Origin of the sequence: Paenibacillus sp. B1-35 (assembly GCF_050474385.1) — a bacterium.
Lineage (GTDB): Bacteria > Bacillota > Bacilli > Paenibacillales > Paenibacillaceae > Paenibacillus_B > Paenibacillus_B alvei.
The window spans coordinates 57,672-115,342 of sequence record NZ_JBCHVJ010000004.1; the positions used below are offsets into that span (position 1 = coordinate 57,672).

General features: G+C 48.6%; 53 protein-coding genes and 2 pseudogenes (2 of these 55 cut by a window edge). 11 read left to right on the forward strand and 44 right to left on the reverse strand.

The features are described from left to right. Together ACQ5BJ_RS14545 and ACQ5BJ_RS14550 are read right to left on the reverse strand one after the other, a co-directional pair. Positions 1 to 246 carry the beginning of a permease prefix domain 1-containing protein gene (locus ACQ5BJ_RS14545; protein WP_430111125.1) on the reverse strand. Its footprint begins 300 nt before the window's first position, so the window shows 246 of its 546 coding nt (coding positions 1–246); it begins with the start codon at positions 244 to 246; the stop codon falls past the left edge of the window. A gap of 2 nt (positions 247 to 248) precedes the next feature. After that, positions 249 to 581 (reverse strand): PadR family transcriptional regulator, encoded by a 333-nt coding sequence (locus ACQ5BJ_RS14550; protein ID WP_005543216.1) that lies wholly within the window; start codon positions 579 to 581, stop codon positions 249 to 251. Positions 582 to 828: 247 nt separating this feature from the next. Between ACQ5BJ_RS14550 and ACQ5BJ_RS14555 the strand changes: the two genes are divergently transcribed. The 3 genes from ACQ5BJ_RS14555 to ACQ5BJ_RS14565 all read left to right on the forward strand — a co-directional run bounded on the left by ACQ5BJ_RS14555 (position 829) and on the right by ACQ5BJ_RS14565 (position 3,559). Continuing rightward, positions 829 to 1,605, forward strand: a complete 777-nt coding sequence (locus ACQ5BJ_RS14555; protein ID WP_005543218.1) for an ABC transporter permease — start codon at positions 829 to 831, stop codon at positions 1,603 to 1,605. Further along, positions 1,602 to 2,393, forward strand: coding sequence for an ABC transporter permease (locus tag ACQ5BJ_RS14560; RefSeq protein WP_005543219.1), 792 nt, complete (start codon positions 1,602 to 1,604; stop codon positions 2,391 to 2,393). Before ACQ5BJ_RS14555 ends, ACQ5BJ_RS14560 begins: the two co-directional genes overlap by 4 nt. Before the next feature lie 188 nt (positions 2,394 to 2,581). Further along, positions 2,582 to 3,559, forward strand: coding sequence for an ABC transporter ATP-binding protein (locus tag ACQ5BJ_RS14565; RefSeq protein WP_268598924.1), 978 nt, complete (start codon positions 2,582 to 2,584; stop codon positions 3,557 to 3,559). Here the strand turns inward: ACQ5BJ_RS14565 and ACQ5BJ_RS14570 are convergent. Then, positions 3,557 to 3,739 (reverse strand): annotated as a pseudogene (locus ACQ5BJ_RS14570) (IS4 family transposase); the annotation flags it as partial. The gene ACQ5BJ_RS14565 and the pseudogene ACQ5BJ_RS14570 sit on opposite strands and share 3 nt — an antisense overlap. Positions 3,740 to 4,537: 798 nt before the next feature. Between ACQ5BJ_RS14570 and ACQ5BJ_RS14575 the strand changes: the two are divergent. After that, positions 4,538 to 5,188 carry a hypothetical protein gene (locus tag ACQ5BJ_RS14575; RefSeq protein ID WP_268621328.1) on the forward strand — a complete coding sequence of 217 codons (651 nt, stop codon included), beginning with the start codon at positions 4,538 to 4,540 and terminating at the stop codon, positions 5,186 to 5,188. A gap of 431 nt (positions 5,189 to 5,619) precedes the next feature. Here the strand turns inward: ACQ5BJ_RS14575 and bcp are convergent, their stop codons facing one another. From bcp to ACQ5BJ_RS14600, 5 genes are all read right to left on the reverse strand, one after another. Then, on the reverse strand, positions 5,620 to 6,099 hold the full coding sequence (bcp, locus tag ACQ5BJ_RS14580; RefSeq protein ID WP_005543226.1) for a thioredoxin-dependent thiol peroxidase: 480 nt from the start codon (positions 6,097 to 6,099) through the stop codon (positions 5,620 to 5,622). A gap of 154 nt (positions 6,100 to 6,253) precedes the next feature. Beyond that, positions 6,254 to 7,057, reverse strand: coding sequence for a hypothetical protein (locus ACQ5BJ_RS14585; RefSeq protein ID WP_430111132.1), 804 nt, complete (start codon positions 7,055 to 7,057; stop codon positions 6,254 to 6,256). Between the two features lie 142 nt (positions 7,058 to 7,199). Continuing rightward, positions 7,200 to 7,985 (reverse strand): ABC transporter permease, encoded by a 786-nt coding sequence (locus ACQ5BJ_RS14590; protein ID WP_005543228.1) that lies wholly within the window; start codon positions 7,983 to 7,985, stop codon positions 7,200 to 7,202. 5 nt (positions 7,986 to 7,990) lie between these two features. Continuing rightward, on the reverse strand, positions 7,991 to 8,785 hold the full coding sequence (locus ACQ5BJ_RS14595; protein ID WP_005543229.1) for an ABC transporter permease: 795 nt from the start codon (positions 8,783 to 8,785) through the stop codon (positions 7,991 to 7,993). Next, positions 8,778 to 9,890 carry an ABC transporter ATP-binding protein gene (locus tag ACQ5BJ_RS14600; RefSeq protein ID WP_171418509.1) on the reverse strand — a complete coding sequence of 371 codons (1,113 nt, stop codon included), beginning with the start codon at positions 9,888 to 9,890 and terminating at the stop codon, positions 8,778 to 8,780. Before ACQ5BJ_RS14600 ends, ACQ5BJ_RS14595 begins: the two co-directional genes overlap by 8 nt. Before the next feature lie 226 nt (positions 9,891 to 10,116). On the opposite strand from ACQ5BJ_RS14600, the gene ACQ5BJ_RS14605 reads away from it, so the two are divergent. Both ACQ5BJ_RS14605 and ACQ5BJ_RS14610 read left to right on the forward strand, forming a co-directional pair. Further along, a complete protein-coding gene (locus ACQ5BJ_RS14605) occupies positions 10,117 to 11,106 on the forward strand; it encodes an LCP family protein (protein ID WP_268598926.1) in 990 nt (329 codons plus the stop codon). A 15-nt stretch (positions 11,107 to 11,121) separates the two neighbouring features. Beyond that, complete coding sequence (locus ACQ5BJ_RS14610) at positions 11,122 to 12,438, forward strand: glutamate-1-semialdehyde 2,1-aminomutase (protein WP_430111137.1); 1,317 nt, start codon at positions 11,122 to 11,124, stop codon at positions 12,436 to 12,438. Positions 12,439 to 12,550: 112 nt separating this feature from the next. On the opposite strand, the gene ACQ5BJ_RS14615 is transcribed toward ACQ5BJ_RS14610, so the two are convergent. From ACQ5BJ_RS14615 to ACQ5BJ_RS14655, 9 genes are all read right to left on the reverse strand, one after another. Then, the gene (locus ACQ5BJ_RS14615; protein ID WP_289357010.1) at positions 12,551 to 13,417 is read right to left on the reverse strand and encodes a J domain-containing protein; all 867 of its coding nucleotides are present in this window, start codon (positions 13,415 to 13,417) and stop codon (positions 12,551 to 12,553) included. A gap of 18 nt (positions 13,418 to 13,435) precedes the next feature. Beyond that, the gene (locus ACQ5BJ_RS14620) at positions 13,436 to 14,119 is read right to left on the reverse strand and encodes a helix-turn-helix transcriptional regulator (RefSeq protein ID WP_005543234.1); all 684 of its coding nucleotides are present in this window, start codon (positions 14,117 to 14,119) and stop codon (positions 13,436 to 13,438) included. 280 nt (positions 14,120 to 14,399) lie between these two features. Then, positions 14,400 to 15,845 carry a PTS transporter subunit EIIC gene (locus ACQ5BJ_RS14625; protein WP_005543235.1) on the reverse strand — a complete coding sequence of 482 codons (1,446 nt, stop codon included), beginning with the start codon at positions 15,843 to 15,845 and terminating at the stop codon, positions 14,400 to 14,402. 210 nt (positions 15,846 to 16,055) lie between these two features. Continuing rightward, complete coding sequence (glcT, locus tag ACQ5BJ_RS14630; protein ID WP_268621319.1) at positions 16,056 to 16,913, reverse strand: glucose PTS transporter transcription antiterminator GlcT; 858 nt, start codon at positions 16,911 to 16,913, stop codon at positions 16,056 to 16,058. Between the two features lie 249 nt (positions 16,914 to 17,162). Then, positions 17,163 to 18,896, reverse strand: coding sequence for a phosphoenolpyruvate--protein phosphotransferase (gene ptsP, locus ACQ5BJ_RS14635; protein ID WP_268621317.1), 1,734 nt, complete (start codon positions 18,894 to 18,896; stop codon positions 17,163 to 17,165). Positions 18,897 to 18,940: 44 nt separating this feature from the next. After that, the gene (locus tag ACQ5BJ_RS14640) at positions 18,941 to 19,201 is read right to left on the reverse strand and encodes an HPr family phosphocarrier protein (RefSeq protein ID WP_005543238.1); all 261 of its coding nucleotides are present in this window, start codon (positions 19,199 to 19,201) and stop codon (positions 18,941 to 18,943) included. A gap of 59 nt (positions 19,202 to 19,260) precedes the next feature. Next, entirely contained in the window at positions 19,261 to 19,743 is a 483-nt protein-coding gene (locus tag ACQ5BJ_RS14645; RefSeq protein WP_262866371.1) for a PTS sugar transporter subunit IIA, read from the reverse strand. Positions 19,744 to 20,274: 531 nt separating this feature from the next. Then, positions 20,275 to 21,066, reverse strand: coding sequence for a DeoR/GlpR family DNA-binding transcription regulator (locus ACQ5BJ_RS14650; RefSeq protein ID WP_163974282.1), 792 nt, complete (start codon positions 21,064 to 21,066; stop codon positions 20,275 to 20,277). A gap of 136 nt (positions 21,067 to 21,202) precedes the next feature. Continuing rightward, a complete protein-coding gene (locus ACQ5BJ_RS14655) occupies positions 21,203 to 22,261 on the reverse strand; it encodes an SIS domain-containing protein (RefSeq protein WP_430111145.1) in 1,059 nt (352 codons plus the stop codon). A 90-nt stretch (positions 22,262 to 22,351) separates the two neighbouring features. On the opposite strand from ACQ5BJ_RS14655, the gene ACQ5BJ_RS14660 reads away from it, so the two are divergent. Together ACQ5BJ_RS14660 and pfkB are read left to right on the forward strand one after the other, a co-directional pair. Continuing rightward, positions 22,352 to 23,221 carry a class II fructose-bisphosphate aldolase gene (locus tag ACQ5BJ_RS14660; protein ID WP_005543242.1) on the forward strand — a complete coding sequence of 290 codons (870 nt, stop codon included), beginning with the start codon at positions 22,352 to 22,354 and terminating at the stop codon, positions 23,219 to 23,221. A gap of 20 nt (positions 23,222 to 23,241) precedes the next feature. Continuing rightward, the gene (gene pfkB / locus ACQ5BJ_RS14665; RefSeq protein ID WP_005543243.1) at positions 23,242 to 24,183 is read left to right on the forward strand and encodes a 1-phosphofructokinase; all 942 of its coding nucleotides are present in this window, start codon (positions 23,242 to 23,244) and stop codon (positions 24,181 to 24,183) included. Positions 24,184 to 24,284: 101 nt separating this feature from the next. Here the strand turns inward: pfkB and ACQ5BJ_RS14670 are convergent, their stop codons facing one another. The 6 genes from ACQ5BJ_RS14670 to ptsG form a co-directional block, all read right to left on the reverse strand. Continuing rightward, a complete protein-coding gene (locus ACQ5BJ_RS14670) occupies positions 24,285 to 25,427 on the reverse strand; it encodes a methyltransferase domain-containing protein (RefSeq protein WP_430111148.1) in 1,143 nt (380 codons plus the stop codon). After that, positions 25,424 to 26,371, reverse strand: a complete 948-nt coding sequence (locus tag ACQ5BJ_RS14675) for an alpha/beta fold hydrolase (protein ID WP_430111151.1) — start codon at positions 26,369 to 26,371, stop codon at positions 25,424 to 25,426. The genes ACQ5BJ_RS14670 and ACQ5BJ_RS14675 overlap by 4 nt, the downstream gene beginning before the upstream one ends. Before the next feature lie 78 nt (positions 26,372 to 26,449). Continuing rightward, positions 26,450 to 27,670 (reverse strand): aminotransferase class I/II-fold pyridoxal phosphate-dependent enzyme, encoded by a 1,221-nt coding sequence (locus ACQ5BJ_RS14680; RefSeq protein WP_005543246.1) that lies wholly within the window; start codon positions 27,668 to 27,670, stop codon positions 26,450 to 26,452. Continuing rightward, the gene (gene bioB, locus ACQ5BJ_RS14685) at positions 27,667 to 28,674 is read right to left on the reverse strand and encodes a biotin synthase BioB (RefSeq protein ID WP_005543247.1); all 1,008 of its coding nucleotides are present in this window, start codon (positions 28,672 to 28,674) and stop codon (positions 27,667 to 27,669) included. The genes ACQ5BJ_RS14680 and bioB overlap by 4 nt, the downstream gene beginning before the upstream one ends. Positions 28,675 to 28,757: 83 nt before the next feature. Further along, positions 28,758 to 29,537 carry a dethiobiotin synthase gene (bioD, locus tag ACQ5BJ_RS14690; RefSeq protein ID WP_005543248.1) on the reverse strand — a complete coding sequence of 260 codons (780 nt, stop codon included), beginning with the start codon at positions 29,535 to 29,537 and terminating at the stop codon, positions 28,758 to 28,760. A gap of 595 nt (positions 29,538 to 30,132) precedes the next feature. Continuing rightward, positions 30,133 to 31,767 (reverse strand): glucose-specific PTS transporter subunit IIBC, encoded by a 1,635-nt coding sequence (gene ptsG, locus ACQ5BJ_RS14695; RefSeq protein ID WP_262866372.1) that lies wholly within the window; start codon positions 31,765 to 31,767, stop codon positions 30,133 to 30,135. A 261-nt stretch (positions 31,768 to 32,028) separates the two neighbouring features. On the opposite strand from ptsG, the gene ACQ5BJ_RS14700 reads away from it, so the two are divergent. After that, positions 32,029 to 32,160: a hypothetical protein gene (locus ACQ5BJ_RS14700; RefSeq protein WP_430111156.1), complete on the forward strand. Its 132-nt coding sequence runs from the start codon at positions 32,029 to 32,031 to the stop codon at positions 32,158 to 32,160. 92 nt (positions 32,161 to 32,252) lie between these two features. On the opposite strand, the pseudogene ACQ5BJ_RS14705 reads toward ACQ5BJ_RS14700, so the two are convergent. Continuing rightward, positions 32,253 to 32,870: pseudogene (locus tag ACQ5BJ_RS14705) on the reverse strand (PTS transporter subunit EIIC); the annotation flags it as partial. Between the two features lie 209 nt (positions 32,871 to 33,079). Further along, the gene (locus tag ACQ5BJ_RS14710) at positions 33,080 to 33,955 is read right to left on the reverse strand and encodes an ROK family protein (RefSeq protein WP_430111159.1); all 876 of its coding nucleotides are present in this window, start codon (positions 33,953 to 33,955) and stop codon (positions 33,080 to 33,082) included. 327 nt (positions 33,956 to 34,282) lie between these two features. On the opposite strand from ACQ5BJ_RS14710, the gene trpB reads away from it, so the two are divergent. Then, on the forward strand, positions 34,283 to 35,443 hold the full coding sequence (trpB, locus tag ACQ5BJ_RS14715) for a tryptophan synthase subunit beta (protein ID WP_268598927.1): 1,161 nt from the start codon (positions 34,283 to 34,285) through the stop codon (positions 35,441 to 35,443). Between the two features lie 74 nt (positions 35,444 to 35,517). On the opposite strand, the gene ACQ5BJ_RS14720 is transcribed toward trpB, so the two are convergent. The 7 genes from ACQ5BJ_RS14720 to ACQ5BJ_RS14750 form a co-directional block, all read right to left on the reverse strand. Further along, complete coding sequence (locus tag ACQ5BJ_RS14720) at positions 35,518 to 36,876, reverse strand: ABC transporter substrate-binding protein (protein ID WP_430111163.1); 1,359 nt, start codon at positions 36,874 to 36,876, stop codon at positions 35,518 to 35,520. Between the two features lie 45 nt (positions 36,877 to 36,921). After that, positions 36,922 to 38,274 (reverse strand): ABC transporter substrate-binding protein, encoded by a 1,353-nt coding sequence (locus tag ACQ5BJ_RS14725; protein WP_005543256.1) that lies wholly within the window; start codon positions 38,272 to 38,274, stop codon positions 36,922 to 36,924. A 79-nt stretch (positions 38,275 to 38,353) separates the two neighbouring features. Continuing rightward, complete coding sequence (locus ACQ5BJ_RS14730) at positions 38,354 to 39,118, reverse strand: hypothetical protein (protein ID WP_430111166.1); 765 nt, start codon at positions 39,116 to 39,118, stop codon at positions 38,354 to 38,356. A 21-nt stretch (positions 39,119 to 39,139) separates the two neighbouring features. After that, entirely contained in the window at positions 39,140 to 39,874 is a 735-nt protein-coding gene (locus tag ACQ5BJ_RS14735; protein ID WP_430111170.1) for a hypothetical protein, read from the reverse strand. Positions 39,875 to 39,895: 21 nt separating this feature from the next. Further along, on the reverse strand, positions 39,896 to 40,669 hold the full coding sequence (locus tag ACQ5BJ_RS14740) for a hypothetical protein (protein WP_289356988.1): 774 nt from the start codon (positions 40,667 to 40,669) through the stop codon (positions 39,896 to 39,898). 191 nt (positions 40,670 to 40,860) lie between these two features. Then, on the reverse strand, positions 40,861 to 42,597 hold the full coding sequence (locus tag ACQ5BJ_RS14745; RefSeq protein ID WP_430111173.1) for a DUF4179 domain-containing protein: 1,737 nt from the start codon (positions 42,595 to 42,597) through the stop codon (positions 40,861 to 40,863). After that, the gene (locus ACQ5BJ_RS14750) at positions 42,545 to 43,156 is read right to left on the reverse strand and encodes an RNA polymerase sigma factor (protein WP_241751870.1); all 612 of its coding nucleotides are present in this window, start codon (positions 43,154 to 43,156) and stop codon (positions 42,545 to 42,547) included. Before ACQ5BJ_RS14750 ends, ACQ5BJ_RS14745 begins: the two co-directional genes overlap by 53 nt. A 185-nt stretch (positions 43,157 to 43,341) precedes the next feature. On the opposite strand from ACQ5BJ_RS14750, the gene ACQ5BJ_RS14755 reads away from it, so the two are divergent. Then, a complete protein-coding gene (locus tag ACQ5BJ_RS14755) occupies positions 43,342 to 44,718 on the forward strand; it encodes a C39 family peptidase (protein ID WP_430111176.1) in 1,377 nt (458 codons plus the stop codon). Positions 44,719 to 44,834: 116 nt separating this feature from the next. Here the strand turns inward: ACQ5BJ_RS14755 and ACQ5BJ_RS14760 are convergent, their stop codons facing one another. From ACQ5BJ_RS14760 to ACQ5BJ_RS14815, 12 genes are all read right to left on the reverse strand, one after another. Then, a complete protein-coding gene (locus ACQ5BJ_RS14760) occupies positions 44,835 to 45,002 on the reverse strand; it encodes a hypothetical protein (protein WP_430111179.1) in 168 nt (55 codons plus the stop codon). Between the two features lie 204 nt (positions 45,003 to 45,206). Beyond that, positions 45,207 to 47,771, reverse strand: coding sequence for a DUF4179 domain-containing protein (locus ACQ5BJ_RS14765; protein ID WP_430111182.1), 2,565 nt, complete (start codon positions 47,769 to 47,771; stop codon positions 45,207 to 45,209). Then, positions 47,771 to 48,298 (reverse strand): RNA polymerase sigma factor, encoded by a 528-nt coding sequence (locus ACQ5BJ_RS14770; RefSeq protein ID WP_005543265.1) that lies wholly within the window; start codon positions 48,296 to 48,298, stop codon positions 47,771 to 47,773. Before ACQ5BJ_RS14770 ends, ACQ5BJ_RS14765 begins: the two co-directional genes overlap by 1 nt. 199 nt (positions 48,299 to 48,497) lie before the next feature. Continuing rightward, a complete protein-coding gene (locus ACQ5BJ_RS14775) occupies positions 48,498 to 48,758 on the reverse strand; it encodes a hypothetical protein (protein ID WP_040734884.1) in 261 nt (86 codons plus the stop codon). A 55-nt stretch (positions 48,759 to 48,813) separates the two neighbouring features. After that, the gene (locus ACQ5BJ_RS14780) at positions 48,814 to 49,671 is read right to left on the reverse strand and encodes an inositol monophosphatase family protein (protein WP_005543267.1); all 858 of its coding nucleotides are present in this window, start codon (positions 49,669 to 49,671) and stop codon (positions 48,814 to 48,816) included. Between the two features lie 100 nt (positions 49,672 to 49,771). Continuing rightward, entirely contained in the window at positions 49,772 to 50,593 is an 822-nt protein-coding gene (locus ACQ5BJ_RS14785; RefSeq protein ID WP_268598937.1) for a sulfite exporter TauE/SafE family protein, read from the reverse strand. A gap of 146 nt (positions 50,594 to 50,739) precedes the next feature. Next, a complete protein-coding gene (gene fabI / locus ACQ5BJ_RS14790; protein ID WP_005543269.1) occupies positions 50,740 to 51,510 on the reverse strand; it encodes an enoyl-ACP reductase FabI in 771 nt (256 codons plus the stop codon). Positions 51,511 to 51,662: 152 nt separating this feature from the next. Beyond that, positions 51,663 to 52,664: a UV DNA damage repair endonuclease UvsE gene (gene uvsE / locus ACQ5BJ_RS14795; protein WP_430111187.1), complete on the reverse strand. Its 1,002-nt coding sequence runs from the start codon at positions 52,662 to 52,664 to the stop codon at positions 51,663 to 51,665. A gap of 335 nt (positions 52,665 to 52,999) precedes the next feature. After that, complete coding sequence (locus ACQ5BJ_RS14800; RefSeq protein WP_005543271.1) at positions 53,000 to 53,428, reverse strand: PaaI family thioesterase; 429 nt, start codon at positions 53,426 to 53,428, stop codon at positions 53,000 to 53,002. A gap of 62 nt (positions 53,429 to 53,490) precedes the next feature. Beyond that, positions 53,491 to 55,167 carry a long-chain-fatty-acid--CoA ligase gene (locus ACQ5BJ_RS14805; protein ID WP_430111191.1) on the reverse strand — a complete coding sequence of 559 codons (1,677 nt, stop codon included), beginning with the start codon at positions 55,165 to 55,167 and terminating at the stop codon, positions 53,491 to 53,493. Positions 55,168 to 55,204: 37 nt separating this feature from the next. After that, positions 55,205 to 56,989 carry an acyl-CoA dehydrogenase family protein gene (locus ACQ5BJ_RS14810; RefSeq protein WP_430111194.1) on the reverse strand — a complete coding sequence of 595 codons (1,785 nt, stop codon included), beginning with the start codon at positions 56,987 to 56,989 and terminating at the stop codon, positions 55,205 to 55,207. A 78-nt stretch (positions 56,990 to 57,067) separates the two neighbouring features. Beyond that, a protein-coding gene (locus tag ACQ5BJ_RS14815) for an acetyl-CoA C-acyltransferase (RefSeq protein ID WP_005543274.1) crosses the window boundary here: on the reverse strand, positions 57,068 to 57,671 show its 3' portion. It continues 578 nt past the right edge of the window; only the last 604 of its 1,182 coding nucleotides appear in the window; the start codon falls outside the window, past its right edge; it ends in the stop codon at positions 57,068 to 57,070.

Sequence of the window (57,671 nt, forward strand, 5' to 3'; positions counted from 1 at the left end):
CACCTGATTGAACTGCGCTGCTACAACGGAAGGCTCTCCCATGTTGCGCACCGCCTGCTGCGCAGACACTGCTTCATCCATACCATAATCCATCCCTGATTCCGTCTCATTCAGCAAATGATCCAGCAGTTCAGCTCGAATCTCACTGTGCATCTGCTTGGCCTTCACGTGAGCAAGGACGTCGCCCACGAATTGTTCAAGGATCGAGCTGTGCTGCGTATCTCTAGATTTCTGATCACATGGCATCCCTATACCTCCCCAAGCACCTGATCGAGCGAACGACGGAATAAGCGCCATTCCTCCGTCTTCTCCTGCAGAAGCCTACGTCCTTGATCGGTAATCCGGTAATATTTGCGGGCTCTGCCATTTGCCTCATTCCAATAAGCTTCTACCTCGCCTTTGCTCTCGAGCGCATGAAGAATCGGATACAAAGTTCCTTCCTTCAGCGCAAACAATCCCGACGACGCAGCTTCCAACCGCTTGGACAGCTCGTAGCCGTACATTTCTTCCTTTTCCAGCATGGACAATATGAGCATCGCCGTACTGCCTTTTAATAGTTCCTTGCTCACCTTTGGCTGCATGATATCGATCATCCCTCCCACATCTATGTAATACCTAGATATACTATATATCGTAAATCTAGGTATTGGCAAGTATAGGAATATGAGCAATAGCTTTAAGCCGTTCCATCGAATCTCTTATGTTTGCTAAATAATGCTTGCCTTTCCATCATCCCATCTGGTATTATGTTCCTCGCTCTCTTTTTTTATTTCACCCAGCATCACTAGTATGGCACGCCGCAATACGAGAAGATGACGGAGGTGGAGAATGCTCTTTTTTACTTTGGCTCGCAAAAAATATCTCAGTAATTTGCAGTACCGAAGTGCACATATGGTGCACAACATCGCCAGCTTCATGTTCGGATTTATCTACATTTCGATCTGGACAGGAATTGGCGAAGGAAGGCCGCTTGGCGAGTACGGCTTGAACGGCATCGTAAGCTACGTCGCCTTCAATCAGGCAAGCTTGTGGGTCGCCGCCTTTCTTACAAATGGACTTGGCATCCAGCAGTCCGTTCGGACTGGGCAGATCGCCCTTGATCTTGTTCGTCCCGTTCATTTGTTCTATCAGCTGATGAGCAAGGAATGGGGGCAAATCGCCTACCAGTTTGTTTACAAGTTTTTACCGATCTACATTTTATATTTCTTCGTAATGCCGCTTCACGTCCCCTCTACGATTATCACTTACGTGTGGACCGCTGTAGCTTTGACGCTGGCCGCGTACATTTCGATATGCCTGAACTATCTCATCGGAGCCGCTGCGCTCTGGACGACAGAATCTGTCTGGCTGTACTGGGTCAATTATGCGTTCAGCATGCTGCTGTCGGGCTTTCTTATCCCGATCGAATGGCTGCCAACTTGGCTTGGCGATATTAGCCGTGCTTCTTTTTATCCGTTTTTGCATTATGTCCCTACCCGGATCTATCTCGGCATGGAATCCCCGTCCGCGCTGTTAGGTTCGCTGGTGTGGTGCATCGTATTCACTGCTGCATGTCTCGCCGTTACCGGGATTATGCGACGCAAGGTGGAGGTGCAGGGCGGATGAAGTGGATTCGTATGTATGTGCTTCTCGTTCGCGCAAGCATTCGCAGTCGTATGCAATACAAGTTTAATTTCTGGTTCTCTACGCTAATGGCGACCGTTATCAGTGTCGTCGAATTTCTTATGCTTGCGGTCATCCTGTTGAAATTTGGCCATATCCAAGGCTGGAGCTTAGCGGAAGCCGGGTATTTGTATGCCATTTTGTCCTTGTCTAAGGCGATGTACCGCATGGTTGCTTCTGACGTACACCATTTGGAGCATTATCTCGTAAATGGAGCACTAGACGGACTTCTGCTGCGCCCTATTCCTGTTCTGCTTGCGCTCATGTCCCAGAATTTCTCCATAAGGCTTGGAGAGTTCGTGCAAGGGACAACCATATTGACCATTAGCATGAGCACTATGATGCAGAACGGACAGATCGGATGGACAGCCGTTCCTTTGACAATCATCGTCATCCTATCAGGTGCCGTACTGTTATTTGCCATTGGGCTGCTCACCGCTTCTGCGGGCTTTTGGGTAACCCGGATCGAGGAATTGCAGAACATTACGGAGGATGCTGCCCGCACAGCAGCGCAGTATCCAATGACCATTTATCCGAAATGGATGCAAGGCGTCCTGCTCAGCATCATTCCGGTCGGGTTCGCGAACTATATTCCTTCGTTGTACATCCTGCGTCAGCAATCTGGAATATGGCTAGTTGGGCTGTCTATCGCAATTACGGCTGCCGTATTTCTGATTGCCCTGCGCGTATGGAAGCTTGGAATTTCCCGCTATCAGAGCACAGGAAGCTAAGCTGACGTCCATATCGAGCCGATATGGAGCCCATATGGAACTCGACATGAATTCGATATGGAACTCGATATGAAGTTCGAATGCAACTTGATATGAAGCTAGGCACAGAGCTAACTACAATAACGCCAATAACCAACCGGAATAAGAAGCTGCATCACACGTAACGATCGGAATAAAGGGGGATTTTCGTGATTACCGTAACTGATTTACATAAACGATTCGTCCGTCCCGCACCGAAGGAGGGGGCCTTCAAGGGCATCCGTACTCTTCTCTCGCGCGACAAGCTCGTCAAAGAGGCTGTCCAAGGCATCAGCTTTACCATCAACAGCGGCGAATTTGTCGGGTACATCGGCCCGAATGGTGCAGGCAAGTCAACGACAATTAAAATGCTGTCCGGCATTCTGCACCCGACATCCGGAGATGTGCGCATCTTCGGATTAAGTCCGTACAAGGCACGGCGTCAAGTAACCCGGCGACTTGGTGTGCTATTCGGACAGCGCACGCAGCTGTGGTGGGATCTCCCGACACGAGATTCCTACGATATCTTGTCAGCCATGTATGGTCTTGATGCCGCAGATAAGCACAAGCGAATTCAACAGTTGACGGAACTGCTGGAGATGGATGAATTCATGAATACACCTGTACGTCAGCTCTCGCTCGGGCAGCGAATGCGCGCCGATATTGCGGCCGCGCTGCTGCATGATCCAGACATTCTGTTCCTCGATGAGCCAACGATTGGCCTTGACGTCATCGCCAAGCGGAATATTCGCCAGTTCCTGAAGACGATTAATCAGGAGCTCGGCAAGACGATTCTGCTGACAACGCATGACATGGACGATATCGAGCAGTTGTGCAATCGCGTCATCGTCATTAATCATGGCAAGCTCGGCTTCGACGGCACAATCGACGACCTGCGCAAGCGCATCGGCTTGCCGACTGTCATCTCGGTTACCTATCGAAGCAGCTGCCAAATCTCTGACCAATCTAAGAATATACCCAGTCCGCTTCGCTTCCGTGAGTTGAACGGCCAGACTTTAACCGTGGAATGCAATCGCGAGGAATTGAGTGCCATGGATGCACTCCGTATCCTGGGGCAATTCGGTGAAGTGGAAGACGTTCACATGGAAGAACCGGATTTCGAGGATGTTATCCACCGTGTGTACTAGGCATATGGCTTCATCAGAAATCACAAAGAACAGCCCGACTAAGAAACGACTATCTTGTTCACAGCGTCGTTCCCATTCCTTGACTAAATATCGTGCGAATACAATCGTGGTATGGCTGATGAGCATGTCAAAGGATCTACCTTGAAATTCTGTACCTAGCTTCAAGTAAGATATCGCTATTATTTAAAGGTGCAAGTTTTTATAAGAAAGCTCGCAAAAAACTTGCACCTGATCAAATTTCGAAACCCATAGTTTTCTTTGAGTATCTCATGATTTTCCGCGTTTATGCATTATTCAGCAATCCCTAGTTAGTAAGGGTTTACCTCGCTTTTATAGCTGCGAAAGTTGAGTTATTAGAAATAGTTTTATAAAGATTTTAATACTAGATTTTCGCTGGGGATTTAGTCGCTCATCCGAATACGCATAAAAAAATCCCCTACGTCTACAGTATTGAATTCAAAATAGCTTGAATTCTTTATTGCTGTCTGCGATTAGGGGAGCATAGTAGATAACATCACTTTGTATTGTTAGGTTTTAAGTCTATTAAATTACAGAGACACAATAGAAAAAACAACAAAAGATGAATAGGTTGCTTGCCTGACTTTATGTTGGAAATATATTGATTTAAATTTGTTCATTTATAGTTCATAGGTAGAATATTTAATAATAAACTCTTCAAAATCCTGCAATCGTAGAAATGCATGCTGACTTCTGTAATTTACCCACACTGCTGACTGATCATCTAAAACGACGCACAGCATCCTCAAGTAAATCGTTTTCAAAAGGGGTTCAATTTAAAATTGGACATAATATACAATTTATGTTAAATTAACCTATAGTTGATGGGCTATATTTCCACCCTAGAGTATAAGACATCAAGTATATGGTCTTACACTATTTCTTTAATCGGTAGTATTTCTGGACAAGTATTTGCTAAGGAATCAATTCAAGTTACAGAACTTTGACGATCTGAGTGATATGGAATATACGTATACTAGTAATTCAAAGAAATATAAGGCAATTGAGAAAACTTCCCCTGATCTCACACATGTTGATAGTGAAATCTATGAAGAAACAACGACTGGAGAGTTTGAACTCATTGCTAATCTAATGGTCGAGGTAAATGGGGCTGTCGTTGAAACCACAATTACCCCATCCAATGGAGAGCCCAAATTTGTTGATACCTTTATTAAGCCAGAACCAACTGATGCTAATACCTTTTCACCGGAACTAAACACTCTTGGTGATCGTGGTGATTATCCAATTTCAAGTTGGACTCATTATGGAACCTTTAATTATTCCACAAAAATCAAAAAATATACCGTCGCTGCTGTGACTGCAGTAATCTCAGGAATTGTAGGTGCAAGTACAATGGGAGCTGGGGCTGCTGCAACAATTAGTTCTACCACTGGGTTAATTGCTTATATCGTGGACGATCAAATCGAGGATATTTGGTATACTGATTTTGTATACTATAAAACTTTGCTTCCACCAGACCCGAAAATGTTTAGAATGAAAGTAGCTGAAAAAACAGTTCATTATTTTTATTCTGACTCCAATAGAGATAATCTTATGAAAGGAAGCCCTATTACTTCTGAATTTTGGTTGGATGGGTATAAGAAAAATTAATTAATGATTTATCAAATTATGTTAAGCATTTTCCTAGTATCTATTGGTTTTACTAGTTACCATTTAATAAGTGGAAAAGATTTAATGTCAATTGATTGGTATGAAATGTTGTATCTGATCATGTTTTCAGTTGTCCCACAAGTTATAGGAAGGATTTTAAGAAAATTCAAGAAAAAACAATGAAGATAACTCCAATAGGCTATTGGTGAACTGTGACCCGAGAGATGGACACTTAAGAGTGCCCCTCTCGGGTTATTTACGTTGCTTATAATGATCCCCAAGTATGAAAAACAAAGCAAGAAAAAATAAATTAAACTGAAACCATGGAGAAGAGCTCCATGGTTTTGGAAGCGTCTTTTCCTTACTTGCCGGACATATTCATTTGTAGCTCCCCTGATGGGGGCAGCCCTTCCTATATAGATGAAGCGACGTTATACGAGCTCGCGCACCGCTTCCAGCACTTGATCCGTATGTCCTTTCACTTTCACGCTCCGCCATTCCTTGATGAGCTTGCCTTCTTCATCAATGAGGAAGGTCGAGCGAACAATGCCGTAGTATTCGCGGCCGTACATCTTCTTAAGCTGCCATACTCCGAACAGATCCGCTACTTCATGCTCCGTATCAGACAGCAGCGTAAATGGCAGGCTGTGCTTCTCAATAAATTTGGTATGCGACTTGATCGGATCTGGGCTAATGCCCAGTACGACGGCGCCATATTTCTCAAAATCTCCATGATAATCACGGAAATCGCATGACTCCTGTGTACAGCCTGGCGTCATATCCTTCGGATAGAAATAAATCACGACTTTCTTTCCCCGATAGTCGCTCAGCTTCACTTCCTGTCCGGTAGATGCCGGCAGCGTAAATTCAGGGGTCACTTGTCCAAGTTCAACTTGAGTGGATTGTGTCATTCGTATGAGGCTCCTTCCCGGCAGCCAAGACTGCCGTTCTATTGCTTTAAGCTTATCATCCCCCACTCTTTTTTTCAAAAATGATCAAGCTATCCCACTAAGAAAATACCTCTCTATATCATTACCAATAGGAAACAGCATACTCCTCCATTGACTAAAAATAGATCGTAAATAGCGTCGTTTCCTCTGTCACTTCAACAATTTTGGCTACTTCACTGCCGTATCGATCCACATTGAGCCAGTCGATAAAGTCCTCTGCCCCATACACATTGATATACCCCTTATATGAGAGCTCCCCAAATTCGATACACTCATTATGCTGCCTAAATGGATGATTCCCCGTAATATTTTGCAAAAAATCTAAAAATTCACCTGACAAAGCCTTGATGTTCTCCCCTACACACTTGGGAACATCGATATAAGTAATAATGTGGCGCGCTACTATGATTTCAACTAAAACAGAGTCTCCTCCTTGCGGATCTGCATGTTGATCCAACACCAGTAATCCCTCTGATAATTGTTCAGAAACTTCACCATGCCTCGAAAGAAATTCAATCATCCGCTCCCTCGTATGGTATCTGAAATATTTACTGTAGCGAAGCAGCAATTCTTCTGACGTTGCATGAATCGGAATATCATATCTGTTAACCATAATCAACGCTGGACCAGTTTCGGGAGATTCATAATGATACCCTCGTTCAGAGGAGCCAATGCGGAATACGGTTAGAATCAGCGCCAGCTCCTCTCTCGTCAGACTAATCAACAGCTTCATATACGGCTCAAGCAGATTATTGCACTCGTACTGGTGGTCTCGGATTGCATGACTGCCATTCTCTTCTGATACATACTGCCCCATTTCTATACGCGTATCATTCGCTATCTCCCATGCTCGAATCGATGCACTAAAATGAATCACTTGATGTATGATTGGCTTCAATCTAACTACTTCTCGGTACATGCCCTTGCCTCCCTCTACTTCTTCTATTTCTTAATTCGACTCCTGTGCAAACGCGACCTTTATCCTGCCCTCATATCTCGGCGAAAACAAAAAAATCGCCCTCCAAACCCATTGCTGAATTGGAAGGCGATAACCTATTCGATTAAGATCCCGCCCCGCGGTATCGCTTAACACCGATGTTCCACAGCGTTAACCCAAGGGCGAAGAAGATAACCCCCACAACCGGAGTCAGGAGCGCCATCTGCTGCAGTCCCTTGTCCTTCATGAAGTAGGAGGCCGGAATGATGCCCACGAATGCGAATGGCAGAATCCATGTGAGCAGCACTTGAATGAACCGATTGTAGATCGTTAACGGATAACGGCCATAGCTCTGAATGTTCCACACGAGCGGTAGAATGCCTGTCGGCGCATCCGAATAGAATGAAATCGATGTTAGTGCAGAATAAATGCCGAAGTACAGCATCACCGATCCGATCAGCATCACGAACAGCATGAGCAGCTCCATGATGCCGAAGTCAAGACCTAGCCTGTTCCAGCATATGCCCATCATGATTGCACCAACGATAGAACCGATAATGGAGGGGGGATCTACATTTTCAAGGAGAATCTGAAATAGATTATGCGCTGGACGCGTCAATATCCGATCCATTTCCCCCTTTACGATATATCGCTCACTGAACCCCCACAAATTGAAGAAGCAGCTAAATATGCCATATGGAATCATGAAATAGCCATAGACGAACACCATCTCATCACGCGTCCAGCCAGCCAATGTCGGCGTATGCATGAAGACGATGAAGATGAAGATTAAATTCGTGACCTGAAATAGCAGATCCGATGCGATCTCTATCCAGAAGTCTGCACGATAGGTAAGGCGTGTCTTGATATAGTTTTTCAAATACTCACTAACAAGTCCGAAGTAATACATCGTGATCAACCTCCCTGCACGAACAAGCGTCTGCGCGCGGAACGCCACAGCAGCACAATTGGAATAACGAGCACTACCGCCCACAGCAATTGGATGCCGAGCGCTGCCCACACTTGATCTCCTGCCACTCTGCCTGTAAATACAGAGCTCGGCAAATACGTGATCGCTTGGAATGGCAGCCATTCATTCAACGCGAGCAGCCAGCCTGGGAAGAAGCTGATCGGTACAATAACACCGGAGAACAAATCGACGACAACCCGCTTCATACGAATCATGCCCTCATTATTTTCGATGAAAAAGGCCGTCAATCCCGTCAGCATATTCAACTGTGAATTAATCAGGAAGCTCATAAACAGCATGACACCGAATACCGCCCACTGCTTCGGATCCTGCGGAAGCTTCACTGGGAAAAGAATGCATGCGATGACCATACCCGGCCCCATGAAGAGCAGCAATCGGAACAAGCCTTCGCCGAACGCCTGCATCAGCTTGACGAATAGGTAATTGTAAGGCCGAATAAATTGGATCGCTACGCTGCCATCTCGAATTTCCATGGCAATATCACGATCCATGTTGTTGAAGTAAAAGGCGCGCGCCATCCAAGAAACCGCGATGTAAGTCGTCATCTGGTCAGCCGTAAAGCCTGCAAGTGTTCCTTGTCCGCCGTAAATCGCCTGCCAGGTGAAATAATACACGCCGATGTTGAGCGTATAGATGAGAATACCGGAATAGTAATTAACTCGGTAAGCCAGCATCAACAGGAAGCGAATGCGGATAAATTCAAGATATGCGCTAGCCATGAGTCACCGCTTCCTTCTCCTTGTCGTTCTCTTCCTTGCGCTCAGCGTCGTCTGTCTCCGGCTCCTTCGATTGTATGGACAAGAGAGGGCTTAGCCCTTCTGGCTTCTCAGCCGTGCCCGCCTTGTAAATCTCACGAACGATATCATCGGTATTCGTCTCAATAATGCTCAAATCCGATATCGACGCACCGCCAACCACTCGTCCTATGACATCCGATACATTCGTGGCAAATGGCACAAGAACCCCCGCTTCATAAGGAGATTCAACTGTCCATTCCACGTCAAGGCCGGAAGTAAGCGCCTCAACATCACCCGCTCGCATAGGCTTCGCAAATTGGAAACGAACCTCTCGTCCCTTGCCCCACGTAGACTTGAGCGTGTCCAATCCGCCGTCATAAATAATGCGCCCATCATCGAGCATAATGACACGCGTACATAGAGCTTCGATATCCTGCAAATCGTGGGTAGTCAGCAAAATCGTTGTTCCATGCTCTGCATTCAGTTGCTTCAAAAACTCCCGAATTTCCGTTTTCACAACGATATCGAGGCCAATCGTCGGTTCATCCAAAAACAGCACGGAAGGCCGGTGCAACAGGGATGCCACCAATTCACAGCGCATGCGCTGACCAAGGCTCAGCTTCCGTACAGGCCGGTTCAGCAGCTCTTGCAAGGAAAGACGCTCGACCAGCTCATCCAGCCGCTGCTTAAATTCCTTCTCTGGAACGCGGTATACCTTGCGCAGCAGCCGAAAAGATTCGATGACCCCAATATCCCACCATAGCTGGCTTCGCTGCCCGAATACAACGCCGATGCCGCGAACGAACTTCTCCCTTTCCTTATGCGGGATGAAGCCATTTACATGAATATCCCCAGCCGTAGGTACTAAGATACCAGTCAGCATCTTAATCGTTGTCGACTTGCCAGCTCCGTTCTCCCCGATATATCCGCATATTTCCCCTTGCGGAATCGTAAAGGAAATATCCTTCACTGCCATGACCTCGTTGTATTCCCGCTTAAATAGATCAAGCAAGGCCCCCTTCAATCCATCGCGGTTTTTTTGTACTTGGAACGTTTTGCGCAAATCCTGCACATCAATGGCGTTCATATATGATTCAGTCACCCTTTCCCTGATCATTGACCCGATACGCGAGTACAACTCATTCAATTGATTCGATTCTGTAAAAATTCTATAATTGGTTAGACAAGATGCGGAGCATTTGCCCATAACCTTTACTATAGCACGTAGGACGACTTGAAAGAATGCTGAATGCACCGGATTCGACATCATGATTCTCGCCGCTTTGCCGCCGGATGCGGAAAGGACGATACATATGTTGAAAAAGTATTGGAAGCATGCCCTTATCTCTGTTTGTGTATTCCTTCTGGCAGGCGCCGGTTATTATATCTGGTCCATGTACAGCAGCTTGAGCACTTTGCAAAAGCCGCCCGAAGCATCCCGCTTCACTCCTGTTGTGCACCGTGTGCCGGAGAAGGTTAATATCGAGCCTCCCAAATGGCAGGGAGAGGAGCGAGTCAATATTTTGCTGCTGGGCGGAGACTCTCGTGGCTTGGAAGCCAATGAAGTGCCCCGTTCAGACTCGATTCTGCTCGCCTCCTTCGATCCGAAGACGAAGCGCGCCAACCTGTTCTCCCTTCTGCGGGATACATACGTTGACATTCCTGGCTTCGGCAAGGATCGTCTCAATGCCGCCCTCTCCTACGGCGGGCCGGAACTAGCAATGAAGACGGCAAGCACCTTAACGGGACTAGACATTCAATATTATGTGTATACAGACTTCGTTGGATTTATCAAGCTCATTGACGCTCTCGGCGGCGTGGAATTTGAAGTTGAGAAGGATATGAAATATACGAGCAAGGCAGATAAGCACCAATACGATATTGATTTGAAAAAGGGAAAGCAACTGCTGAACGGGGAAACAGCGCTCATGTATGCCCGCTTCCGCTATGATGCCATGTCCGACTATGCCCGTACCCAACGGCAGCGCGAGCTGCTCGGGGCAGTGGCTGATAAGCTTAAATCGACTTGGAACCTGCTCCAGCTCCCCTCTCTCATTAAGGAAGTGTCGCCCTATGTGGAAACGAACCTATCGGCAGATGACATCGTGAAGCTGGCTGCCCTGGGCTATGACAGCACGATTGGAGCGAGTCATCAGCTTCCGCCAATGGACAATGTTGCCGATGCGCGGATCAACAATGCAGCCGTGCTCAAGGTCATGGACGACAATAAGCTCAAGCTATACATTCAAGAAGCTTTGGAGGTCACAGACAAGCCCTCCGTATCTGAAACTATTACACAATAAAGGGGATTCATCAACATGACAACGAATCGGAACCGTTCGGGACAATTGTACGAAGAAGCGCTCCAACATATCGTAGGCGGGGTCAACAGCCCTTCCCGTTCATTCAAGGCAGTCGGAGGCGGCGCTCCCGTCTTCATGGAACGCGCACAAGGCGCGTATTTCTGGGATGTTGACGGCAATCGATACATTGACTATCTAGCTGCCTATGGCCCTATCATTACAGGCCATGCCCATCCGCATGTAACGAAGGCTATCGTTCGGGCAGCACAGAACGGCACCCTGTACGGCACGCCAACCGAGCTTGAAATCAAGCTTGCTCGGATGCTGAAGGAAGCCGTTCCGTCCATGGATAAAGTCCGCTTCGTCAACTCGGGCACCGAGGCGGTTATGACAACAATCCGCGTAGCCCGCGCTTATACGAAGCGAACGAAGATTATTAAGTTCGCTGGATGCTACCACGGACATTCGGATCTCGTGCTCGTTGCAGCAGGCTCTGGTCCTTCTACACTTGGCATTCCAGACAGTGCGGGGATTCCAACCACGATTGCTAACGAAGTCATTACAGTTCCATTCAACGATCTTGGCAGCTTGAAGGAAGCATTGGAGCATTGGGGAGACGATGTGGCTGCCGTTATGGTCGAGCCTATCGTCGGCAACTTCGGCATGGTTATGCCTGCAGAGGGCTTCCTTGAAGGCTTGTGCAAGCTCGCTCGCGAATACGGGGCGCTTGTTATTTATGATGAGGTTATCAGTGCATTCCGCTTCCATTACGGCTCTGCCCAAACATACCGCGCCTTCCCTGACTTCGCGGCAATTGAGCCGGATTTGACGGCAATGGGCAAAATCATTGGCGGCGGCCTGCCGATCGGCGCCTATGGCGGACGCAAGCACATCATGGAGCAAGTAGCTCCGCTAGGCCCTGCATACCAAGCAGGTACAATGGCAGGCAACCCTGCATCGATCTCTGCCGGCATCGCATGTCTGGAGGTTCTACAAGCAGAGGGCGTATACGAGCAAATGGAGGAATTGGCGATCCGTCTGACGAACGGCATTCAAGAAGGTGCTGACCGTTATGGCGTACCGCTTACAATCAACCGTATTCGCGGCGCATTCTCAACGCACTTCTGCGATCATCCGGTCACGAATTATGCAGAAGCACAGGAAACGGACGGTGAAGCATTCGGCGTATTCTTCCGTCATATGCTTGACCAAGGCATCTGCCTTGCACCTTCGAAGTACGAAGCATGGTTCCTGACTACCGAGCATACCCCGGAAGACATCGAGCGTACGATTGAAGCCGCGCACGAAGCATTCCGCCGCATGAGAGGCTAGTTCGGCGAAGAGACGAATAAACAAAGAGCTATTTCTATCATCTAAAACAGATCCGTTATAGCACAGCGCCCCAACCAATGCAATAAGCACAGGTCGGGGCGCTTCTTCTTTATCATCGTGCAGTGTGACTTTCTCGACGAAGCCGACTTGCTTGATACATGTCGTATGCTTCCTTTACCCATGTGAACAAATACGCGCTCCCGCCGTGATCGGGATGCAGCACCCGCAGCAGCTTGCGGGACTGCTTCCTCACCTGCTTCGCATCCGCTTCTTCAGGGACACCAATTAGCGTATGAAAGGACAAATCCTTAGCGGCGGATGGTGCGTTCCCTGTTGAACGCGAGCTGTCTCCATAGGTTCGGTTGTATGTATTCCTCTCACGAGATGCCTCTTCCTCCCATGCAGCCAGTTCCCGCAGCCATGTTGAAAGCACGCGCTCCAGCTCATTTTCATCTGTAGGCAGCATGCCCTGCCAGAAGTCATACTCCATTTGCCTCATTCGCTGTTCAAGCTGCTCCATAACATCATTTCGAGTAATTAGCACAGCCTTCACACGCTCTGCTTTGCGGAAAAGCTGAAGAATTTGCCGGGTCGCCCATTCCGGTATCTCGGCAGCAAAGGCATGCAGCACCTTCGGCATTTCCTGATCCCGAACATGAAAGTCCTGAAGAAACTCCATTAGCCACTCCTGTTGGCTTACGTTCAGGCTGGAGCCGATTTGAACGGCAAGCTGAAGCTTGATGCCGCCATTCTTCAGCTTAACAGACCAAGACTCTGTCAACTGCTCTAATGCATTTACAATGGAAATCAGATAAGGATCCGTAACTTCTATAGCTTTATTACCTTCTGTATCTTTATTGCTTTCATTACTCTTGATCCCGACTGTTGTCTCAACTCCGGCATCCTTCTGTTCACCCTTCCGCTTCATCATCATGCTCCTTTCCCCAGCAAGCTTCAACCCTACACTAAATTGATTCATGCTTGGGTGCCTGTATCCTTACACATCCGGTTCAGGTCTCTCAAGCAGTCCTCCTGGAACTGGCTCAACGATACGGAACATGCATTTCGTACCGCCTTCCACGATGCATTCCGTCCGATCGACATCCGCATGAAGCACCGTGGCAAACATCGACTGCTCGCATCTGCAAGGAGAACCGAACTGAGCCGCAACTTGCGAAATCGGGCAATTGGCCTCTTCCAGCCAATAGCTTCCGTCCTCACATCTGCCCCATCTAACCATATAGCCTTCCTTATCCTGTAGTGCTGCCAATGCACAGATACGTTCCTCTAAGGTGGCTTGATTTAATAACGGAGCATACCGTTTCTCTTGCTTCTGCCTGCGATAATGGAAAAGCTGCTCCACCGTATCTTCACCGGACTGTTCCTGCAGTTGCTCAAGAATATCGATGATCAGCGCATCATATGCACTGACGAACAGCATGCTTGCTTTATCGGTCAAACTATACTCATAAGTAGGTCTTCCTAGCTGCTGACGAATCAAATGAGCGTGTACATACCCGCCCTTTTGCAGCGCATATAAATGCCTGCGAACGGCTATAGCCGATAGTTGAAGGTGCTTCGCGATAGCGGGCACCCCGACTGTTCCCTGTTGCTTTAAAAACAATAAAATATTACGACGGGCTGAATGATTAATCATATTGGCCTGCTGCGTAATCGTCATCTTACAGCCTCCCTAACTTGCAGGCGATGCGGGTCTATTCTTTTCCTTTGTCCCAATTCCACCATCTCCTTATCTTCGGTCTGGAACAGCGGTTTGATTTACGCTCGATTCACGTATAGTATAGAAAATATTTTTCCTTAGATCAACTTTGTTTCCTCAAACAGATATACACCCAGCTTTATTGCCTGCTTCATCGAAATACGAAAAAGCCAGCGGAACGAATCCGCTGGCTTTCTGCCTTGCCATCTGGCTTATTTGAATGTACCAACCAAGAGGGTACTTACAGCTTTTTAATTTCTTCCTTCAAGAGCTCAGACTGGGTACCGAATACAACTTGTACGTTGCCTTTGCCCAATCTCATAATGCCTGCTGCCCCCAACGCTTTCAAACCAGACTCGTTAACCAAGCTGTCATCTTTCAGCGTCAGACGAAGACGAGTAATACAAGCTTCGTTTGTAATGATGTTATCTTTTCCACCTATATTTTCCAATACCTTAACAGCCTTTTCTTTGATCGTGCTATTAGCTGCACTGGCTGTTGCCGCATTAGACTCCTCTGTCTCTACTTCGCGTCCAGGTGTCTTCAGGTTCAGCTTCACGATAAGGAAGCGGAATAAGAAGTAATAAACAACGAAGTATGCAATACCGATTGGAATGAGCAACAGTGGCTTAGTCGCAAGCGGGAAGTTCAGCGCATAGTCGATAAACCCTGCCGAGAAACCAAAGCCGTGCTTGATTCCCCACAATGCTGTAATTACGCCGGAGATACCGGACAACACAGCATGCACTACGAACAATACTGGAGCTGCAAACATGAACGCAAACTCAATCGGTTCTGTAACACCTGTTAAGAAAGAAGCAAATGCAACTCCCATAAAGATCGATGCTACAGCTTTGCGTTTTTCAGGACGTGCAGTGTGAATAATGGCAAGTGCTGCACCAGGCAAAGCAAACATCATAATCGGGAAGAAACCTGTCATAAACATACCAGCCGACTTGTCTCCTGCGAAGAAACGAGTAATATCACCCTTCACGACCTCGCCAGCGGCATCTGTAAATGTACCGAGTTGGAACCAAGCAATGTTGTTAAGGATATGATGCAAACCTGTTGGAATAAGCAAGCGATTAGCCAGCATAAAGCCGCCAGAACCGATTGCACCTAAACCAACAACCCAGTTACCAAATGAATCGATAGCTTGTTGTACCGGACCCCAAACAATCGCAAAAGCAAGACCGATAATAATAATCGAAACGGATGTTACCATCGGAACAAATCGTTTTCCGCCAAAGAACCCTAGCCAATCAGGCAGCTTGATATTATGATACCTGTTGTACATAAAGGCAGCCAAACATCCTGCTAATATACCGCCTAATACACCCATATCCAATTTCAAGTCATCTGGGATGAAACTGAAAATACCAGGAGTGATCTCCAATATTTTCATAAGAATGATATGAGCAAGCACAGCCGCTAATGCAGCAACTGCATCTCCCGCTAATCCTATTGCAATGGCTACTGCAAATATGAGCGGTAATTGTTTAAAGATGGTATCCCCACCTGCAAGTAAAAATGGAGCTACATAATGGTTCAAAAACTCGCCTGCAGCGCCCATGTGAAAATCTTTCACGTAGTCAATAGCGCCGAATCGAAGTAAAATTGCCGCCGCCGGAAGAGTTGCTACCGGAAGCATCAATGCACGACCAATTTTTTGCAAAAAGGCTAGCATGTGTCGTTCCTCCTTGTGGTGAATAAGTAAAGTATGGATAAAAGGTCAAAGATTTATGCTTCGACCTGTCATCTCCATCGCCCAAATGAAAGCGCATTAGAGAAAATAAAAAAAGCATGAGCTTGCGACGAGCCGACATCCCAAATTGCCTTGGATGTTGTCTCTCAGCAAGCTCATGCCTAGTCGAACTAGTAACACGCTTGTATGGCTTTATTCTGAATCTTTATGGAACAAGCGATATAAATGCATGGCGATGTATGCCGTTTCATCTTCGGGGACTTCAATCTCCAGCTTCTTCGACATTAAGTCTGCACATTTCTGTGCTACGCTGAATTCATAGGGCGCCATATCCTTCAAATTTTCTCGGAATGGGTTCTTCGTCGCCTCCCCTTGGCGAATGCGTTCCATCGCAAAGCGCAAATGCGTTATCAACCGTAAGTAATCAATACTGTCCTTCGGAATGGCCCTGCTCCGTTCACGTTCGATAAGAGCAACCAAATCCTTCAACAGATGATTGTATTGTACAAAGCTCCCGACAGGGACATGAGCAACGGCAGATTGGATATGGATTGTCAAAAATCCAATCTCATCTTCCGGTACTACAACATCGAACGTCTTCCCGATCAGCTCAGCGGCTTGGGAAGCAAGTTCGAATTCCTTCGGGTTCAATGTGCGAATTTCCCATAGAAACGGATTCTCAATCGCAATATCGTTGCGAAGACGATAAAGCGCATATTCAATATGGCTCGGCAATGCGAGATGAATATGCTCGTTTAAATCCGGCGTTAACTGCTCCGACACCATCGAAATAATCTTCTCCGATACGACAATGACTTCTGCATCAATTTGTTCGAGCAGCATTTGATATTGCGATAAATGCTGCTTATCTTCAATCGCAAAAGTCTTCTCGATTCGTGTATCACCCATCTCCAGCGAACCTCCGGGCTTTGCGCCGAAGCCGAGCCCCTTACCCATAAGAATGGTTTCTTTGTTCGCCAACACATCGTTTGCCAATACGACATTGTTGCTTAATGCCCGTACGATTTCAAAGCGACGTTGTTCTGACAAAGTAAGGCTCCTTTCCCCTGAGAGTGCACATCGAAGATCACGTTTTGAAAACGTTTTCGATTCTGCGTCAACTGTATCATTTATTCTAGGTGAATCTACAATCCTTGTCAACGAAATAAATCTAATTTTGTCGAATATGTACGAAAATTGCAGAATAATAATTCTTTGTCATTTTATAGACACATATGGAAAGGATGATGCAGCCAAGAGAGAATCTGATCCTCCCCCAATTGCATCATCCATTATATTTTAAATAGACATTTCTTGAACTGCAGATACGCGGTCAACGACCAGAACTTGAATCTCTTCAGCCGTCTCCAGCATCAGTGCTTCTTCCGCAAGCTTGCGCATTTCTTCACGGTTCAAGCGGCTGAGCAGCACACGTACCGGAAGCACAGAGCTTGCGCTCATGCTGAACTCATCCAGGCCAAGGCCTAGCAGAATTGGAACAGCCTTCAAGTTGCCGGCCATTTCGCCGCACATGCCGGCCCATTTGCCTTCCTTATGCGCAGCATCAATAACCATCTTGATCAAGCGCAGAACGGCTGGATTGAATGGCTGAGTCAAGTGAGATACTTGCTCGTTCATTCGGTCAGCAGCCATCGTGTACTGAACGAGATCGTTCGTGCCGATGGAGAAGAAGTCAACTTCTTTTGCCAGCTGATCTGCAATAATTGCCGCAGCCGGAACCTCGATCATCATGCCGACTTCCATCTCTTTATTGTAAGCAATGCCTTCTGCATCCAGCTCTGCTTGGGTTTCCGCCAAGATTGCGTTCGCTTCGCGGAGCTCGCTTATCGTCGAAATCATCGGATACATCAGCTTAATATTGCCTTTCGCACTCGCGCGAAGAATTGCACGAAGCTGTGTCTTGAATAGATCTTTACGATCCAGGCACAAGCGAATCGCACGGTAGCCGAGGAATGGGTTCATTTCCTTCGGAAGCGGCAAGTAAGGCAGCTCCTTGTCCCCGCCAATGTCCAATGTGCGGATAACGACAGGCTTTTCTGCACCAAGCGTTTCACATACGGCAACATAAGAGTTGTATTGCTCCTCTTCAGATGGGAAGTTGTCGCGACCCATGTAGAGGAATTCCGTCCGATACAAGCCAACACCCTCAGCACCGTTATTGCGCGCACCAAGCGCATCTTGCGGGTTGCCGATGTTCGACACGAGCTCAACCTCGTGACCATCCGCTGTGATTGAAGGTTTGTCCTTGTACAGCTTCATTTCTTCCTGACGCTTCTCGAACTTCATTTTCTTCTCTTGGTAAGTCGCAACCGTATCCGCATCTGGATTGATGAGGATAATGCCGCTAGAACCATCGAGAATGATCATGTCGCCGTTCTTAACGGTAGATGTAGCATCCTGCAAGCCCACTACTGCAGGAATCTCCATCGATCGAGCCATAATCGCAGAGTGGGAAGTACGTCCGCCAATGTTCGTCGCGAAGCCTGCTACCTTGCTGCGATCCAGCTGGGCTGTATCGGAAGGAGTCAAATCATGCGCGAACAGCACAACTGCCTCTTCGAAATCATTCAGAGAAGCAGATTTCTTGCCGGATAACAGACCCAATACACGCTTGCTTACATCGCGGAAATCCGCCGCACGCTCACGCATATATTCGCTGTCCATGCTGCTGAAGATGTCAACCAGCTGCTGAGTCACTTCCGATAGAGCAAACTCTGCATTGACTTTCTCACTGCGAATCTTTTCAATTGCCTGTCCAATAAATTCTTCATCCTGCAACACAAGGATATGTGTAGCAAAAATTTCAGCCTGATGCTCGCCTAATTTTTTTGCAGTATCTTCTTTAATCTGTTCCAGTTCGTTCATCGCCAACTGTACAGCTGTTTGCAAACGAGTTGCTTCTGCCTGCACATCGTCAATCTGCTTGCGCTCTACCTCGGACGTATCGTGTTCAAGGATGAAAGCTTGACCGATGGCGTAACCGGATGCAGCTGGGATACCTTGAAGTAGCATCGGTTCCTCCACTCCTTTTCCGCGTTAATGATTTACTGAATCTATTAGTCCAATACGGATTCGATTACTGCGCCTACCGCTTCAACTGCTTCAGCAGCCTTTTCGCCTTCCGCAGATACGGTTACGGTGTCGCCAGCTTTCATACCAAGCGTCAATACGCCCGTGATGCTTTTTGCGCTTACTTTGCGGCCGTTGAATTCGATTGTAATTTGCTCGCCTGCGAATTCGGCAGCTTTCTTCATGATTGCGCCCGCTGGACGAGCATGGATACCTTGTGGGTTTTTAATTGTAAATTGTTTTTCCATTGTTATGCCCTCTCTTCTCATGTGTAGTAGAATGCGTTTTTCTTCTTTAAAAAAACAATCTATTTCAATACAATTTCCAACAGCTCATCGGAGTCTGCTTTTACATTGCCTGTGTTCGCTTTCAACTCAGCGACAATGTCGCCGTTCGCGACAATAATCGGAGTAATAACTGGAAGACCTGCTTCTTTAATTTGTGCAATATCGAACTCGATAAGCGTTTGGCCTTTTTTCACTTTGTCACCGGACTTCACATGCGGCTTAAATGGCTTACCTTGCAAGGATACTGTGTTCACGCCGATGTGAACAAGCAATTCCAAGCCGGACTCATGCGCAAGAACCAAGGAATGGTGAGAGTCGATCAAATGCACAACATGACCGTCGAATGGAGAGACGAATACGCCCTCTGTTGGCTCAATAGCAATACCGTCACCAATAATTTTTTGTGAAAATGCTGGATCCGGTACTTGCTCCAATGGTACTGCTTGACCTGTAATCGGTGCTGTAATGGAAATTTTCTTTTTCTTTTTACCAAAACCAAACATATTGAGTTCCTCCTTGTAATTAACCATGTGAACTTTCGTCCGTCATTGTATTTGTCGTTATGACGTTTGAAAAAAATGCCAATTTCTCTTGTGAGAAAATAAAAAGGCATGCGCTAAAGCATGCAGTTCACCCCCGTGAACGGCCGCTTAGCTCATGCCTAGTCGTACTAGTAACACGCTAACTTCCTGTGTAAAATTCACACCCATTGTATCATGGTGGCTGCGCGGGATGCAAGCGAGCGGGCTATTGGTGAAATCTAGTCGATTCGCACCTTCCTCAAATGGCTGCTGAGTTATGCGGTATCCATAAGATGTGCGTTCTGGATACAATTCATACCGTCCGCACCTCATTATGACTACATTACATATATACCCACTATATCCACAAATGCCGCAAATGCACCACATGATTTATGGTCGATTATGATCTTATTTTATTCATACGCAGCTCTCGCCATAACGTTTCAAACTGCATATGCACAACTTTTCCCTACTATGTACAATCCGAGATTCATTACGGGACATCATTGCTTATTCGCTTTGTTCTGCGTAGTAGCAAGAAACGCCTACTTTCAGCAATTTGCTGGTCATATCGTCCGGCAGCGGACTGTCAGTGATGCATCCTGTCAATCCTTCAACAGAAGTAACCGTAAATAAGGAGGCCTTGCCTACCTTCGTATGGTCAAATACGGCAAAGGTTTGCTGTGCTTGGCGCATCAGCATGCGGGCCGTTTGCGCTTCCAGCTCCGAGTACGTTGTAATGCCCTTGGTTATGGAGAAGCCATCGATGCCCATAAATAATTTTTCAATATTCAAATGCTCAATTGTTCGTTCCGCTAAGGGCCCGCACAGCTCGAAACTGTTGCTGCGCATAACGCCGCCAATCACGACAACCTGTATTCCTTCACAGTCTGACAGCTCCATCGCAATATTTACAGCGTTCGTCACGACGGTAATGCCTTGTCGCTGCTTCAATAACCGGGCAAGCAGGAATGTAGTTGTTCCCCCGGTCAAGCAAATACTGTCGCCTTCTTCAATGAAGTCCAAGGCTCGTCTAGCGATTGCTTCCTTCTCCAGCCACAGCAATTGTCTCTTCTCATCGAAGGAAACCTCTCTCACTGTGCCCGGCCCCTCAAGCAATGCTCCGCCAATCGTACGAATCAGCTCCCCCTTGCGCTCCATTAAATCCAAATCCCGTCGCGCTGTAGCTTCTGAACATTCGAACCGCTCAATAATCTCTGCTATCGTAATGCGTCCATTCTGCTTCATCACTTGCAAAATTTGCTGGCGCCGCAATTCACCCTTGGATAACGATTCACTCATGCGTTACACTCCATCCGTTCCATATTCATACCTGTGTCGGGGTTTGCTTCTTATGATGAAACGCGATCCTAACGAAAGGCGCCAGCTGCTTATAGTCCTTGGCTCTCAAATTCCAGACCAGAACAACTCGCCTACATTAAATAGATACAAACTGCGTCAGGTTCCGCGGATCGTCCGGATTCAAGCCCCGCTTGATCGCTGTATAATATCCGTTATATTGAACAAAAGGCAGGTACAACACCGCACGCGCTTCATCGCACGCATCCACATGGCCAAGCTCAATGACCTTATCTGCGAATGCCGTGTCGGCTCCCGCTTTTGCCGTTACAATCACAATCGTCGCTCCGTACTGCTTCATCTCTTCCGCTACCTTGAGCTCATAAGCACGAGCACATTCCGACAAGAGCAATACGACCTGCGCTCCCGGCTCCACAATCGACTTCGGGCCGTGTCGGAATTCCAGAGTTCCATATGCCTCTGTCCACATATAGGTCATTTCCTTCAGCTTCAAACAAGCTTCAAGAGCCAATCCATACAGCGCCCCCATGCCCAAATATATCGTTTTCTCAAATTGATGATTGTTCACCCACGCAGATGTCGTTTCATCCGCCATTGTAACGAACGCACTGCTGGATTGCAACACTGCCTGCAGCTCGGCCAATTCCTTCTCGCGCCCCGCACCAAGTGCAATAGCCGCCTGCATCATAAATGTCATGCTGCTGAGCGATTTCGTCATAACCGTACTCTTCTCTGCACCTAGTGGAGATACGAGGCATGGCGTCATTTGCGCCATCTTGCTGTTCGGATGACATGTAATGCCGCATGTTGTCCAATGCGTCAAGTCCTTGACTGAATCCAGCGCCAGAATGACCTCATGGGATTCACCAGAACGAGACACCCCGACGAGCAAAGTTTTCTTCGATGGCGTTACGGTCTGCTCACGGAACAAGAACAGATCAGAGGATGGATGCGCAGCCGCACTTCTCCCTGTCCACTTGCGGTATGTAGCCGCCATTGTCAATGCCTGGTACCAGGAAGAGCCGGAACCAATGAATATAACCTCTTCAAATTGATCGTTTCCTATATATTGATCTACCCAATCCTTCTGATTGTGCAGCTGATCCCAAGCCGCCTGGAGCGCCGCCGCTTGCTCGCTGATTTCCCGGTACGTATGTGTATCAAGTTGGTTTGACATCTCACAATTTCCTCCCTTATAATCAACTTAATGAAATTATAAATCATAATTATGATCGTTTCAATCATTTATATGCAGGAGGTTACGGAAATGGGACATCTTATCAGCTCTACATCCATGCTTCAAGCTGCACGTGAACAAGACTTCGGAATTACTGCATTTAATGTACATACACTAGAAATGCTGCAAGCGGTCGTAGAAGCAGCCGAGGACACGAATACACCGCTCATCTTGCAAACGACGGTAGGAACGGTTAAGCATTTAGGACCGGAATATATCGTTGCCGCTGCTCAGACAGCAGCGAAGCAAGCCTCTGTCCCGATCGCACTGCATTTGGATCACTGTACGGATTATGAGCTTCTCGTTCAATGCATCCGCGCAGGCTATACGTCTGTCATGATCGATGCTTCGATGTATCCTTATGAAGAGAATGTTCGCCGCACGCAGGAGGTTGTGAAAGTAGCGCTCGCTGCAGGCGTCAATATTGAGGCGGAACTGGGCAAAGTTGGCGGCGTGGAGGACGACATCGTCGTCGAGGAAGAAGATGCGCGTTTGGCTGTTCCAGAGGAGTGTGCTGCATTCGTAGAAGTTACAGGTGTTCCTACATTGGCCCCTGCCATTGGAACTGCACACGGTATATACAAAGGCGAGCCGAAAATTGCCTTCGATCGGTTGGAACAAATATATAAGCAAGTCGGCGTACCGCTCGTTCTGCATGGCGGCTCCGGCATCCCTGAGGAGCAGGTGAAGCGCTGCGTGAAGCAGGGCATGGCGAAGATGAATGTTGCAACTGAGCTGCGCATCGCCTTCTCGAATGCAATCAAAGATGTATTCACAGCGAATCCAAATGAGAATGACCCACGTAAATATATGGTGCCAGCGAAACACGCCGTAAAGGAATTGGCGATTCGCAAAATGGAAATGGCAGGATGCATCGGCAAGGCAAACGCCGTTCGCTAATGGCAATTGGAGGAACAAAAATGATTACAACGGTTACCCTAAATGCAGCGATTGATAAGACCTATTACATTCCCGGCTTCAACAGCAATGCGCTGTATCGGGTCGACCAGACTCTCGCAACAGCGGGAGGCAAAGGCATCAATGTCGCTCGTGTTATCCATGCCCTAGGAGAAATGGTAACGGCTACAGGCTTCGTAGCTGGCTACAATGGGATGGCAATCACGGATATGCTTCGAGAGGAAGGCATTGGAACAGACTTCATCTCCGTTCCCGGAGAGTCGCGTCTCTGCCTGAACATCATCGATCCAACGGGAGGCACACAGACGGAACTGCTAGAGGCTGGCCCATCGATCACCCCGGAATCAATAGACGCGATGAAGGCCAAGATTGAGGAGCTTGCGGCAAAATCTTCACATGTTGTCTTCTCGGGGAGTCTGCCGAAGGGCTGTGGCACGAACCTATACGCAGAACTCATCGACATCGCTCGCGGTCAGGGTGCAATTCCTGTTCTCGATACAAGCGGCGATGCGTTAATCGCAGGGATTCAAAGTCGGCCTTACTTGATTAAGCCGAACGAACATGAAGTTACGAAGCTAACAGGCGGACTAGCTGACAGTGAGGATGAGATTGTGCGTGCTGTACAGCAGCTCATGCAAAACGGAGTCGACAATGTCATTGTTTCCCTAGGGGAACGAGGTGCGCTCGCTGGCTGCGAAGAACAGTTATATGGCGTGTCCATTCCTCGTGTGGAAGCCGTGAATGCAGTCGGCAGCGGCGATTCCATGGTGGCTGGTCTCGTTGTGGCGGATCGTCGCGGTTTATCTCCTGAAGAAAAGTTAAAGCTTGGCGCAGCTTGCGGCACAGCCAATGCGCTTATGCCCTCAGCGGGTATGGTAAGGATGGCTGACGTAGAGTCGCTGCTTCGCGAGATACAGGTTACACCATTATCTTCATTCCTTTAACGCTTGTATCATTAAGTAAAAAAGTCGTGCGCTCCGTTTTAACGGCCAAAGCTGCACGACTTTTTTATTTGCGGAATCAGCAAAAGTTATCTTAATCTCCCCTACAGGATTGGCGCAAGCACTTTGCCTTTTTGAACAAGGCAATAAGCGACCTCATAGGTAAGCGGAATAAGGCCATTCTCCTGTTGAAAGGTATCGGTATATGCTCGCTTCATGGCTTGCATCAATGTTCGATGGCTCGTTCCTTTTTTTCTGTCCCCACTCTCCGCTCCATTCCCTTGCTCGCTATGAACCGCATTTCCAGCACCAACCCGTCTCACCTGCGCAAGCGCTGCATGCACGTCTGGAAACGTGCAGCAATAGCTTTTGCTCTCCCATTTGATTGTTTGATCCTTGTTGCACTCTTTGCTATTCATAAGCCATGACACCCAATCATCCTGATTCGGATAACACTGGCCTCGCGGAACAAATGGGATCCCTAGCGCAGCTTCAGCTTGACGGAAGGACTTATGCAGTTCCTTCACCGTCCCCGGCAAAAAGGTCGAAAACGCCAGCATTCCGTCAGGCGTAAGCAATCGAAGCATGTGCTGGACGGTAATAGCTGGATGATTGAACCACTGAAAGGCGGCACTCGATGCAATCAAATCGAAGGTTGGCTTCTTCATCTGTGATTGCATCTCATCGAGCCATGCCTCGACATCTGCCGCTATGGGATACACCCTGTCAAGTGATACTCCCGCTCGTTCCAGCTTCGTACAGGCATGCTCCAGCATCCGCGGCGAGAGGTCAATCAATGTAAGTTCTACGTTGGGGAATACCTGCACTAATTGCTCTGACAGCATCCCTGTCCCGCATCCTACATCAAGGATGCGCATGGTGCGAGGTATTTCGCCGCCGCTCTGTATCGATTCAGCCGCATGGCTGCCTTGGGGATAAGGATGAAGGGATGGATAAGTAGAATTTGGAGCGTACTTTGGAACGGACTTTGAAGCGGATTTAGGGACATATTTTGAAGCAGACTTATGGGCAGACAGCACAGCTCCTTGACATGCCCCCCGCAAAGGTGCGAGCTCCACGGTGCGGCGAATCTGCTCTACAAGCTCATCCGCCATCATACGCTGCACTTCGGCATAGCTGTCATACTCCTTGGCATGTTTGTCAAATCGCCGTTGTACGAGCTTTTTGTCTACGTTTGCTCCCTGAAATCGCTCGGTATGTTCAACCTGTTGTTGCTTCCCGTTCATTCCTGCCCTCCTTCCCCATTGATGTGGTGGTAATGGGGGATATCTGTAGACGGTGCGCTGCACCACGCACGCACCGATTGTATCCATTGCGCCGTCTGCGTAGCGAACGGCGCGTGTCCGGCAAGCGGCAGCACCACGCAACGCGCAGCGTTCCGGCTGCCGCTTGCCGCTTGCGCCCGCTGCTGTGCAGCAAGCGGGCATACGCTGTCGTCTGCGCCATGCAGCCAGAGAAGGCGCGGACCATCCGGCGCGTCGGTGAGACGCGCCCAAGCCCGCTCCAGGTCGGCCTGCTGCAAGTAGGTCAAACCCGCATCAAGCCCCGCGGGCGTGAAGTCCTTGCCGATAGCTGCCGTGTGCTGCACCAGCCAGCAACAGCTATCGGCGCTCGCGCGCTCCGCCGCAGATGGGATACACTCCGCGAATGCGCGGAGTGTATCCGCTGGCGCAGCTTGCGCCAATCGGCGGCGCATGCGCCGCACGACACGGTCTGGCCAGCCAGCCCGACCGGTGTCGTCAATGAAGCGCAGCGTCGTTCCCGTCAGAATGACGCTGCGTACAGCCGGCGGGCAGGAATCAGCAGCAATGTGCCTGCTGATTCCTGCCCCTTGTTCCTTCCGCATCCGCTCCTGCCCAGCATCCGCTTCCGCTTGCCAAACTGCCAGCGCCTCCAGCAGCAGCATCCCGCCCATTGACCAGCCGACTGCATGCCACTCTCCGTCGGGTTCTTCCAAAAGAGGGCGGTAAACCGCATCAAGCAGCGACGAAATCGAGCTGGAACCCGCATATGATACATAGCGATGTTCAAATTCCGGAAGCAGCTTAGCGAGCCTCGACCATACAGAAGATGACATCCCCCAGCCATGCACCCACAAAAGCTTAGGTCTTGGCGACGGTGCAAGCTGTGCCTCTCTCCTCTCATTCGCCGGCTCTTGTCTGTCCATCATGCCCAACCCTCTCTATCTTGCTTCGTAAAATATAACGAATTCAATTTTTCCCCAATAGTCCAACGCAAGCTAACCATCCTACAGCTCATCCGCAATACGCACGACTGCTTCTGCCGCTGTTGCCAAGTCCTCATCCGTATGCAGCGGAGACGGTGCAAATCGTATGCGCGCCGTGCCTTCTGGCACAGTAGGCGGTCGAATGGCCAAGCCCGCAACGCCCGCTTCAGCCAAGCCTTCACTTACCGCTACCGCCCTTCGATCAGAGCCCAGCATCACCGGCACAATATGACTGTCACCTTCCCCTGTATCCAGACCTCCTGCCTGCAATCGCGCACGGAAAAGCGATGCCTTGCGCATTAACGCCGAGCGCGCCTCTTCTGCGGCCCGCACCTCTTGCAGCCGCGCACGTACTAGCGCTGCAACAAGAGGCGGCAAACCCGTATTATAAATAAAGGTTCTCGCCTGATTCACCAAATAACGAATGACAATATCTTCAGCGGCAGCATAGGCACCGACCGCACCGAAGGCCTTGCCAAACGTTCCCATCATAATATCTACACGCTCATGGATACCAAGTGCATGACAGAGCCCTCTTCCTTCAATCCCATATACGCCGCCGCTATGCGCCTCATCCACCATAAGCATGGCACCATAGCGTTCCTTCAACGTTGCCAGCTCTGCCAGCGGAGCAAGCGTTCCATCCATGCTGAATACAGCATCCGTCACAATAAGCTTGCGCGCCGCCCTGCCTGCCCCTAGCGCGCCAACTGTCCATTTCTTCAGCTGATCCTCCAGCCGATTCAAATCACGATGGGGATATCGAATATGTTCTGCACGACTGAGCACAATCCCATCTACAATGCTGGCATGGTTAAGCCGATCACTGAACACCGCGTCATGGCGACCGACGAGCGCAGGGATAATTCCTGCATTCGCCATATAGCCGCTCGATAATACGAGACAGGCCTCCGTTCCCTTGAACTCCGACATTTCACGCTCGAGTGCTGCATGATGGGGATCATGGCCTGTAATGAGGCGCGAGGCTCCGGAACCGATCCGCAAACCGGGCTCCCCTAGCAACCTTGCTTCCTCGTTCAACGAGTTCCACAGAGCATCGGATATCCATGGGTACAGTCCTAAGTAATAGTTGGAGGCTAGATTAAGCATCCTCTTCCCTTCACGCATCATCCAGCCGTCTTCCAGCCATACGGTCTGTGATAACCAACGAAGTCGTCCTGCCTGTTCCCGTTCCGATAATTGATCCCGCATCCATGACCAGCGATCAGAGCTGACGGTCATAGGGCGCATCGTTCAATTTCGAAGCCCAGATCCTCGATCATCCGATGATCATCCGTTGCTTCTTGTCCTTCTGTCGTCAAGTAATCCCCAACGAAGATGGAGTTGGCTGCATATAGAGCCAGTGGCTGCAAAGAACCAAGGTTTACTTCACGACCGCCGGAAGCACGAATCTCCTTCGAAGGACAGACAAAGCGGAACATGGCGAGCGCCTTCAAGCAACGGCGCGGATCCAAATCATGCAAATGAGCTAGTGGCGTACCTGGAATAGCATTCAAAAAATTAACTGGTATCGAATCCGCATCCAGCTCACGCAAGGAGAAAGCGACATCAACCAACTGCTCGTCTGTCTCCCCCATTCCCATAATGACCCCGGAGCATGGCGACATGCCTGCCGCCTTGGCTGTACTCACCGTATGTACCCGATCCTCATACGTATGTGTGGATGTGATATGAGAATAATGATCAGAGCTTGTATTCAAATTGTGATTGTAGCGATCAACACCGGCCTGCTTCAGCCGAGCTGCTTGTTCGGGTGAGAGGATCCCTAGGCACGCGCATATTTTCATCGGCATCGTCGATTTAATTTCCTCGACAGCCGCTACGACCTGATCCAATTCCCGCTTCGTCGGCCCACGCCCACTGGCTACGATGCAGTAGGTTCCCACCTTCATCTCCATCGCTTTGCGCGCACCATCTATGAGCGTATCCTTTTCCAGCATGGTGTACTTCTCGATAGGCGCATCGGATCGAATCGACTGCGAGCAATACCCGCAATCCTCCGGGCAATGTCCGCTTTTTGCGTTAATAATCAGGTTCAATTTCACTTTGTTGCCAAAAAAGTGGCGCCGCACCTGATACGCCGCATCCATAATGGCTAGCAGCTCATTATCATCCGCACGGAGCACAGCGAGCGCCTCCTCACGCGTCAATGCCTTTCCTTCGATAGCTTGATCTGCCAGCCCGCGCCAATTTATGTCCTTCACCTTCACCAACTGCTCCTTCATAACCATCTCTCCCTTACTGATCATTATCCCGATATGGATTTATCCTTACATTCGTCGCTTCATTCCCGTAAAAATCCCATTGTTTATGCCCGTTCCTGAAGCCAAGCTGTCATCTTCTTCATGTGGACAAAGGATGCAAGCCAACGCTGCCTCCACGCCGTCCAGGCTGCCGTTTCCATGGCACGTGCATGGCTAGGCTGTACCAGCCAAGGAACAATCCCGCACACAGGCACTTCAGCCATTGCCTCAATCATTCTTGCATTTTCCGCAAGCTCACGGTCATCCGCCAATGTCGGTGGGCCGCTGAATACGACTGCCAGATCTGTAATTCCTCTTTCCCGTGCATACTGCACCGCTGTTACCGTATGACTTACTGTGCCTAAGCCCGATGAAGCCACGAGCAGCACGGGGAGACCTAGTTCACGAGCGGCATCAGCCATCGTATGCGCCGCATTGAACGGTACAGCAATCCCGCCAGCCCCTTCGACTAGCAAAAAGGAATCATCCTTCTGCCGTCTGCGCCCTTCCTCCAGCAAACAGCCGAAGGAAAATTCAATTCCTGCCCGCTCAAACGCCATCCATGGTGCCAGCGGGTCTTGCAATGTCCAAGTCGCTACCTCTTCTTCTGGAATATGTAACAGTCCACTCCCCAATCGCAGGCGATAGCTGTCTGCTTCCGGATCCCCTAAGGTCACGCCGCTCTGTACGGGCTTCCAGATCCGAATTCGGCGCCGGCAGATTTCATGATAGTACGCTCCGATTCCTGCGGTCACGATGGTCTTCCCTATTCCAGTTCCTGTGGAAGATACAAATAATCCTCTTGCGGTATGTTGTTTCCCGTCTGTATGCGAATGCGAGCTCATAGGTAGAACCTCTCTTGTGTAAACCATATTATAAATTATTAAGTTAACATTTCAAAAATACATTTTACATGATCATTTGTTGAAGGACAATCATTTGTTAACTATTGAATAAATTAACATAGTTAACGTTATCGTTATATTTCGATCCCCCCATTCACCCCATTCCTCTATGGATTAACCTTGTTTCACTATCCCGCTTGCTCAGTTGCCCAGTTTGGTCTTTTGATGATTTCCTCCCCTGAGTGAAGGGGATAGCGCCGGCCGCAAAGGATTTACATACTGAAACGATGAGAAAGGCTGTTCAACTCATGCGCAACATAAATACCCCCACAACCATGTTGTGAGGGTATAAACACTGCGAACAGCACAGGAACATGCCTGCGATCCGATTGCAGTGGATAAATATAGCCGCAATCTTTGAGAGGATGCAACCGTTAGTCTTCCAATATCCTTTTCCGTGCTGATTTCTTCCGTATCCTTTTCTGTAGACACTACCGTCTTTATCCGTATCCTTCTCCGTTGATTCTACTGTTTTCCTTCTGTATCCTTCTCCGTTGATTCTACCGTCTTTCTTCTGTATCCCTCTTCGTAAATACTAACCTCTTTTTTCTGTATCCTTTTCCGAGGTTGGCTCACCCTCTTTATCCTCGCGTCCGATTTCCATATCACGTCGATTTGCTGCACCGACATCGTCAGGCTTAAGCTCCATCGATTCCTGCGTAATGAGCTCATTAATCTGATGCTTAATGGTTTCAGAGCGCGTGCCGAATATCGCCTGTACGCTGTTGCCGACCTCAAGAACCCCTGAAGCTCCAAGCTCCTTCAGTCGATCCTTGTTCACATCGCCGGAATCCTTCACCTGTACACGAAGCCGCGTAATGCATGCATCGAGGGAAGCGATGTTCTCCTTGCCGCCAAGCGCATTCAGAATGCCTCGCGGCAGTTCATTGGAGGCGGTGGCTCCCGGTGCAGCGGCTGCTGCTGGAGCAGTAGCTTCACGTCCGGGTGTTCGCAAATTGAACTTGCGAATCGCAAAGCGGAAACCAAAGTAATAGATTACGGCAAGTACAAGCCCGACCGGAATAACGAGCCAGTAAGGCGTCCGATTTTGCAAGACGCCAAACAGCAGGTAGTCAATGACTCCGCCCGAGAACGTCATACCAATTTTCACGCCAAGCAAGTGCATCGTCAGGAACGAAATGCCCGCAAACAACACATGTACTGCAAATAAGAGAGGAGCTACGAATAGGAAGGCGAACTCGAGCGGCTCTGTAATTCCTGTCAAAAAGGAGGTTAGCGCTGCCGAGCCCATCAAACCTGCTACTATGGCTTTGTTCTCCTTGCGCGCCTCATGATAAATCGCCAATGCAGCGGCCGGAAGTCCAAACATCATGAACGGGAATTTACCTGCCATGAAGGTACCAGCTGTTAAGGGCACTCCATCTTTCAACTGGGCGAAAAATATTTTCTGGTCGCCGCGAATGAGCTGTCCCGCCTTGTCCATGTATTCCCCGAACTCGAACCAAAATGGGGCATAGAAAATATGATGCAGCCCAAACGGGATCAGTGCCCGCTCACAAATACCAAATATGAACGCGGCCAGCGCCCGGTTCGAATCAAGAAGCGAATGCGAGAAGGTATTCAAGCCGTGCTGGACAGGCGGCCAGATGAATACCATGATAATGCCGATAATGAGCGAGGTAACAGCCGTTATAATCGGAACGAAGCGCTTGCCCGCAAAGAAGCCTAAATAAGAAGGCAGCTCGATCTTGAAAAATCGCTGGTACAGTACGGCGGCGACGATCCCGATTATGATCCCGCCGAACACGCCCGTTTGCAGAGTCGGAATACCTTGAATCGTAGCATAGGCCGAATTGCCAGCCACAACGTCAGGTGTAACGTTCATCATGACCTTCATCGTTACGTTCATAACAAAGTAACCAACGATAGCCGCCAACCCCGCTACCCCGTCTCCGCCGGCAAGACCGATGGCAACGCCAACCGCGAACAAGAGAGACAAGTTATCGAATACGATGCCTCCCGCTTGCTCCATGACGTTCGTGATGACACTGACTACACTATTTCCAAGCCAAGGCAGTCTCGCAATCATATCCGGATTGCGCAGCGCATTGCCGATGCCAAGCAGAATACCTGCCGCTGGCAGGATGGCAACAGGCAGCATAAGCGCCTTGCCGACCTTCTGCAACACGCCGAACGCTGATTTGAACATAGATTTCATCCCCTCATCTAATCAAGGTATGTAAGTACACTAAGTACGCCTTACCTTTCCCTAGTGCAGGAAAAAGTATGCAATCCGATGTCAAGTGCCATGGAAACGCTTAATAATTTCTTCAAAACAAACACCTCTTCCATATGTATAATTTATACAAATCTCATAGTAATGAGAGTATAACTAAGCTATCATTACTAGTTAATATTAGAATATGATCAATAGCACTTAAAATAATTTAAAAGTCAAAGGAGGCTTTTTATGAAGATTAGAACCAGAATTTGGGATTATGTTGTGGTGTTTGTGGTTATGCCTGTACTGCAGCGCAAAGAAGCCCAGGGATTTTTCATCCTTGGGCTTCTTGCAATTAGGGGTTCTCAACAATCTCCTTAAACGGAAATTTATCCCGATTAATCTTTTTTCATTCAAATTAAGAATGCAAAAAGTACAAATCAGACAGAAGCGCATTTAAAATGGGCGGAGAGTATGAAACTTTTATCTCTAATACCAAAAGGGTCTAATAGAAGCGAGAAGGTATTCAAGCCGTTCTGGACAGGCGGCCAGATGAACACCATGATCATGCTGATAATGAGTGAGGTAACAGCCGTAATAATCGGAACGAAGTGCTTGCCCGCAAAGAAACCCAAATAGGAGGGCAGCTCTATCGTAAAAAATCGTTGGTACAGTACGGCTGCGACGATCCCGATTATGATCCCGCCGAACACGCCCGTTTGGAGGGTCGGGATGTCCTGAATCGTAGCATAGGCCGAATTGCTTGCCACAATGTCGGGTGTCACGTTCATAACGAAATAGCCGACGATAGCCGCCAAGCCGGCTACCCCGTCACCGCCAGCAAGACCAATGGCAACGCCAACTGCAAACAGCAGGGACAAGTTGTCAAATACAATGCCCCCCGCTTGCTCCATGACATTCGTAATGACACTGACTGCACTATTTCCGAGCCAAGGAAGTCTCGCAATCATATCCGGATTGCACAGCGCGTTCCCGATGCCAAGCAGAATACCTGCCGCAGGCAAGATGGCGACAGGCAACATAAGCGCCTTGCCGACCTTCTGCAACACGCCGAATTCTGATTTAAACATAGAATTCATCCCCTCATTGGACAAGGTATGTAAGTACATCTCACCTTTTCCCAAGGAAGCGAAATGTATGCAGCCATTGCCAATGAGGGGACAATCTCATGCTCATACAATCAACCTCATCTACAAAAAAAAGCCGCCGGACACGGTTGTCCGACAGCTTTGCCATCTCACTTCTATGATGCGGCATGTATGGATGAATCCATCACATCCTATTTCAATGCTTGTACTGCAAGTGCTAGCGCACCTGTAATTCCTGCACGATCCTGCAATGCTGGAGGCACGATGTAATCCTCGTTCACTTCCAAAATAGCAGGATGCTGAACGTATCCGTTCAACAGTGTCTTCACCTGCTCGCGAATGCGCGGGAACAGATGAAGCTGCTTGGAGACGCCGCCGCCGAGAATGATTTTTTCCGGAGAAATCGTCAAAATATAGTTCATCAGCGCTTGCGCCAAATAGAAGGTTTGAAGCTCCCAAGCCTTATGATCCTCGCCCAATTGATACGCCTTCACGCCCCAGCGCGCTTCGATTGCCGGCCCTGCAGCAAGGCCTTCCAAGCAATCTTTATGGTACGGGCATTTGCCCTCATACGTATCTTCTGGATGACGCTTCACCATAATATGACCCATCTCTGGATGAAGCAGCCCATGAACCAGCTTGCCCTCCACGACAGCACCTGCGCCAATGCCTGTACCTACTGTGATGTACAAGCAGCTGTTCAAGCCTTTGGCCGCTCCGAATGTCGCTTCGCCCAATGCCGCTCCGTTCACGTCTGTATCAAAGCCAATCGGCACATCGAAATGGCGCTTCAAATGCCCAACAACATCGTATCCGCTCCAATGCGGCTTAGGTGTTTTTGCGATATGTCCATACGTAGGACTGTTCGGATTCAGTTCTACTGGCCCGAAGGAACCAAAGCCAATGCTGCTAACTCCTTTATCTTTAAAGAACGCAACCGTACGATCCATCGTCTCTTCCGGTGTCGTCGTCGGGAACGATTCGATTTGTTGAATTTGTCCATCTTCGGTACCGACACCAACGACAAACTTCGTGCCTCCGCCCTCAATAGCGCCTAACAATTTCATGTTTTCTCCCTCACCTTCTCAAGCCTGACTTTATCTGTCTCGTTCAGAGGAGATCCCTCATATGCCAGCTTATGATCGCGCTTACGAAAATCGAAAACGCAAATCGTAAGACAACGTTTTCATCATATTGATTATATCATTAGGTCATTCATGTTCCAATCATATGTCTCACATCATCTAAGATTCGGACACACATCCTGAGCTTTATACCCTTTTTCGTCTCTGTAAAGAGCTGATGCATCAGAAATAACATTAGACTTTAACACGATAGTGCGATAAAATATGAACAAATTATTGCTAATCATTGGAACCGAGGGGGTAATTCACATGACCGTATCAACAGAACAAGGCAGGTTCGGGCAGTTCGGAGGAAGCTATGTACCGCCCCAATTGCAAGGGGTATTGGAGCGTCTCGCAGAAGCCTTTTACAAGTACAAGGACGACCCGGAATTTATCCAAGAATACAATATGTACGCACGCGAATACGTAGGTCGTGACAATCCGCTCACCTATGCGAAGCATCTGACAGAGAAGCTCGGCGGTGCCAAGATTTATTTGAAGCGCGAGGATTTGAATCACACCGGTTCCCATAAAATCAACAACGTGCTTGGGCAGATTCTGCTCGCTAAGCGCATGGGCGCACACCGCATCATCGCGGAAACAGGAGCAGGCCAGCACGGTGTTGCGACAGCAACGGTATGTGCCATGTTCGGCATGGAGTGCATCATTTACATGGGAGCAGAAGACATTCGCCGTCAGGCACTGAATGTATTCCGTATGGAATTGCTTGGAGCCAAGGTCATGTCGGTCTCAAAGGGGCAAGGACGATTGAAGGATGCGGTGGATGTAGCACTGGATGATCTGGTGGAAAACTACGCATCTACGTTCTATCTGTTAGGTTCTGCTGTCGGGCCGCACCCGTTCCCGTCTATCGTGAAGCATTTCCAATCGATTATTAGTGAAGAATCGAAGCGTCAAATCGTGGAGAAAGAAGGTCGTCTCCCAGATGCCGTTATCGCCTGTGTTGGCGGCGGCAGCAATGCAATCGGCGCTTTCGCCCATTATATTGAGGAGCCATCAGTACGTCTAATTGGAGTCGAGCCAGATCAAGCGCCAACCTTAACAAAGGGTGTGCCTGGTGTACTGCATGGCTTCAAATGTCTTGTCTTGTTAGACGAGGAAGGCAATCCTGCTCCAACTTACTCCATCGCAGCAGGCTTGGACTACCCGGGTATCGGACCCGAGCATAGCCACTTGAATGAGTCCGGCCGCGCGGAATATGTGACGGTAACGAATGAAGAAGTGCTTGAAGCCTTCCAAGTGCTGTCAAAGACAGAGGGCATTATTCCTGCACTCGAGAGCGCACACGCAGTTGCTCATACATTAAAGCTCGCGCCAACGCTTAGAGAAGAGCAGATCATCATCGTCAACATCTCCGGTCGCGGGGATAAAGACGTCGAGCAAGTATTCCATATGCTGAATAAGTAAGGCTAAGGTAGGATACCTATCCTACGCAAACAAACAGCCATAGTCCGTTCTCTACGGCTATGGCTGCTTCTGCTTTATTTGTTCTTGCGGGCAAGATCCAGCTTCACTTGCGCCTGCTGCTCCAGATCCGCAATCGCCTGATCCAATGTCATCTTATCTCCGGCTACAGCATGCAGCGCTTCATTCAACAGCGGCTCATACGCCTGATAGAAGCTGTCCGGAATGTTCTTCTTCCACTGCTCGTTCGTATGATGCTTCGATGGCTTCAGCATATAAATGGATTCAGCGCCTCTTTCCAAACTTCTCGGGATATATCCCGTCCGCGCTGGTAAATCACTTCTTCCTGAACGGGATATGATCTTCGCCATCCCTGTGCCGTTCATGAACTTGACGAGCTCCCAAGCATCATGTTTATTTGCCGAATCGGCAGCAATGGCGAATATTTGCGTGGCAGAGATTCTATTGGACTCATCTGCGTGCGCCGGATTGATTGGGGCGGTCACCATGCCCCAATTTATCTTGGAAGAAGACCCGCCAATGTGTGCTGCAAAGGACGAATCATTGAGAATCATCGGGGATTCCCCATTAACGAATTTGTTCATGGCCAATATATAACGCGATCCCGGATCGCCGCTCTGCTCTGGCGGGCGAACGGATACCGCCTTTTTCTTGATCGCATCGACCGTTAACTGAAACGCTTGCTTCCAGCCTTCGGACTGCAGCAGCACCTTCTTGCCTTCCGCGTCGAATAGCTGCAAATCCCTCGTAGCTGCGACTTCCTGCAATACATCAGAAGCTTGATTATCAATCAATCCATAGGAAGCATCTTCATCCGTCCTGCCGTTATGGAATCTTGCAGACAATTCAAAGAGATCCTTCCACTGCATTTTGTTGACCGGCAGATCAATACGTTTCTCCTGGAACATATCCGCATTATAGTATAAGTACCGAGCCCTGAGCGTGGGAGCAAGCCCAAATAGAGAACCGTTTCCCTTCTCGCGCAGCATGTCGATCAAACCGGGCATATAACCATCCAAATCGAATTGCTCCTGCTTGATCACCGATTCCAAATCATACAGCTTGCCCATGCTGGATAAATGCTCGTACTCATCCAAATTGAGAACAAGGACGTCCGGCTTCTGGCGCTCCATCATGCGCTGCAACTTTTCCTGCGGGCTTAATTTGTCCGATGCGTCTTCTCCTTCATTCCCCGACTGGATGATCTCAATTTCAATGTCCGGGTACTGGCTTTTAAATAACTGGCCGTACTTGTTATGGAAGTCCTCCACATAGGGATAATACACCTTCAGCTTCCCGTTGCCTTCACCGCCAAGCCCATCTGGTACGGACTTACTCCCGAAGCATCCGCTTATGACCAGGACGATGCTGAGCAGAAGCAGTATAGCTGCCTTTCGTTTTCCGGTTCGCCTCATTTCTCCACTTCACTTCCCCTTTACATGCCTATTCATCGATCTCTTTTATTTCAATTTGTCTTGGCGCACCTTCTGAAGCGCTGCCTGTGCCTTCTGCTGTAGTTCTGCCAAGGCCTCATCCACGGTTTTCTCTTTGTCAATGATGGCCTTCAATGCTTCCTCCCGCAAAGGAGAGTATGCAGTGTTAAAGTCACTTGGAACTCGCTTTATCGCCCACTCGTATTTCTTATTTTTTATTTGCAAGGCATAGAAAGCTTCTGTACTCTTGCCCTGAATCGACTTGACGAATCCGGTTCGCGTCGGCAGCTTATAGTAGATGGCAGAGCTTGCCTTCGCCATCTCCGGTCCGTTGACGTACTTTACAAATTCCCAGGCGGCCCGCTTATTGCTCGAATGCTCGTTAATGGCAAAATACTCATAGGGCCTTGCACTTGTCGTTTCATTTGGGTGGGAGGGATCAATAGGAAACTGAACCATGCCCCAATCCATCTTGCTTGCCTTCTTGTTTTGCGGATCGCTAAACTCGCGAATAAAGCCTGAACTGCCGAAGGTCATGGCCGCGTTGCCTTGCAGGAAGAGATTGTCGGCCGCTAGGAGAAAACTCGAATCTCCCGGTTTCTTAACCTGCAGTGCGCGAGTGCGTATTGCATCCGCCACCATTTGATAGGCCTGCTTCCAACTCTCTGATTCGAGCAGGATATTCTCCCCCTTGGCATCGAATTCCTGTAGGCCCCATGTGTCCGCTATGCGATTCAGCATCCCAATTGCGTCCTCATCGCCAGCATATAGCCCAGGCATTCCCGTATCTTCGAAACGCACAGCCAGATCGAACAGATCCTTCCAGGTCATGCCGCCTTTGGGCAGATCTATTGCATTCGCTTTGAATAAATCGGCATTATAGTAGAGCACTTCCGTAAAGAAAAACGGCGGCAGGCCAAATAGTGCGCCTCCTCCCTGCTCTCTCACCATATCAATCAAGCCTGGCATGAACCCTTCGAGATCGAATTGCTCCTGCTTGATGATCGACTCTAGATTGTATAATTTGCCGTCCAATGCGTACTCTTCATAGCTTGGAGCTGATAGAGTCAACACATCTGGCTGCTGTTCATCAATCAGCTTCGTTAATAGCGTCCCATAATCAACACCTTTTTGGATTTGCATCTGCTGGTATAATCCCTTGGTCTCGACCACTTCGATGTCGATATTCGGAAATTTGAGCGTAAATACATTTCCGTATTCTCGAAAGAAATCACCCTCATCAGAGTAAAGCACCTTTAATTTGCCATGGCCATCTTTTCCGAGCTCCTCCAGCACAGGCTTCGGTCCGAAGCATCCGCTCACCAGAGCCATAATGCTTACTAGAATCGTACCTTGCTTCAACCACGAACCCCATCGCATCTCGCCTATCATTCTCCTTTACTTCCGAATCCAAAGCCGCAGGCAACCCGCCTGCAATTTCTGTCGGCCTTAATCCCTATCATTTCTTGATCATCGTTTTCGCGAGCTTGATCAGCTCTTCCTTCGTCAATGGATTACCGGGATTCGTGGCAATGGTGAATCTTACCCCTTTCTCCGTCCATGACACCGAATTTCTAACGAATTGAGGATACTTCTTCTTTGTTTCTGCATCATATTCGTCAGCAGATTTGTACTCGAACCCTTCGTCTTTAGCATTCTTATCTATCTCTAGCGTGAAGAGTTCCATGAACAACTTATCATTTCCTTTGGCGTACTCCAGCTTGATCTCTCCCACCTCTGGCGCTTCTACCTTTTTGGAATACACCACTTTGCCTTTAGCTTCCGCCTTCACTTGTGTCTCCAATTTCTTACGATCGATTGAATTCTGGATTTCTCCTTTGACAAAGGCATATCCCTCCGGCATGCCCTCTGGCTCCTGTATGATAGGCCCTTTTAATGTAGAACTATATTTTTCGTAGTCTTCATATTTGGTGAATGTCGGGAAATTTGTATAGTATAGAAACTCACTTCCGCCATTCAGCTTCTTATCGCTGACATATACGAGATAAACATCTCCAGGATTTTTTTTGAGCTTTACTATCCTTGCCTTCTCCGCTTCGATCATTTTCTTTTTCTCTGCATCAGTTGGAGCCTTGGCTGCCGCCGTCTTGAGCGTTATGCTGTTGAATGATTGCGACGATGCTGCCTGTACAGCAGCGCTCATGGAACCTAGCAGCAGAATGCTGCAAAGTGTAGCGATGGTTACTTTCTTTGTGTTTTTCATGGGTAATGCTCCTCTCCAGAACTATTTTTTAATCATCGTTTTCGCAAGCTTCATTAAATCTTCCTCCGTCAATGGATTCTCGGGATTCACAGAGAGGAAAAATATTTTTCCGTTCTCCGACCAGGTAACTTGATTTCGATCAGTATGTAAGCTATCTGCGGCGGATTCGTATGTGTATTCTTTAGCCTCCTTCTCTTCGCTATAATCCGTTTGCATGTGGAGAATGATATTATCTTTTCCTTTTTTGTACTCCAGTTTGATCTCTCCCGCTTCCGTCCATTCCATCTTTTTGGAATATACTACTTTGCCTTTGGCTTCAGCCTTCACTTGTGCCTCGAACTGTTTACTGAACGAATTTTGGATTACTCCTTTAACAAAGGTATATCCTTCTGGCATCCCCTCTGGCTCCTGTACGATTGCTCCCTTCAATTTAGAAGTCCATATCTCGTAGTCTTCGTATTTTTTAAATGTCGGGAACTCCACATAATACAAAAACTCACTATCGCCATTCAGCTTCTTATCGCTGACATACACGAGATAAACATCTCCAGGATTTTTTTTGAGCTTTACTATCCTTGCCTTCTCCGCTTCGATCATTTTCTTTTTCTCTGCATCAGTTGGAGCCTTGGCTGCCGCCGTTTTGAGCGTAATGCTATTGATTGATTGCGACGATGCTGCCTGTACAGCAGCACTCATGGAACCTAACAGGAGAATGCTGCAAAGTGTAGCGATGGTTACTTTCTTTGTGTTTTTCATGGGTAATGCTCCTCTCCAGAACTATTTTTTAATCATCGTTTTCGCAAGCTTGATCAGTTCTTCCTTCGTCAAAGGATTCTCCGGATTTGTGGAAATCGTGCAGCTTACTCCTTTCTCTGTCCATGACAGTGAATTATTGATGTCTGGAAGGATTTCATTCTTTGGCTGTTTAGCATTTTCTTTGGCCTTCTCGTCGGCAGACTTATACTGGAATCCTTCTTTAGATTTCTTTTCCTCTCCGTTTTCTATCTTTCTCAGACTCAGCACCAATTTGTTTTTGCCATTGGCATATTCCAGCCTGATCATTCCCGCTTCATCCCATTCTATCTTTTTGGAATACACCACTTTGCCTTTGGCTTCAGCCTTCACGTGCGCATCGAACTGTTTAAACGGATTTTGGATTACTCCATTTACGAATTTATATCCTTCCGGCATCCCTTCTGGCTCCTGAATAACTGCTCCCTTCAATTTAGCTGTCCAGTTCTTGTAGTCTTCATATTTTGTGAATTTTGGAAACTCCGAAGAATATAAAAACTCACTTCCGCCATTCAGTTTTTTATCACTGACATATAGAATATAGAAATCCCCCGGATTTTTTTTGATTTGAAATACTTTTTTCTTCTCCGCTTCGAACATTTTCTTTTTCTCTGCATCAGTTGGAGCTTTGGCTGCTGCCGTCTTGAGCGTGATACCGTTGAATGATTGCGACGACGCTGCCTGTACAGCGGCACTCATGGAACCTAGCAGCAGAATGCTGCAAAGGGTAGCGATTGTTACTTTCATCGTATTTTTCATTAGGTTATTCTCCTCTCTAATTCAAACGATATTGGATGTTTGTCAGGCCGCACTGCAAGTTATGGGATCCCTTAGGCGCAAGCCTCTATCCTAATTAACACAGCAGCCCTCATTTTAGTTCACTAATTTGGAAGAAATGAAAAAAAATGCTGCCCTTACGTCATATCCTGACGAGGACAGCATCGTTCATCCTATTGCAGCTTTATTTTCAAATTCCGATCCCAATGTCGAATGTAGAACTCAAATAAGTAAATCTCTGTTTCGTTTCCCTTAAATCCACGATACACGTTTACGTACTTGTTGGAATTCTCCCAATCGAGCCAGTTCTCCTCCCATTGGAAAAACAGGACTTTCCCAAATATTCTCTCGTCTCCCTGTTTCATATACGTCTGAGAAACGCCGCTGAACTTTAAATTCTCGCTCTCGTTCTCGACATACAGATCACCGTTTTTGGTATAGTAGGTTACTTTGACCGGATAACCCTCTACGTTCACAAGCGTTTCTTTCTTTTCATCTGTAATAGCTGTCAACTTGATTGGCTTCTTATAGTCATTTATCTTCTCAATCTCACGTTCCAACAACAATTCTACCGGCATATCCGCGGTCAACCGCAGATCGGGCCTTACCGGAAACTCGAACACTTGCCGATATCCATAGAGCGGAGTATCGAAGTATTCCAATGTCAACTCCCACCCTTCAAGCTTACGTCCGTTCACCAGCAATGAAACTGATCGGTATGGAATTCCGTGGAATACTTTCTTATTCTCCACCTCCAATTTTATCGCTGTCGGCCTGATAATCAGCTTGCGGAGGATCGAGTCCCCTTGAGACGTGCGGAGCGGAATGTTTAATTCCCGGGTCACTGACGCCTTCATCGCCTTCTCCTTGTTCAAGGTGAACATGCCGATATTCCATTCTCCCTCGATATGACTTCCCTTCACGCCGTACACAAATTCGAATGAATTGCCGCCCTGCAGTAGTTCGTCCGAGCTATAGCCTTCTTGTACACCCCATTCTGGATGCCCATCAATCTCGATCGTTCTAGTCGACTTATCGCCTGATCGATTTACCACTTTCCCTTCCTTTTTCACCACAATTTGAGGCCCAACGATGTTGAAATTCGAATTATCCGTGTAGGACACAGAATATTTGAGGAGTGCTTGCCCTTGTCCGCCTTTTACAAACTGCACCTTCAATTCCTCAATCCCACCATTATGAACCGGAAAAGTCTGTACCTCCGCCTTGTGCGGATCCAAATCGATTGGTACACGAACGTAGTCATACGCTTGCAGCCCACGCGCAGACAATTGCACATTCGCTTCATTGCCGGGAACCGTCCAGGACGTCTCGAAGAAGCCATTGTAGGTTCGGCTTTCTTCATCCCATTTATCCCAATAATATCCATCCCTCCAGTGGTAGTTCAAATTCACTCTCTTCACATAATCCAGGCTTTCAATGGAATTTCCTTTCTCGTCTTTGAAATCAAATTGGTCGAATATCCATTTCCGCTCCTGCTTATCCCCTGTATTCAAGCTGTATAACAGCGTGGTTCCATTATCGTCGGACACCGCCGTATCGATAGCGAATGTGATGCCGCTATTCGTAACCTTCTTATTGATCGGTTGCCCAAATCCATGCTGGATCGCTGATTCCACACCTTTCAGATTTTTAAAATCCCACTTAATGGTAATATAGGCGAGAACTGGAGTAGCCAACAGCACAAACGCAGCCAATGACAGCACAGCCAACCTGCGCCCGCGGAACAACGGCTTCGTCTGTAACGGTGTGGCCGACGTTCCTTGTTCGTCCTGCTCACTTCTGGCCGCCTCAATCCGCATCCACATCGCCTCGAAGTCCGGGTAGGAATGGCTGCCTTCATCGCCCAGCTGCTGTGAAAGATTTGTTGCTTCGTTTGTTTTTTTCTCCAAGTTCCTCACCTTCCTTTCTTCCCAAGCTACTGTTCCGCTTGACTGATTGCTCATCCGGCAGCTTTAAATCATCGTCCAACTCGTCCAATATGACCCTCATCATCTTCAATCCTCGGTTCAACCGGGATTTCACGGTTCCCACCGGAATATCCAGAATATCCGCGATGTCGGCAAGCGGCAGATCATTTGTATACCGCAGGGTGATGACGATGCGGATTTTGTCCGGCAGCTTCGCGAGGCGCCGCTTCCACTCGTCCTCTGACTCCTTTTGTTCGACTACCGTTAGGATAGAAGGTTCCACCTGCTCCCGTTGGAACAAGAGCAGCATCTTCTCCTTCATCCATCTCGACTTATTCTTGCGCAAGTGATTTAAGCAATGGTTGACCGTAATTCGCATGAGCCACGTCTTGAGAAACTCCACCTTGTCCCATCCCGACGTGAGCGCCTTCATGAACACCTCTTGGCACACGTCTTCCGCATCCGAGGCATTGCGCAGCATATAGTAGCAGGTCCTGTACACATCTCTGTTGTATTTTTCGAAAAATTCCCTGTCCGTCAACAGGTTCTCCACCTTTCCTACACATCGCTAGTTGCTGCTCCCCTTGAACATGCACTACTAGATTAACAACTATCTTCTATAAAAGGTTCATTTATTGGATAAATGGGGTAAAAAATTTAGCACCTAATGAAATCTCGGCAAATTGCCGATATAAGAAGGGAGTATGTCTGAGGAGGGTTTGAACTTTGCCGCGAATCGTCAGGCAGCTGAATCGATGGCTGCTGTTTCTTATATTGCTAGCTTTATGTGCATTTCCTTTTCAAAACTTTATTCTCTCTAAGCTCAAGGATGGCTCCTTACCCTTCTCCTTTGGGCTGCCCTCGGACGACATTGTACTGATGCTGTACAGCAATACCGCACGGGTAGGACGCTATCTGGTTCCACTTGCAGAATCCGAGCCGAAGGCTGCTCCTTATCAGGAGAAGGGGGAGACACTCGTACCTGTCCGCTTCCTGGCGGACAAGCTTGATGCAGATCTGGCTGTCGATAAGGGTGGCCGCACCCTTACGTTGTCAAGAGATGAAGCAAGAATTACGTATTCGCTCGAAAAAGGCAAGGTCAGCATCGCGACTCCATCCGGCAGCAAATCCGCAGCCTCTGTAAATGCACTGCCTGTTCAGAAGGACGGAGTTACCTACGTCCCGCTTCGGCCGGCTAGTGAAGCGCTCGGGCGGCATATTTATAGCAGTGGCGGCGTAATCGCACTGACCACGACTCCAAAAGCGCCTAAACAAGAGAAGTGGAACGAATGGAGAGAGGAATTGTCCTCCTATCTGGCCTACGATGCGTTTGGTTCGTATGCAGTCAAGATGGGAACAAGCTATACCGCACTGTTCCACCGCTGGGAAGACGCCGTCAATTATGCGAAGCAGATACCTGGCCGCAGAGTAACCTACCGCGGTCAGCATGTGATGTGGGATCCGAAGAAGCCTGCGCCGAAGTCGATTCGCTTGAATGGAGCTCCGCTTATTTTGCAGCTCCCTGAGTTGCCGCGCGGCTGTGAAGTGACTGCCCTAGCCATGCTCTTGCAATCCGCAGGTCAGAAAGTAGACAAGATGGAGCTGGCTAAAAATATCCGCAAAGATACAACGCCGTATGAGAAAAAGAATGGCGGCATCTATTTCGGCAATCCGCATCGCGGATTCGTAGGCGATATGTACACGTTCGCCAATCCTGGTCTCGGGGTATATCACGAGCCGATAGCAGAGGTCGCGGAGAAGTATTTGCCGGGACGAATCATTGATATGACCGGGACATCGTTCGGGCATCTGCTGTGGACGGTCGGGCAAGGAACGCCAGTATGGGTTATCCATACGACACTGTACGATTCCGTCCCAGCAGGAGCTTGGATAACGTGGAATACAGCAGATGGGCCAATCCAAGTGACCTACTATGAGCACTCCTTGCTTGTGATCGGCTATGACGATCAATATGTGTATGTGCATGATCCGCTAGGTCGCCGCGATCGCATCACCCGCGCCGCCTTCAAGCGCGGGTGGGAGCAAATGGGCAGCCAAGCCATCACCTATACGAAGGAAGCGCCAACTGCACAAGCAACATAGGTGCACAGGCAACATAAAAGGAACTGTCCGCACTGCATCCAGTTATGCAGAGAGACAGTTCCTTTTGTTCTGGCCATATTTAAACTTTACTCCAATGATTCTTAGACAAACTCTCCCTAATCATAATTGCGCAATATGAGGTAGAGGATTATCCCTACCGGACCGAGCAGGAAGACAACGAGCGCCCATAGACACCCAATCTGCTTCCCCCTGCGCGCTGATGCCTCGCCCCATATCCAGAACAGGCACACCCAGCTTAACACCCATATCAGAAAGCCAATCAACCGCATCCCCCCGTTTCAATTAAGAAACCTGGTTGTAATTGTTTATGCTGCAGCACCTATAAACTACATTTGATATGTACGCAGGAATCGCTGCAATTAGGATTTCTTTTTCATCATGCCTGGCTTCCCCTATGAACACAGAAAGCTGACCCACAAAGCGATTTCTGCTTCGCGGGTCAGCTTTTCTAACCTTTTTTCTCTTGTCTAATTTAGATTTATGTCGTTATTAGTATCAATATCCAGGCGGTAGAACTTCGAATAACGATTCATTTGCCCTTCAATCGTCAGACTGCCTTCTCTTTTGAAAATATACCAGTTTTGTCCGTTATATCGCTCAACCGAATACCCGTTCAGATCAATGCTGAACAGCCTTTTCACGTCAGGCGCCGCTGCGTCGAGCACCTGCTTATTCGAGAATTTGTCGAAGAGGGCCTCGGTTGCATTCGTTCCCGTTTCTAAAATGTCGGAATCATAAACGGACAGTATGCGTCCAGTGTTATAGCCAACCTGAATGGACAAATCACGCTCCTGATCCTCTAAATCGTAATAATCCTTCGCAATTCCGATACGGCTGTCATAGCGATACGTACGGCTTGCAAGCGCCATCGGGGTTTCTTTCCCTCTAACGGTGAGGGAAGCTTTCTTAGCCGACTCAAGCGCCTTAGCACTTACTTGATCCATCGGAATGTCATAAGACATGCTAAGGACTCGTTCTCCCTCCATCTCGATGTCGATATCTTTTCCTGTAATCCAGGTATGCACATCCCGATCGACCCTTGTCTTTGCCCGAGTAATGTCCTGAATACGGGCAGCCAGCTGTTTTTCATCCAGTCCTGTTTGCCCTTCAACAATCCGCTTAATCTTATCTGGCAGCTCAGCGTAATTCATGGAGATGTGAACATCATAAGTTCCACGTTTCACATCAAGAGCGGCATAGCTCTTGTTATCCTTGCTATAAACGGTAACATCATGATAAGACGATCCACGGTATTCCTCGACTCCATATAGCTCAATGTCACGACCAGCAACTTCTCGTACTGCTTGCTTCATACGCTCCACTATGGAAGAATCCAAATCCTTCACCGTCTTGCCATGCTTCGGCTCCGTCAAGCTGCCTACTTGATCGTGTTCTCCTGCGAGCGGCGGGATGGTAAACTCAATCTTCTGATTAACCTCAATCGGTTCATTGTATCTCCGTAGCGATATTTCATATTCGTCCAATTTCGGAGCCATAATCGCAATATCATAAACATCTTGCTTCTGCTTCTCCTGCCCCCATTTATCCTTATCTTCAAAAATCGTTCCCAATACCCAACTGAACGTAATATTTCTTTCATATTTTTCGTTTAATTGCTTGCCTGTCATTGGGATAGCTCTCGTCTCCGGTGTATCCAGATTCAAGTCATATTGCTTCCAAATCTCGTTCGATCCTGATCCCTGAAGCTTCAAGTAGTAAGGCTCATACGTCAAGAATGTACCCTGAAACGGATTATTCCCCGCTTGATCTGGCTGAACCTTGAGATGGAGGATTCCCTTATTGTCATACTCTGTGCCTAATATCGTTATATCCCTGCCCTGATATTGGATCTTCTTTGGATATTTATCTTCCGTGCGAAGACGGAACGTACGATTTGGCCGGGCTTGAGTCACATACAATCTCTTTAATCCCAGAGTCATGTGCTTCGGCTTGTTCTCGAAATAGACAGACGGGATAAACTCCCACTGGTTGCGGCTGACCCCATTCACCAAATCTCTGAATCCTGAAGACTGTCGAATCGGATACACTTTACCGGTCTCGTCTTTCAGTATAAGATTTTCTCGGACAATCTCATCCCAATCGTAACCTGGATGCAGCTCTGCCTTTCCTTCATCTTGAATTCGAGTTCGAGTCTCAAGCAGCATACGGGTAGGAGAGATCGTAATATCCTTAAGAGCAAACTGCTGCACAATCGAGTCTGCCTGCTCTGCCGTCCGCTCCAGATTGACCACGCGAGTTGGTTTTATATTATTGATACCGAGCGGAACCTGAATATCCTCTGATTCGGAGTAAATATTTTTATATTCGTCATTGCGCTTAATTTTTGTCAGCCGGATCGTAATTTTCCGATCCTTATCTTCTCGTTTCAACTGCTCGACGTATTCTGGCGGCAAAGGAATGTCATGTTTCCAAGTAACAATACCATCCGCTTTTGCTTTAGCCTGTTTACGCGACTCATCATCGGATTCAATATGATAGGAAGTCGTATGATTGCTTCCATCCGAGAATCGGTGTTCGTCAAATTCAGGGAGCGTAGCCGTATAATCCTCGAACTCGTCATACAATCGGCGGGAACGCTGCGCCTCGGCAATATCCTCGCCCTTGATTGTAACCGTGACGAACAGACGATCATCTTCCAAATACAAATTATCGACGCTTACTTCCCGCTCTCCCCACTTCGTACGGTAGGTTTGTACCGGAATGTAGCCATGCTCCTTGGCATTGCGGATGCCCATAAAGCTGCCTGCCCCTTCCAGCCACTTGACTGCGGCCTCCAGTCCGGGGATTTGCTTCGCATACGCGGCAAAGGAAGGCACAAACATGATCGAGCCAGAGAACAGCAAAACGCCGGCCGCAACCGTTCCTATGCTGCGCTGTACAATCTTCGTCCGATGGCGGCGGCGATCCATATTCTCGATCCGCTCCGCAATCCGTTGAGACAGATTAGGTGGAATAGGCACTTCGGGCAATTTTGCGAACATTGCTTCGATCTCCTCATCCCTAAATTCCATCAGCATCTAGCCTCCTTCATTTCTGGCATCATTTGCTTTTTAAACAACTTAATTGTGTTATATATTTTCGTTTTAACCGTGCCCAGCGGCATATCTGTCATCTCTGCAATTTCTTCTAGCGTATATCCTTGAACATACTTCAATTGGATGAGCATCCGCGTCATTGGCGGCTGCTGCTCCATAAGAGCCTGAAAATCCAGCATTTCGTCCGTCGGCGGACGCTTTGCGACTCCCATAACCTCTTCGTCCTCTATGTAGACTATCGATTTATTTTTACGCAAATAGGTTTTGCACTGATTGATGACAATCCGAGTGAACCAAGTGTTGAATTTTTCGGGGTCTTTCAATTTCTGTATATGAATAAGGGCCTTCTCCACAGCATCGCATACTGCGTCCATACTGGCGGCCTCATCGTGTAAATAACTATATGCGATTCGGTACGATCGGTCTTGAATTTGCTGTACCGCTAGTGCAAAGCTGTGTGTATCGCCCTGCTGCGCGCGGACAATCAGCATCTTCTGATCCATAGTTCCTCCCCCTTCGGTCACCACTATGATGCATGGAGGCCCTAAATAGTTTTGGAAACTAAAATATTATTTTACGTTGACGCTCCTTTAACAGTTTCATACGAGTTCATGATTATCGTTCCTCCTACTTTTGATGTCAATTTCAATAGTAAGATGCCTCACTTCGGTCAATTGTTTTGGTGCAAAAAAAAATCCCGGACTAATTCCGGGACTCTCCATCGCGCTTAGCGCGTTTCATATATTGGTCATAACGGTCGTCTACTTCCTCAGCGATAGAGCGATACCGATTCGTTTCTTCTACGATTGGATCCAGCGTCGTCTGAATACGGATTTCGGTTCGCGGCGCTATTCGACGTCTAACAGCCTCGTCCGGCTTCTCTGTATCCATCTCTCCTGCCGTCAGCCGCTCGTGCAGCTCTGCCTCCAGCTGCTCTTGTCTTCCCTTGTCCCGTTCAGTCACAGGAACACCTCCCTCAAGCACATTCTCCCTCTAGTATGAGCTTGAATGACACTCTCTAGCCTTGAGCTTTTGCTTCTCTTAACGCTTCAATGAAGGAGCCGTGAATATGTCCGTTCGAGGCAACGACGTCCCGCACGCCTAGATGATATGGTCTGCCGTACGTATCTGTTACCTTGCCGCCGGATTCCGAGATGAGCAAGCTGCCCGCGGCCAAATCCCAAGCATTCAGGTTCAATTCCCAGAACCCTGTCAAGCGGCCTGCAGCCACATAAGCCATGTGGAGAGCGGCCGAGCCTGCGGTACGGATGTTGCGAACCTGCGGCGCAAGCGCGGTAATCCCCGCCAAATTCGCGGGCAACGCATGTTCTCGCTCCGTAGGGAATCCGCTTGCAATCAAGCTCGCCCCGAGCTGCTGCTCTGGTGCCACCTGCATTCGGCGTCCGTGCACATAGGCACCCTTTCCTTTTTCCGCCACGAACAGTTCATCTCTCGTCGGATCGTACACAATGCCGACAATCACTTCTCCCTTATGCGCCAATGCGATCGATACGGAGTAGAATGGGAACCCGTGAACATAATTTGTCGTTCCATCGAGCGGATCAATAATCCACACATATTCCTCCTGCAGCGCCTTCTCCAATGCCCGCTTGGCCGCATCCTTTCCAGGATCCACCGATTCCTCGCCGAGAATAGTATGCTGCGGGAAATGGGTCAGCAGCAAACGGCGGATCATCTGCTCGGCTCCTTTGTCAATTTCGGTAACAAGATCGTGCATAGAAGATTTTATATTCAGCGATATGTACTGCCCTAATTTACTCTTAATCCATTCACCCGTCTTAGCCGCACAGTTGACTGCTACCGCTGTATAACTTTTACTGGTGACCACATGAGGAGTCTTGTCTGAAGTATTCAAGGCTTCACGCTACTTTCTATTAAAAATTGCTTCCTTTTCTTCCAATATACGTAGTAATCCCTTAGAAGTTTCGTTCGAATATCCAAGCTATGCAAAATGTTCATGAGCCTGCAAATCCGCTCACAATCATGCGAATCGCAAGTATCAACAAGGTAATTCGCAGCACCAGCAGCAGCCCTTTGCCCGACATTCGATTCGCGATTGCTGCACCTAGCCTTCCGCCAATCCAGGCGCTCGGCGCCAATATTGCAACCAGCATCCAATCGACGGAACCATTCCATGCATGCACGGTTGTTCCCAGAATGGAGGACAGGAAGATAACGAACATGGATGTCGCCGAAGCAACATGCGGTGGGTAGCGAAATAACAGTACCATGAGCGGAACGAATAATGAACCGCCGCCTATGCCAAACAGCCCTGAAATGAAGCCGACCGCAAACCCGATAAACAACATCGGCACCACGCTGTACCCGTATTCGGTAGCTTGTCCAGACGGATCTACATATGTGCGAGTACTTCGCCATGCGATGTTCACTGGCTTCAACCGTTCCTTGACGACCATCAGGATCGCCATCCCGAGCATGAAGAAGCCGAACACTAGATTGAATACATTGTCCTTGAAATACTCTGTAAGTGCCGCGCCCAGCATGGAAGCAGGCCCGCTTGTAATGAAATAGATCGCCCCGCTTCGCCAATCGACACGCTTCACCTTCATATAGGCAATTGTAGACGAAAGAGCTGTAAAAATAAGCACCGCCAGCGATGTCCCTACTGCTGTCTGTGAGGTAACGGCTTCTCCCAGCAGGTGCGGGCCGAAGAAAATGAGCCCTGGCACAATAATGATTCCGCCGCCTAGTCCTACAAGGCTGCCGAACGTTGCTGCGATTAGTCCGATAAGAACAAGAAACAGAATGGTTGCCATCAAATGCTCCTACTTTCCTCGCAATAGTAAGTCCCTATTTCTGAACGATATATAAACTGTCGCCCATACGAATAAATAAAAATCCGCCCGCAGGCAGCTGCCGATTCAAGCAGTTTGCCAAACAAGGCGGATATAGAAGTCGAGTGTTACACGCCGACAATGTGATAACCGCTGTCCACGTAGATCACTTCACCCGTAATACCGCGTGAGAAGTGGCTCATCAGGAACATTGCAGTATCGCCAACTTCCGCCGTGTCTGTTGTGCGGCGCAGTGGTGCCTTCTCCTCAACCTGCTTCAAGATCGAGTTGAAATCGCTGATGCCCTTGGCAGCAAGCGTACGGATCGGACCTGCAGAAATTGCATTGACGCGTATGTTGAACTGTCCCAGATCTGCCGCCAAGTAGCGAACAGAAGCTTCAAGCGCAGCTTTCGCGACACCCATGACATTGTAGTTCTTCATTGCGCGCTCTGCGCCGAGGTAAGTCATTGTCATAATGCTTCCGCCTTCTGTCATGAGCGGATGCAGGCGCTGAGCTACAGCTACCAGAGAGTATGCACTGATGTCTTGCGCTAGCGCGAAGCCTGCACGGGATGTATCTGCATACAGTCCTGTTAATTCTTCTGTCTTCGCAAATGCGATACTATGCACCAAACCATGCAATGTACCGAATTCTTCACGAAGTTTATCTGCCAATTGATCAATCTCTTCATCTACCGTAACGTTGCATGGAAGAATGACTGCATTCGGAATCGTTTCAGCTAGTTTGCGCACACGTGCTTCCACACGGTCGCTTTCGTATGTAAATGCCAATCTTGCGCCTTGTGCGGCGAGTGATTGCGCGATTGCCCACGCGATGCTGCGATCGTTCGCGACACCCATAACCACGATATTTTTACCTGCTAACAATTGAGACATTACTAAATTTCCTCCTCTCGCCATTTCGCATCATCAATTTGGTTTCACGAACTATGCATGTCCCTTTTTGACTGTTGCGGAAAAGCTCTTTTTTCAACGTATCCTATTTTTGCTTGATTTTCAAGTAGCAACTAGCAATCTGCGACTAGACACTACGGATCAATCTTCACACTCGCTTGATTAAGAATCGTTACCCCTTCTCCCGTATAGGGTACAAGATCTTTCATAAGCTGGAATAAGGCTCCGTCCTTCTGCTTTGCCTCCAGCATAACATCAATGCGCTCTGTATAAGAGGCAATCGCTCTGAGGAAGGCGAGCAAAGGCTTCACTTCCACGTAGTCAGCGTGTCCTCTTATATCGGAGGAGCTTTTAGGGCTGGACACATGAATCTTCGGCGGAAGCGGATTTTCGTTTGTCGCATCTGCCTGTCCGTAAGGCGTAAGCCATGTCTTCAATATGCGCGGCCACAGCTCATCCAATGATTCCCCTTCATTATTCACCCATTGATGATGAATATCGAGAACCATAGGGACGCCGAGCCGTTCACTAATTTGCAGTGTCTCCACTGCATTGAATGTTTTGTCATCGTTCTCCAATGTCATGCGCTTCTGTATAGCTTCAGGCAGTGCCTTGAAGTTCTCGACAAATCGTTCGCCCGCAATCTCCTTGTTGCCATAAGCACCGCCGACATGAATGTTGTTCTTCGCCCGGGCATCCACTCCCATTGCCTGCAGCATACGCACATGATGCTCTAAATCCTTCACGGACTTGACAAGCACATCCTCGCGCGGCGTGCTCAGTACGGTAAAGTGATCAGGGTGGAAGGACACGCGCATGTGATGCTCGTTCACATACTGCCCAATCGCTTGAAAACCCTTCTGCAAAGCGGGAAATGGATCCCAATCATTCAGCTCCGGATGCGTAGCCAGCGGAATTAACTTCGAGGAGAAGCGGTACAACTGAATGTCGTGTGCACGATTATGCTTTAGGAGCCGCAGCGTATTGTGCAGATTTTCTTCCGCTATGCGTTCCGCCTTGCGCAAAGCCGCAGCACGATCCTCCAGTTTGCGAAATGATGCGTATGTCATCGTACGCGAGGGCGAGGCATTCGCCACCGTGACCGACATCGCTACATATCCGAATCGAACCAGCATACTTCGGATTCCTCCCGACTGCTATTGTCATGCCGGCAAATACTTCTGCCCAATCTGACAAGCGTTTTCTCCTTCTAGCATTACCTTACTAGCGTGCGCTTAATCGACTAAGCTAGGAGATGTTCGCCATTGTGGACATAACGCGCTTCCTTACTATACTTTGTCGAATACTCTATCTAAACCTAAAACTATCTAAATCCTTTAAAGATTGCTTCACTATCGGCTGCAAGAAATAGATATGACTTATACAGATTAACCGATTTTGGCAATGCAAAAACCCCTGACCTATTTGGTGCAGGGGCTTGCTCTATTAAGTTAAGTATGCCTGAACACAGTCATATCACCCGGAACGTCGCCAGCGCAAGGGAACCAAGCTTGCCTTCCGCATCAATTACCCGTCCTGTGCAAGTGATTGAGCGGCGCGTTTCATGCACGATTTCCGCCGTAACTCGAAGTTCTCCGGCCTGCAGCGGCGCAACAAAGTTTACGTTCAAATTGGATGTAACCGTATTTTCATCGGGTCTAGCCAACATCGTAGCCAATCCCATCGCGTTATCTAATAGAGAGGACAGTACCCCGCCATGAACGATGCCTATGGCATTCAAATGATGCCGTCCAGCATCAAGTTTTAGAACGACATGCCCCGGCTCTGCCGTCAACGTTTCGCAGCCAAGGTAATCCCAGAAAGTTCCCTTCGCTTGCGCATACAATTGGTCGAGTCGCTCGCTTACGATGGATACAGGGGTTGCTGCCAGCTCCTCCATAGAAATTCCCACCTCCAAGCACTTCTTTATTCAACTTCATGCCAGCAACAAATACAGCCTTACTACTTTTTCACCAATTCATCCTCTTCCAGCAGCATGCGGCGCAGTACCTTGCCCGCAATGGTCTTCGGCAGCTCACTGCGGAATTCATATTGGCGCGGCACCTTGAAGGAGGCCATCCGCTCGCGGCACCAGACATTTAACTCATCTTCGGTTACTTGGAATCCAGCGCGAGTCACAATATATGCTTTGACCGTCTCTCCTCGGTAAGCGTCGGGCACACCCACAACGACGGCTTCCTTTACACTTGGATGCTCGTACAGCACTTCCTCCACTTCCCGCGGATAAATATTGAACCCGCCGGCAATGATCAAATCTTTTTTTCGATCAATGATGGAGAAAAATCCTTCCTCATCCTGCCTTCCCAGATCCCCTGTATACAGCCATCCATCCCGAAGCGCCGTTACGGTCTCCTCCGGCTTGTTCCAATACCCCTTCATCACCTGTGGGCCGCGGACAATCAGTTCTCCTACCTCGCCCTGCGGCAACTCTTCTCCCGTGTAGGAATCAACGATCTTCGCCTCCGTATCGGGGAACGGAATGCCAATAGAACCATTTTTGCGTTTGCCCCACAACAGGTTCGCATGCGTAATCGGCGATGCTTCCGTCAAGCCATACCCTTCGATAAGCACGCAGCCCGTCAACGCTTCGAACTTCTCCTGCACCTCCAGCGGCAGCGAAGATGCGCCGCTGATGCATGTGTGAATGGAAGACAGGTCATAACGGTTCGTATCCGGATGATTAATCAGCGAAATGTACATCGTCGGCGCCCCTGGGAACACGGTCGGACGCAGCTTATGAATAATCTGCAGCATTTCGGAGGCCTCGAACTTCGGCACAAGCACGTTCATCCCCCGACACAGCGTGCACAGATTCATCAAAATAGTCATCCCGAATACATGGAAAAATGGAAGCGCTCCCAAGAAGACTTCTTCTCCGCGCTTCACCTTATAGAACCATGCCGCCGATTGCATCGTATTGGCGACCAAGTTTCTATGGGTCAACATCACCCCTTTAGGTGTGCTTGTCGTCCCTCCGGTGTACTGCAGCAGTGCCAGATCGTTTTCTCCGTCGACTTCCGCACAGATAAATTTTGGCGGAACGCTTTTGAGCAATGGCGCAAAGGCATGAACGTGATCATCATACTTTACCCCGGCCGCCTGAACGTTTTTCTTCATCTTTAAGGAAAACAGCACGTTTTTCGGAAAGGGCAAGTAATCCTTAATAGAGGTTACGATCGCGTGCCGAAGCTGTGTGCGTGCCTGAACGGCACGCACACGCGGATATAATACATCAAGGGTTACGATCGCGGCTGCTCCGGAATCGGATAGCTGGATCGCCAGTTCACGTTCCTTATAGAGCGGGTTTGTAAGTACAGCTATACATCCGGCCATCAGCGTACCATAATACGCAATGACGGTCTGTGGACAGTTGGGCAGCATGATTGCCACTCGCTCCTTGCTGCCAATTCCAAGCCGCACAAGTGCATTTGCGAATCGGCAGCACTCTTCAAGCAATTGCTCATAGCTCAAACGCTTCCCCATGAATTCAAGCGCGGGCCGTTTCGGGTATTCCCGTGCCGCATCGATGAGGAATTGGGCGACATTATGTCGCGGGTAGTCATACGTCGGGTCAATTTCCTGCGGGTAATGACGGAGCCATGGCTTTTCCAATGGCATACCTAACCATCCCTTCCTCGCGGGGTTCTCCCGCGTATTACGAGACCACGTATTTTTCCACTTGAATCACGCGTGCCGCTATCTCACGCTTTATACCTACGCCGTCAATTGGCGAGCTCTTCGCCAGCTTCTTCAGAATCGACAGTTGTGTGCGCAATACGTCGCCTGACTCCATTGCCGCCAGCGTTTCCTTGGCTGTACGTTCAATATCAGCGAATGCCTCATGCATGTATACAGTTGTCATTTGCATCGCAAGTTTCGCCTTTGCCTCGCCCTCCTTCGCCATCAGCTTGCGAGTGCGCAGCAGCGCGCTTTCCATTGCGTATACGGCAATCATTAAATCAGCAAGGTTGCTCAAAATTTCCTGGTGCTGCTCAAGCGATGTTCCGTATTTTTGAGCTGCTAATCCACCAAGCATAAGGAATATCTTTTTCGCCATCTTAACGAGATGTTCTTCCTGCTCCATTGCTCCACCTGATTCCGGCATGGATACGATCGACATCAGATCGGCTTGGAGCGCCTTCGCCTTTTGCAGGAGCGGCAGTTCTCCCTTGGCAGCTCTCTTAAGCAGCGTGCCTGGGATAAGCAATCTGTTAATTTCATTTGTTCCTTCGAAAATGCGGTTAATGCGGGAGTCGCGGTAGATGCGCTCGATTTTATACTCCTGCGTAAAGCCGTAGCCGCCATGAATTTGAACGCCTTCATCGGCTACGAAATCAAGCACCTCTGAAGCGAACACTTTATTAATGGAGCATTCAAGCGCGTATTCGGTAATCGCCTTGGCCATTAACTGACCTGAATCCGGCTGCTTGTAATCGATGTCTTTCAGCACATTGTCCACCAAGCCAGAAGTCCGATACACCATCGACTCCGTTACATAAGTACGGATGTTCATATCTGCCAGCTTATTGCCGACAAGAGAGAATTCTGTAAGCGCCTTGCCGAACTGTTTGCGTTCGCCAGCATATTTCACGCTCAACTCGATCGCTTCCTTCGCTGCTCCGAGACATCCAGCCCCCAGCTTGAAGCGGCCGATGTTCAAAATATTGAACGCAATAACGTGCCCGCGGCCTACCTCTCCGAGTACATTCTCCACTGGAACCTTGACGTCCTCGAAGAAGAGCGGACAAGTGGAAGAACTCTTAATTCCCATCTTCTTCTCTTCCGGTCCAACCGTGAAGCCTTCCATTCCCTTCTCAACAATGAATGCCGTGAAGTCCTTGCCGTCTACCTTCGCATATACGACAAAAATATCGGCGAAGCCCGCATTTGTAATAAAAATTTTAGAGCCATTCAGCACGTAATGACTGCCATCCTCAGACAGCTTCGCTGTCGACTTCGCGCTAAGCGCATCTGATCCAGATGACGGCTCCGTAAGGCAATAAGCAGCGATTTTAGCGCCTGTCGCAAGGTCAGGCAAATATTTGGCCTTCTGCTCTGGCGTGCCAAAGAATACGATCGGAAGCGTCCCGATACCCACATGCGCGCCAACGGAGAGCGCGAAGCCAGATGCTTTGGTCAGCGTTTCGCCGATCAGCGTAGAGCTGACCTTGTCGAGCCCAAGACCGCCATATTCTTCTGGAATGTCCGCGCCGAGCAGCCCGATTTCCCCGGCCTTGCGCATCAGCTTAACCGTCAAATCGTAATTCAATTTTTCCAATTCTTCGTCGTGCGGCAGCACTTCTCCTTCTACGAAATCACGAGTTGTATCCACCATCATGCGCTGTTCTTCGGTGAAATCCTCCGGAGTAATGATCGCATCCGGAGTGATGTCATCAATGACAAAGCTTCCGCCTTTGATTTTCTGTTCCAACATGGTCATGGTAATCTTCTTCCTTTCGAAGTGGATTAAGAATGGATAAGTGACTCTGAACAATTTGAACAATACGATGCAAAAAGTTTAAGCAAACACCTCGAACACTCCGGCGGCTCCCATTCCACCACCGATGCACATGGACACGACACCATAGCCGCCGCCGCGGCGGCGAAGCTCATGCAAGAGTGTTGCCGTCAGCTTCGAACCTGTGCACCCAAGCGGATGGCCGAGCGCAATCGCGCCGCCGTTCACATTCACCTTGCTCTCATCCAGCCCCAAGTGGCGAATGATATGCAAACATTGCGAGGCGAAGGCTTCATTCAATTCAAATAGATCGACCTGATCCTGCGTAATGCCTGCCTTGCGCAGCGCCTTCGGAATCGCTTCTACAGGCCCGACGCCCATAATGTCAGGCGCGACGCCAGCCAACGCGAAGCTGCGGAAGGCCGCAAGCGGCTTCAATCCAAGCTCCTTCGCTCTGTCGGCGCTCATCATCACACAGGCTGCAGCCCCGTCATTCATCGGTGAGCTGTTGCCCGCCGTTACGCTGCCGCCCAAGGAGAACGAAGGCTTCAGCTTCGCAAGCACCTCCTCCGTCGTGTCCGGACGAACGCATTCATCCATATCGAAGGTCAGTTCCTTTTCCCAAGGACGGCCGTTACTGTCGACTCCTCTTTGTACCGTTGAG

Bases quoted from the DNA above. Each gene is read 5' to 3' on its own strand.
- ACQ5BJ_RS14550 (WP_005543216.1), bottom strand. From the start codon at position 581: ATGCAGCCAAAGGTGAGCAAGGAACTATTAAAAGGCAGTACGGCGATG.
- ACQ5BJ_RS14555 (WP_005543218.1), top strand. From the start codon at position 829: ATGCTCTTTTTTACTTTGGCTCGCAAAAAATATCTCAGTAATTTGCAG.
- ACQ5BJ_RS14560 (WP_005543219.1), top strand. From the start codon at position 1,602: ATGAAGTGGATTCGTATGTATGTGCTTCTCGTTCGCGCAAGCATTCGC.
- ACQ5BJ_RS14575 (WP_268621328.1), top strand. From the start codon at position 4,538: ATGGAATATACGTATACTAGTAATTCAAAGAAATATAAGGCAATTGAG.
- bcp (WP_005543226.1), bottom strand. From the start codon at position 6,099: ATGACACAATCCACTCAAGTTGAACTTGGACAAGTGACCCCTGAATTT.
- ACQ5BJ_RS14585 (WP_430111132.1), bottom strand. From the start codon at position 7,057: ATGTACCGAGAAGTAGTTAGATTGAAGCCAATCATACATCAAGTGATT.
- ACQ5BJ_RS14590 (WP_005543228.1), bottom strand. From the start codon at position 7,985: ATGTATTACTTCGGACTTGTTAGTGAGTATTTGAAAAACTATATCAAG.
- ACQ5BJ_RS14595 (WP_005543229.1), bottom strand. From the start codon at position 8,785: ATGGCTAGCGCATATCTTGAATTTATCCGCATTCGCTTCCTGTTGATG.
- ACQ5BJ_RS14600 (WP_171418509.1), bottom strand. From the start codon at position 9,890: ATGAACGCCATTGATGTGCAGGATTTGCGCAAAACGTTCCAAGTACAA.
- ACQ5BJ_RS14605 (WP_268598926.1), top strand. From the start codon at position 10,117: ATGTTGAAAAAGTATTGGAAGCATGCCCTTATCTCTGTTTGTGTATTC.
- ACQ5BJ_RS14610 (WP_430111137.1), top strand. From the start codon at position 11,122: ATGACAACGAATCGGAACCGTTCGGGACAATTGTACGAAGAAGCGCTC.
- ACQ5BJ_RS14615 (WP_289357010.1), bottom strand. From the start codon at position 13,417: ATGAATCAATTTAGTGTAGGGTTGAAGCTTGCTGGGGAAAGGAGCATG.
- ACQ5BJ_RS14620 (WP_005543234.1), bottom strand. From the start codon at position 14,119: ATGACGATTACGCAGCAGGCCAATATGATTAATCATTCAGCCCGTCGT.
- ACQ5BJ_RS14625 (WP_005543235.1), bottom strand. From the start codon at position 15,845: ATGCTAGCCTTTTTGCAAAAAATTGGTCGTGCATTGATGCTTCCGGTA.
- ptsP (WP_268621317.1), bottom strand. From the start codon at position 18,896: ATGCTACTTCAAGGTATCCCAGCTGCATCCGGTTACGCCATCGGTCAA.
- ACQ5BJ_RS14640 (WP_005543238.1), bottom strand. From the start codon at position 19,201: ATGGAAAAACAATTTACAATTAAAAACCCACAAGGTATCCATGCTCGT.
- ACQ5BJ_RS14645 (WP_262866371.1), bottom strand. From the start codon at position 19,743: ATGTTTGGTTTTGGTAAAAAGAAAAAGAAAATTTCCATTACAGCACCG.
- ACQ5BJ_RS14650 (WP_163974282.1), bottom strand. From the start codon at position 21,066: ATGAGTGAATCGTTATCCAAGGGTGAATTGCGGCGCCAGCAAATTTTG.
- ACQ5BJ_RS14655 (WP_430111145.1), bottom strand. From the start codon at position 22,261: ATGTCAAACCAACTTGATACACATACGTACCGGGAAATCAGCGAGCAA.
- ACQ5BJ_RS14660 (WP_005543242.1), top strand. From the start codon at position 22,352: ATGGGACATCTTATCAGCTCTACATCCATGCTTCAAGCTGCACGTGAA.
- pfkB (WP_005543243.1), top strand. From the start codon at position 23,242: ATGATTACAACGGTTACCCTAAATGCAGCGATTGATAAGACCTATTAC.
- ACQ5BJ_RS14670 (WP_430111148.1), bottom strand. From the start codon at position 25,427: ATGAACGGGAAGCAACAACAGGTTGAACATACCGAGCGATTTCAGGGA.
- ACQ5BJ_RS14675 (WP_430111151.1), bottom strand. From the start codon at position 26,371: ATGATGGACAGACAAGAGCCGGCGAATGAGAGGAGAGAGGCACAGCTT.
- ACQ5BJ_RS14680 (WP_005543246.1), bottom strand. From the start codon at position 27,670: ATGACCGTCAGCTCTGATCGCTGGTCATGGATGCGGGATCAATTATCG.
- bioB (WP_005543247.1), bottom strand. From the start codon at position 28,674: ATGAAGGAGCAGTTGGTGAAGGTGAAGGACATAAATTGGCGCGGGCTG.
- bioD (WP_005543248.1), bottom strand. From the start codon at position 29,537: ATGAGCTCGCATTCGCATACAGACGGGAAACAACATACCGCAAGAGGA.
- ptsG (WP_262866372.1), bottom strand. From the start codon at position 31,767: ATGTTCAAATCAGCGTTCGGCGTGTTGCAGAAGGTCGGCAAGGCGCTT.
- ACQ5BJ_RS14700 (WP_430111156.1), top strand. From the start codon at position 32,029: ATGAAGATTAGAACCAGAATTTGGGATTATGTTGTGGTGTTTGTGGTT.
- ACQ5BJ_RS14710 (WP_430111159.1), bottom strand. From the start codon at position 33,955: ATGAAATTGTTAGGCGCTATTGAGGGCGGAGGCACGAAGTTTGTCGTT.
- trpB (WP_268598927.1), top strand. From the start codon at position 34,283: ATGACCGTATCAACAGAACAAGGCAGGTTCGGGCAGTTCGGAGGAAGC.
- ACQ5BJ_RS14720 (WP_430111163.1), bottom strand. From the start codon at position 36,876: ATGAGGCGAACCGGAAAACGAAAGGCAGCTATACTGCTTCTGCTCAGC.
- ACQ5BJ_RS14725 (WP_005543256.1), bottom strand. From the start codon at position 38,274: ATGCGATGGGGTTCGTGGTTGAAGCAAGGTACGATTCTAGTAAGCATT.
- ACQ5BJ_RS14730 (WP_430111166.1), bottom strand. From the start codon at position 39,118: ATGAAAAACACAAAGAAAGTAACCATCGCTACACTTTGCAGCATTCTG.
- ACQ5BJ_RS14735 (WP_430111170.1), bottom strand. From the start codon at position 39,874: ATGAAAAACACAAAGAAAGTAACCATCGCTACACTTTGCAGCATTCTC.
- ACQ5BJ_RS14740 (WP_289356988.1), bottom strand. From the start codon at position 40,669: ATGAAAAATACGATGAAAGTAACAATCGCTACCCTTTGCAGCATTCTG.
- ACQ5BJ_RS14765 (WP_430111182.1), bottom strand. From the start codon at position 47,771: ATGGAATTTAGGGATGAGGAGATCGAAGCAATGTTCGCAAAATTGCCC.
- ACQ5BJ_RS14770 (WP_005543265.1), bottom strand. From the start codon at position 48,298: ATGGATCAGAAGATGCTGATTGTCCGCGCGCAGCAGGGCGATACACAC.
- ACQ5BJ_RS14785 (WP_268598937.1), bottom strand. From the start codon at position 50,593: ATGGCAACCATTCTGTTTCTTGTTCTTATCGGACTAATCGCAGCAACG.
- fabI (WP_005543269.1), bottom strand. From the start codon at position 51,510: ATGTCTCAATTGTTAGCAGGTAAAAATATCGTGGTTATGGGTGTCGCG.
- uvsE (WP_430111187.1), bottom strand. From the start codon at position 52,664: ATGCTGGTTCGATTCGGATATGTAGCGATGTCGGTCACGGTGGCGAAT.
- ACQ5BJ_RS14800 (WP_005543271.1), bottom strand. From the start codon at position 53,428: ATGGAGGAGCTGGCAGCAACCCCTGTATCCATCGTAAGCGAGCGACTC.
- ACQ5BJ_RS14805 (WP_430111191.1), bottom strand. From the start codon at position 55,167: ATGCCATTGGAAAAGCCATGGCTCCGTCATTACCCGCAGGAAATTGAC.
- ACQ5BJ_RS14810 (WP_430111194.1), bottom strand. From the start codon at position 56,989: ATGACCATGTTGGAACAGAAAATCAAAGGCGGAAGCTTTGTCATTGAT.